We start from the raw sequence: 57535 nt of genomic DNA, 5'->3' as shown, positions 1-57535 counted from the left end.
GATATTCGAGGGTGCAGTACGCGACGCCGGGAATCTGGATGGCCTCGCGGTAGCGGGCGACCACCTCGGGAAACTCGTCGGTCGTCTGCCAGCGCTTGCCGCCGCGGCTGCGGAGCAGCTTCTCGGCGAACGCACCGTCGCGGGTGGTCAGGGTGCGCTCGGCGAGCCGCGGCCACTGGTTGCCCAGGAAGTTGCCGAGAAAGACCTTGCGCTGGTCGGCGTTGCGCAGCAGCGATTGCCGCAGCGCGGCCGGATGCGGTGATCCCAGCACGGCGATGCGGGGGACTTTGGTCGGGTGCAGGGTCGCGGTAGCCCAGGCGCCGAGACCGCCGTCGGCGTGGCCGACGATCACGGCCTCGTCGTGCCCGAGGGCCCGGATCAGGCCGTTGATGTCGTTCGCCAGCGTCCAGCCGTCATAGCCGCGCGGCGGCTTGTCGCTGTCGCCGTAGCCGCGCAGGTCGACAGCGATCGGTCGGAACCCGGCGGCCGCGAGCGGGGCCAGCTGATGTCGCCACGACCACCAGAACTCGCCGAAACCGTGCAGGAGCAGCACCAACGGCCGGTCCAGTGCCGGGCCGGACTGGTCCGGCGCATGGCCTTCGACGACATGCATGCGGATGCCGTTGGCGCGGACATCGAGATGAGTCCAGTCGCCGGGGATCCGGGCGGTCGATGGATCGGGTGCGGCCAACCGGCTAGCGCGTCGGCGGGGTCGGGCGACTGCCGGCCGTCACGGATGCGGGGTGATCGCCCTTGCCGCCGACGGCCGGAAGTACTGAGGACAGCTGGTTGACGGACTCGATCGTCTTCTTGGGTCCGCGGATCTTGCGGACGAACAGGTAGCCGACGAACCCGGTGATCGCCGCGAGCACGACCAGCAGCAGGAATACGATGCCGAACGCGGCCCAGCGCGGCAGCCACTCGGAGAGCAGCTCGCCTAGGAACCAGAAGAAGAAAAAGCTGCTGTACAGCAGCACCGTGCCGGCGACCACGAACGCGGCGCTGCCGATCGCGCCCTTCTTGGCCTCCGCGGCCAGCTCGGCCTTGGCCAGTGCCACCTCGGAACGGAAGAGCTTCGACATCGACTCCGTCGCGTTGCGAACCAGAGCGCCGACCGACGGCTCGCCGTTCGGCCCGAGATCGGGATCCGACAGCGGAATCGCGGATACCTGGTTCGGGAAACCGGGGTGATCTGTCACGGCTGCTCCTTACACGTCAACGTCGGGCCTTATGTTGCCATGCCGACGCTCATCGGGTGGGCGTGGTGCCCGACGCGCCGGCCTTCGGCGACTGTGCTCAGTCCTGTTCCAGCAACCGGCGATGCACCCGGCCGCGCCGGATCAACGCCGCGGCGCCGATGAGCGAGGCGATCATCGAGGAGACGAGCACCGCGGCCTTGGCGAGGTCGGCGCCGTCTTCGGGCAGCGCGAGATCGGCGATCAGCAGGCTGACGGTGAACCCGATCCCGCCGAGCAGTGACACCGCGAACATGTCCCGGGTATGCAGGCCTTTGGGGCGTGTCGCCCAACGGAACCGGACGGCGCACCACGCGGTCCCGAAGATGCCGATCGGCTTGCCGAGCAGCAGCCCGGCGATCACTCCGAGGGCGATCGGGCTGTGGACCAGCTGTCGCATCGAGTGCGCGTCGATCGATACGCCCGACGCCAGCAGCGCAAACAGCGGAACGCAGACCGTCGCGGAGAACGGCTGGATCCGGTGCTCGAGCCGGGTCGCGGGCGACTCGTCCTCGTCCGGGTCCGAGCGCACGCGGGTGAGCAGGCCGAGCGCCACCCCGGCGAGCGTCGCGTGGAAGCCGGAGTTGAGGACGGCGATCCAGACCCCCACGGTCAGCGGGACATACAGCAGCGGGCTGGTGATCCGATAGTGCTGCGCCAGCCAGTAGCCGAGCAGCCCGAGCGCTGCGATCGCGGTCGCGCCCAGGCTGATGGTGGCGGTGAACAGCACCGCGATCAGCATGATCGCGATCAGGTCGTCGACCACCGCGAGCGCGAGGAGGAATACCCGGGCACCGCTGGGCACCCGCGACCCGACCAGCGCCAGCACGCCGAGCGCGAAGGCGATATCGGTGGCGACAGGGATGGCCCAGGCGCGGTCGATGTCTGCCTGGCCCCAGCCGACGGCCAGGCAGATCACGGCCGGCACCACCACGCCGCCGACCGCCGCGGCCACCGGCAGGATCGCCTGTTTGCGGCTCGACAGCTCGCCGATCACCAGCTCGCGTTTGAGCTCCAGACCGGCGACGAAGAAGAAGACCGCGAGCAGACCGTCGCGCGCCCAGTCGCCGATGCTCAGCCGCAGATGCCAGACATCCGGGCCGACCTCGAACTCGGCGAAGGTCGTATAGCTGTGCGCGATCGGCGAATTCGCCCAGATCAGCGCGACCGCGGCGGCCACCAGCAGGATGACGCCGCCGAAGGTTTCGGTCCGCAGATAGCGCGCGAGTTCAGTGGGGCGTGGCGGCGAGATGATGACGAAATCCTAACGGATCCCGCCGCCACGCTCCCGTGTCGTCAGCTCCGGTTGGCGCGGATCGCCTCGAACACCGCCGGGTCGACCAGCGTCGACGTGTCGCCCAGCTCCTTGCCTTCGGCGACGTCGCGCAGCAGCCGGCGCATGATCTTGCCGGACCGGGTCTTCGGCAGCTCGGGCACCACGTTGATCTCGCGCGGCTTGGCGATCGGCGAGATGTCGATGGAAACCTGGGCCTTGAGCTCGTCGATCAGCTGGGCGCCGGTGTCTGTCGCGTCACTGCGCAGGATCACGAAGGCGACGATCGCCTGACCTGTGGTCTCGTCGGTCGCGCCGATCACCGCCGCCTCGGCGACGGCGTGATGACCCACCAGCGCCGACTCGACCTCCGAGGTCGAGATGCGATGCCCGGACACGTTCATCACGTCGTCGATGCGGCCGAGCACCCAGAGGGCATGGTCCTCGTCGTAGCGCGCGCCGTCGCCGGCGAAATACCAGCCCTCCTTGGCGAACTTGGACCAGTAGGTATCGATGTACCGCTGTTCGTCGCCCCAGATGCCGCGCAGCATCGACGGCCACGGCTCGTCGAGCACCAGGTACCCCTGCTCGCCGTCGGGGACCGGATTACCGGCCATGTCGACGATCTTCGCGCTGATGCCGGGCAGCGGTGCCATCGCCGATCCCGGCTTGGTCGCGGTGATGCCGGGCAGCGGGGAGACCATGATGGCGCCGGTCTCGGTCTGCCACCAGGTGTCGACGATCGGGCAGTTGTTCCGCCCGATCACCTCGCGGTACCACCGCCAGGCCTCCGGGTTGATCGGCTCGCCGACGCTGCCGAGCAGCCGCAGCGACGACAGGTCGTGGGCGTCCGGGATCTCCCGGCCCCACTTCATGAACGTCCGGATCAGCGTCGGAGCGATGTAATAGGTTGTGACGCCGTACTTTTCGATTACCTCGAAATGACGGTGCTCGTTGGGCGAATTCGGGGTGCCCTCGTAGACGATCTCGGTCGCACCGTTGGAGAGCGGCCCGTAGACCAGGTAGCTGTGTCCGGTCACCCAGCCGATGTCGGCGCCGCACCAGAAGACGTCGGTCTCCGGCTTGTGGTCGAAGACGTAGTGGAAGGTGTAGCTGGTCTGCGTCAGGTAGCCGCCGGAGGTGTGGATGATGCCCTTCGGCTTGCCGGTGGTGCCCGACGTGTACAGCAGGAACAGCGGGTGTTCGGAGTCGAATGCCTCGGGCACATGGAAATCGGCGGACTCGGCGACGGTCTCGTGCCACCACACGTCGCGGCCGTCGACCCAGTCGATGTCGATGCCGGTCCGCTGCACCACCAGCACCTTCTGCACCGATTGCGCCGCCTCGTCGCCGCTGCCCAGCGCTACGTCGACGTTGGCCTTGAGCGGCACCGGCTCGCCGCGACGGTATTGGCCGTCGGTCGTGACGACCAGCTTGGCCTCGGCGTCGTCCACCCGCGATCGCAGCGCGGTTGAGGAGAAGCCGGCGAAGACGACGGAGTGGGTGAGACCCAGACGTGCGCAGGCCAGCATCGTGATCAGGGCCTCTGGCACCATCGGCATGTAGATGGCGACGCGGTCGCCGGCCACCAGGCCGAGGCTGGAGAAGTAGTTGGCGGCGCAGCAGACCTCGGTCTGCAGCTGGCTGTAGGTGATGTCGCGGGAATCGCCGGGCTCGCCGACCCAGTGGATGGCCACCCTGTCGCCGTTGCCGGCCTCGACATGCCGGTCGACGCAGTTGTAGGCGACGTTGAGCCGGCCGCCCACGAACCATTTCGCGAACGGGGCGCCCGACCAGTCGAGCACCTCGTCGAAATCCTTGTGCCAGTGCAGGCGTCGCGCCTGGTCGGCCCAGAAGCCGAGGCGGTCGGCGTCGGCGGCGTCCTGCAGCGCGGGAGTGGCGTTGGCGTGAGCGGCGAAGTCGGCCGGGGGCGGGTAGGCGGACGGAACGGTTTCGTCAGTCATCAGCAGTCCTTAGTTTGTCGATACTCGCGTCGATCGGCGCATCGACGAGCCTAGTCAGCGGGTTGCAGGCGTGGGCCGTGTTGACCGATGAGCGGTCACCCTGTTGACACGACGATTCGGTAGTAGGGTCTCCCGAAAATGTGGGGTCGAGATCCCGCGTTCGGACGGCGCCGCGGTGCCCGGGTGGGAGGGAGTGCGCGTGCGAATACGTGCCGCGATGATCGTCATCGCCGGACTGGCCCTGGTGCTGGCTGGCTGTTCGATCCCGTCGACGCAGTCCGACTACATCCGGGTGTTCGGTACCGAGCCACAGGTTGGTCTGATCACCACCAATACCGCCGAGACCGGCGGCGGCTGGCCGATCGATCTGCTGTTCACCGGCCTGTACACCTATGACGCGGACGGCAATTCGATCCCCGCGATGGTGGATCGACTGGAAACCACGGACAGCCAGCACTACACGATCACGATCAAGAAGGGCTGGAAGTTCAGCGACGGCACCGAGGTCAAGGCGCACAACTACGTCGACGCCTGGAACTACGGCGCGTACACGCCTAACGCCCAGCGGCAGCAGAGCTTCTTCGCGCCGATCGAGGGCTATGGCCAGGTGGCGGCCGACCAGCCGACGGCCACCACCCTGAGCGGACTCAAGGTGACCGGCGACTATTCGTTCACGGTCACGCTGACCAAGCCGACCATCGATTTCCAGAAGGCGCTCGGGTTCACCCCGTTCAAGCCGCTGCCGGACGTGGCATTCAAGGACATGAAGGCGTTCGGCGAACATCCGGTCGGCAACGGGCCCTACATATTCAAGCAGTGGCGACACAATCTGCAGATCGACCTGACGGCGAATCCGAACTACCTTGGGCCCAACAAGGCGAAGAACAAGGGCATCTCGTTCATCATCTACGCGTCCACCGACACCGCGTATACGGATCTGCTCGCAGGGAACCTGGACGAGATCAACCCGTTGCCCACCAGCGCTTTACGCACCTACAAGAAGGAGCTCGGCAAGCGGGCGCTGACGCGCTCGACCGCCCAGATGACGTGGATCACCATCCCGTACTTCCTGCCGCATTTCTCCGGGCCCGAAGGCGTGCTCCGACGCCAGGCCATCTCCATGGCGATCGACCGGCCACAGATCATCAAGGCGATTCTGGCCGGAAACAGCAGTCCAGCAACAGATTTCACCGCGCCGACGCTCCCCGGGTATCAGGCGAATCTACCCGGTTCCGACGTCCTGGATTTCAATCCGAAGCGGGCGATGGAGTTGTGGAATCAGGCGAACCAGATCTCCCCGTGGTCGGGCTCGTTCGTGATCGCATCGAATGCCGAAGGCGGCAACAAGGAGTGGATCGACGCCGTCTGCAACAGCGTCGCCAACACCCTGCATATCAAGTCGTATGGCCAGATGGTGCCGACCTTCAAACAGCTGCTCGACCAGACGACGTCGGGAACCATCCGCTCCGCGTTCCGCGGCGGGTGGCTGGCCGACTACCCGTCCATGCTGGAGTTCCTGGAGCCGAACTGGAAGACGGGCGCGGGCAACAATTTGGCGGCCTACAGCAATCCGACCTATGACGCATTGCTGGACCAGGCCGAGGCGCAGACCGACGAGTCGTCGTCGGATCGCTTTGTGGCGCAGGCGCAGCAGGTGCTGCTGCACGACTTACCGGGTATCCCGTTCAACTACGCGCGGACCACGGCGGGTGTCAGTGAGGGGACCACGGCCCAGATCATGTGGAACGGCACCGTCGACTACGCGAACATGACCAAGGAATAGCGATGGCCTGGTATACGACGCGGCGTGTGCTGCAACTGATTCCGGTGTTCTTCGGAGCCACTCTGCTGCTGTACTTCATGGTGTATGCGCTGCCCGGCGATCCGACCGCGGCCATGGGCGGCGGCCGGGTGCTCACCCCGGCGGTGCGCGAACAGCTGCGCGAGCAGTACCACCTCAACGACGGTTTCTTCGAGCAGTACTGGATCTACATCAAGGGCGTCTTCACCGGCGACTTCGGCACCTCGTTCTCCGGTCGACCGGTGTCGGAGGTGATGTCGCAGGCGTTCCCGATCACCATCCGACTCGCATTGCTGGCCCTGCTGTTCGAGACCGTCATGGGCGTCGGCCTGGGCATCGTCGCCGGCATCCGCAAGGGCAGCTGGTTCGACGGCACGGTGCTGCTGATCAGCCTGATCGTCATCGCGATCCCGATCTTCGTCATCGGCTTCGTCGCGCAGTTCCTGTTCGGCGTGAAGTGGGGGATCGCCCCCGCGACAGTGGGTTCCAAGGGCGACTTCAAGCATCTGTGGCTGCCGGCCCTGGTGCTCGCATCCGTGTCTTTCGCGTACATCCTGCGGCTCACGCGATCGGCGGTCGCGGAAAGCCTGACGGCCGACCATGTTCGGACCGCCACCGCCAAGGGCCTCGGCCGCCCGCGGGTGATCACCGTCCACGTGTTGCGCAACGCGATGATCCCGGTCGTCACCTATCTCGGCATGGATCTCGGCGCGCTGATGGCGGGCGCGATCGTCACCGAGGGGATCTTCAACATCAACGGCATCGGGTCGACCGTCTATCGCAGTGTGACGATCGGCGAGGCGCCGACGGTGGTCTCCATCGTCACCGTCCTGGTGATCATCTTCCTGGTGTCCAACCTGCTGGTGGATCTGCTCTACGCGCTCATCGACCCGAGGATTCGCTATGCCTGACGACCTGTGCAAACCCGGCCAAGAGCGGTTCGTCGCCCCACCGGCCGAACCGATTGTCATTGATGCCGTGGATGATTCGTTCGCGCCCGCCGGCTTCTGGCGGACCGCCTGGCTGAATCTGCGGCGGCGGCCGATGTTCCTGCTGTCGTCGGCGATGATCTTGCTGGTGATCCTGGTCTGCCTGTTCCCCGGCATGTTCACCGATCACTCGCCGCACGCCTGCAGTGCCGACAACAGCCTGCTCGGTGTGAGTGGCGACCACTGGTTCGGCACCGACGTGCAGGGCTGCGACATCTTCTCCCGGACGATCTACGGCGCTCGCGCATCGGTGGAGGTCGGTGTCGTCACGGCCCTCATCGTGTTCGTCGTCGGTGGAATCCTCGGTGTCGCGGCCGGATTCGCGGGCGGCTGGTTGGACGTGCTGATCTCCCGGGTCAGCGACGTGTTCTTCGCGCTGCCGCTGATTCTCGCGGCCATCGTGATCCTGCAGATGTTCCCCGAGCGCAATGTGTGGACGGTCGTGGCGGTGCTGGCCGCGTTCGGCTGGCCCACCACTGCCCGAATAGCCCGCAGCGCCACGCTATCCGTGCGGAACGCCGAGTTCATCACGGCCTCACGGGCATTGGGTGCATCACGGCTGCGCATCATGGTGGCGCATGTGATGCCCAATGTGCTGGGGCCGGTGATCGTGATCGCGACGATCTCGTTGGGCGTGTTCATCGTGGCCGAGGCCACGTTGTCGTACTTGGGAATCGGACTCCCGAGCACTGCGGTGTCGTGGGGTATCGACATCAGCAGCGGACAGAACCTGCTGCGCGCGGGTGATCCGATCCTGCTGTATCCGGCCGGTGCCCTGGCGCTGACGGTGCTCAGCTTCATGATGATGGGCGACGCGCTGCGCGACGCGCTCGATCCGAAGGCGAGGACGCGATGACCGACTCGGTGTCCGGCGCGCCGACGCCGCTGCTGCGGGTCTCCGGACTGGACGTGGCGTTCTATCGAGACAAGAAGGCGCACAAGGCGGTATCCGGGGTCGACCTCACCGTCTACCCAGGTCAGACGGTGGCGATCGTGGGGGAGTCGGGGTCCGGGAAGACCACCACCGCCAACGCGATCCTCGACCTGCTGCCGGGCACGGGCCGGGTGACCGCCGGATCCATCGAATTCGATGGCAAGGACCTGACCACGCTGTCGGCCAAGGAGATCCGCCAGTTGCGCGGTACCGGTATCGGCCTGGTGCCGCAGGACCCGATGTCCAACCTGAACCCGTTGTGGAGCGTCGGCTTCCAGGTCAAAGAGGCGCTGGTCGCCAACAACATCGCGAAGGGGTCGGCGGCGACAAAACGCGCGGCCGAGCTGCTGACCGAGGCCGGCATGCGCGATGCCGAGTCACGGATGAAGCAGTATCCGCATGAGTTCTCCGGCGGCATGCGCCAGCGTGCGCTCATCGCGATCGGATTGTCCTGCCGGCCCAAGCTTCTCGTGGCCGACGAGCCGACATCGGCGCTGGATGTCACCGTCCAGCGGCAGATCCTCGATCATCTCGGCGAGCTGACGCGCGAGCTCGGCACCGCGGTGCTGCTGATCACGCACGATCTGGGACTGGCCGCCGAGCGCGCCGAACATCTGGTGGTGATGTACCGCGGCGAGGTGGTGGAATCCGGTCCGGCACTTCAGATTCTGCAGGATCCGCAGCACGAGTACACCCGGCGCCTGGTGGCGTCCGCGCCCTCGTTGGCCTCGCGTTCGGCGGTGGCCGCGCCGGCGGTGTCGGCCGACGACGACGCGCTGCTGCGAGTGGAGGGGCTGACCAAGGTCTTTCCGTTGCGCGGCAAGGTGCCGTGGCGCCGGGAGTCGATGACCGCCGTCGACGACGTGTCATTCACCGTGCGCCGGGGGAGCACCACCGCGATCGTCGGCGAATCCGGATCCGGCAAATCGACGGTGGCGCAGATGGTTCTGGGTCTGCTGCCACCGACGCACGGCACGGTCAGCTATCGCGGGATCGATGTCGCCGGGCGGAAAGGCGAGGCCGACAAGGAGTTTCGGCGCAAGGTTCAGCCCGTGTTCCAGAACCCCTACGGGTCCATCGATCCGATGTTCTCGGTGTATCGGGTCATCGAGGAACCGCTGCGCATCCACGGGATCGGCACATCCGAGCAGCGCCAGGCACGGGTGCGGGAACTGCTGGACGCCGTCGCCCTGCCGGCCGATGTGATGCGGCGCTACCCGAACGAGCTGTCGGGCGGCCAGCGGCAGCGAGTCGCGATCGCCCGGGCGCTGGCGCTGGAACCGGAACTGCTGGTCTGCGACGAGGCGGTTTCGGCGCTCGACGTTCTGGTACAGGCGCAGATCCTTCGCATGCTCAAGGAACTGCAGACCCGGCTCGGGCTCACCTACCTGTTCATCACACACGACCTGGCGGTCGTGCACGAGATCGCCGACGACGTGCTGGTGATGGCCGAGGGGCGGGTGGTCGAGCACGCGCCGGTCGATGACGTGTTCGCGCACCCGAAAGAGCAATACACCCGGGCCCTGCTGGAGGCCATTCCCGGCCGCAGCCTCGAGCGCGGCGCCTGACACCGGCGCCCGGGCGACTGGGCGCCGGGCCGGATCGACGGCTGCGTACGCTGGTCGTCTGTGACCGATCCGCTTGCCCCGCTGCTCGAGCTTCCCGACGTTGCGCAGGCCTGCGATCGGGCCCGCGATGCGCTGGCCGCGGCCCACCGGCACCCGGTCAACCTGCGCGGATGGGATAAGACCGCCACCGAGGCGTCCTGGCGGGCGGGCCGCTCGTCGGCGGCGATCGAGGGCGGCAGCGTCGAGCTGACCCGCGACGGCGATTTCGACGATCCGATCCTGGCCGGCGCGATGCGGGTGGCGCAGGCATTGGATGGCGATTCGTTGACGCAGCTGGTCGCCACCTGGGGCCGGGCGCCGCTGCAGGTTCTTGCGCGATTGCAGCTGCTCGCCGCCGCCGACCTGACCGACGACGAAGAGCTGCTCGGTCGCCCGCGCGCCGGGGACGACGTCGCGCAGCGGCTGGATCTGCTGGCACAACTGCTCACCGGCGGCAGTCGGGTGCCGGCGCCCGTGCTGGCCGCGGTCGTCCACGGCGAGATCCTGGCTCTGCAGCCATTCGGCGTCGGGAACGGTGTGGTCGCCCGCGCGGCCTCCCGCCTGACCTGCGCGGCGTCCGGGCTGGATCCGCACAATCTCGGGGTACCCGAGGTGACCTGGTTCAAGCGGTTGTCGGACTACCGGGCGCGCTCGACCGCATTCGCCGCCGGCGATCCCGACGGCATTCGCGACTGGCTGCTGCTGAGCTGTGAAGCGTTGGAATCCGGTGCGGCAGAGGCGAAGTCCATCGCCGACGCGGCCCGCGCCTAACGCGTTGAGAATCGTGACCGGGTGAGTGCCGAATCGGCCCTGAACACATAACTGCGGGCGGTGGCCCGGTTGTGGAACCGGGTCGCCGCCCGCAAGCACGGACATGAGTGACCATGCGTGCATTGTGGGTTGTGTGGATAGCCTCGGCGAGGGACTCCGAGCCGAATACCGTGTCCCATATCCAGATGGGCGCACAGTCTCAGTCGCCGGAATATCGCAGGCTCACAACGCTTCTGCCTCCCGCGGCGCGCTCCGCGTGGGTGCTCAATGCCCGTGCTCGGAAGGCTACGGTCGGGAGCTCGTACCTTCTCTTCCGGTGCGAACTTGGCCTTCCGTTCTTCCGTAGGACCATTTGTACACCGTGACCGCGGTCACATCAAGGGTCTCCTGGCTACAAGTTTGTCGCGAGTTTCCTAGAGGTTGCGCACAGTACTTATCGCGCGGCGAGTGCGGTACCTTGGTCGGCTTGTCAGCGCCGTTTCCGTTGCAGCACTGTGTAAGTCAGTGCGCCGGCGGCCAATGCGCCGACGCCGACCGCTGCGGACGCGGCGACGGTGGTGCCGGATTTCGCCGGCAGTCGGTCGCGCATCGATATCGGTCGGGTGAAGGACAGCACCGGCCACCCATGGGTCGACGCCTGCTTGCGCAGCCCCCGATCGGGATTGACCGCGGTGGGATGCCCGACAGCCTCCAGCATCGGCAGATCGGTGATGGAATCGGAGTAGGCGAAGCACTGGCTCAGGTCATAGCCCTGACGCTCCGCGAGTTCATTCATCGCCGTCACCTTTTCGGTTCCGTAGCAATAGAATTCGACGTCGCCGGAGTACTTGCCATCCTCGATGCGCATGCGGCTGGCGATCGAGTGGTCGACGCCGAGCATCTGGCCGATCGGCTCGACCATCTCGATGCCGGAGGCGGAGATGATCACCACGTCGTGGCCGCGCGCCTTGTGGCCCGCGATCAGGTCGGCGGCCTCGGCGAAGACGAGCGGATCGACGATGTCGTAGAGGGTCTCGTGGACGATCGACTTCACCTGCTCGACGTCCCAGCCGGTGCACATGTCGGTCACGTGTTTGCGTAGCCGCTCCACCTGATCGTGGTCGGCCGCCGTGAGCAGAAACATGAACTGCGCGTAGCTGGACTTGAGAACGGTGCGCCGGTTGATCAGTCCCTGATCGAAGAACGGTCGGGAGAACGCGAGCGTGCTCGACTTGGCGATGATGGTCTTGTCGAGATCGAAGAACGCCGCGATGCGGGGACGTCGGCCGGCCGACGTAGAGGCAGTGCTCACCGTATGAGCGTACGACGATTGGGCCGCTCCGGCAGTGGCCCGGAACGGCACGTTCGAAATTCCGCGCACGTTGCCCTCGGGTCCGGGGATATGAGTACTATGGCAAATACCCGGACTACTTCCGGGGCTTTCAGCCCGACCCCCCGGGGCTGAACGCGACGACCCCGGCCTCCTCCCCCCCCCCCCTGGCCGGGGTCGTCCCCTATCTGCACCTTTTCGCGAAATCCGCGCCACTTTTAGTCGCTTTTTGTGCGCTTTTGTGGAATCCGCGCCACCTTTGTGGATCCGCGCCGTCTGCAACCGGCGCGGATCCACACAACCGGCGCGGATCTCCCGCTGGGATGTGCGATCGCGCATCCGAGCCACCCGAAGCCATCCGCGATGAAGCCGCCTGCGATGAACCCGCCTGCGATGAACACGGTGTTTGTGCGCGCGACGCGGGTGATCGCGGTGATCCGGCGGGCCCGTTCGGAGTTACGCAACGGGTTGTCCACAGATCGCGAACAGCCACTTTCGGATGGACACCGGCGGACCGAAGCTGGTGCCTGTGAACCCGGTGGCGCTGGTGATGGTGAACGACGACCTCCTCGAGGACGTCGGCCGCGTGGTGGCCGCCGCCGGGTATCGCCTGGTTCGCGCGGCGGCCACCGACTGCCGACGCCTCTGGTCGGAGGCGGGTGCGGTCCTGGTGGATGCCGATGCCGCGCATATCGCAAGCGCGCAGCATCTGCCCCGTCGCGGCGGCGTCGTCGTGGTCGGGCTGGCCGGAATCGAGCCGGCGCCGATGTGGCGGCATGCGCTCAGCCTCGGAGCGATCGACGCCATGCCCCTGCCCGACGACGAACAGGCGGTCGTTCGGGTGCTGACCCGACTGCGGGTGTCGGGGTCGGTGCGCGGCTCGGCGGTCGCCGTGATCGGCGGTGCGGGAGGCGCCGGTGCGACGGTGCTGGCTGCGGCCTCGGCGATGGCGGCGGCCCGCAGTGGCCGGGCGCTGCTCATCGATGCCGATGACCTCGGCGGCGGGGTCGATCTGCTGGTCGGTCTGGAGAACAGCCCCGGCATGCGCTGGGTCGATCTGGCGCTCGAGGGCGGGCGGGTGCTGGCCGACTCCCTGCACGCGGCGTTGCCGCATGACGGGCACGGGTTGTCGGTCCTGGCCCATGCGCGCGGCGGGCGGGCGGCCGCGGTGCGCCCCGAGGTCGTGGTGGCGACCATCGACGCCGGTCGCGAACACGGAGATGTCGTCGTCATCGATCTGCCGCATCGCGACGATGAGCTGACGGCGGCGGTCGCGGCAGCGGTCGACCTGGTCGTGGTCGTCGTGCCGGCGACGGTTCGTGGTTGTGCCGCCGGCCGGGAGACATTGGGCCGCATAGCGATTCGTACCTCGGCGCACGCGGTGGCGGTGCGGGGACCGGCGCCCGGCGGACTATCGGCGCGGCAGGTGGCCGACGCGGTCGAATCGCCGCTGCTGGCGTCGTATCGGCCCGATCCGGCGCTGACACGGCGCATCGAATGCGGACCGTTGCGGGTCGGCCGCCGATCGCCGCTGGCGATCGCGGCGCAGACGGTCATCGCGCGGGCCCGCGCGGGGGTGAACGCGTGACCGTGGAGGGACCACCGACTGTCGACGCCGATCGGGTATCGCTGCTGCACCGGGTGCGCGAACGCCTGGCGGTCGGCGTCGGCCAGCCCACGCCGGAGGTGATGGCCGAGGCGATCCGGGTGGAGGCCGGCGGGGTGCTCGGCGATACGGATCTCCTCTCGGCGCTGCGGTATCTGCAGACCGAGCTGGTCGGGGCCGGTCCGCTGGAGGATCTGCTGGCCGAGCCGGATGTCTCGGACATCCTGGTGGTCGGGCCGCGGCGGGTGTGGGTCGACCGGGGCGCCGGGCTGCAAATGTCCGGGTTGACCTTCACCGACGATGACGCGGTCCGCCGGCTCGCCACTCGACTGGCGCTGGCGGCGGGCAAGCGGCTCGACGATGCGCAACCGTGGGTCGACGGACAGCTGACCTCGGTCGGTCGGCGGGGCTACTCGGTCCGGCTGCATGCCGTGCTGCCGCCGCTGGCGGTGGACGGAACCTGTCTGTCGCTGCGGGTGCTGCGGCCGGCGACCCAGGATCTCGCGGCGCTGATCGCGTCGGGAGCGATCCCGGCCGATGCCGTGCCGCTGGTCGAGTCGGCGATCGCCGATCGCCGGGCGTTCCTGATCGTCGGGGGCACCGGCGCCGGGAAGACCACGTTGCTCAGCGCGATGCTCGGCCGGGTCGCGATCGACGAGCGGATCGTCTGCGTCGAGGACGCGGTCGAGCTGGCGCCGCAGCATCCGCATGTGGTGCGGCTGGTCGCCCGGACCGCGAATGTCGAGGGTGTCGGCGCGGTCGCCGTGCGCGAACTGGTGCGACAGGCGCTGCGAATGCGGCCGGACCGGATCGTGGTCGGCGAGGTGCGTGGCGCCGAGGTCATCGACCTGCTGACCGCGTTGAACACCGGCCACGACGGGTGTGCCGGCACCCTGCATGCGAATTCGACGGCCGAGGTTCCGGCGCGCATGGAGGCGTTGGCGGCTCTGGGCGGGATGGAGCGCGCGGCGCTGCACAGCCAGCTGGCGGCGGCCGTTCATCTGGTCTTCGGCGTGGTGCGGCGCGCGGACGGAACCCGCGGGCTCGGCGAGGTGGGCCGGGTCCGGCGCGGCGATGACGGACTGGTGCGTATCGAGCCGATCTGGTTGCGGGACAGTGGATTCGACGGTAGCAAGCCTGATCCGGTTGTCGTCGAGACGGGCACCCGATGCTGAGTGGATTGCTGCTGGCGTGCGCGACGTGTCTGGTCCTGCTGCCGGCCCCGCCCACCGTGTATCGACTGCGACAGCTCTGCGGACACAGTCGGCACATCGTGCGGCCGTCCGCGATGCATCTGCTGGTCGCGGTGCCGGTGGCGGCCCTCATCTGTTTCGGTGTCGGGCAGGCGGCCGCGGCGACCATCGCGGTTGCCTTGGCGCACCGAATGATTCGACACCGACGGCTGCGCCGGGATTCAGTGCGGGCGGAAGCCGATGTCATCGCGGCGCTGGACCTGATGATCGCCGAACTGCGGGTCGGAGCCCCGCCCGCGCGGGCGTGCCGATCCGCGGCTGCCGAATCGTCCGAGCCGACCGCGGGAGTGCTTCGCCAGCTGGCCGGTCGCGTCGAGCTCGGGGGCGAGGCGGGCATCGGCTCCCCGCCGCGCGGCGCCGGGACCGATGCCTGGGCCAAGGTGGTGTCGGCGTGGCAACTCGCCGATCGGCACGGATTGCCGATCGCCGATCCGCTCGATGCGATCCGGTCGGATCTGTCCGCTCGCGCCAGTTTCGCGTCACGTACTCATGCCTCCCTGGCCGGCGCCCGCGCGACAGCCGCGGTGCTCGCCGGGTTGCCGGGGCTGGGGATCGCGTTGGGCCAGGCCATTGGTGCGAACCCGGTGGCAGTGCTGCTCGGCGACGGTCTCGGCGGGATTCTGCTCGTGGTCGGGGTCGCGCTCGGCTGCGCCGGACTCTGGTGGGCCGACCGGATCACGGCGGCCGCGGCGGTGCTGCGATGAACGGGTACTGGCTTCTTGCGGGGGTGGCTGTGTCCGGCGCCCTGCTGATGATCCCGCCGGGCGGGTGGGTTCGCTACCGGGTGATCGGCGGTCCGGAACGGCCGGTCCGGGAGCCGCGCTGGCTCGGAAAGCCCAAGCGCCGCAATGACGCCTTCGCCGTCGCCGCGACATTCGACATGCTGGCGGTGTGCCTGCGTGGCGGGCTGCCGATCGGGTCGGCGGCGGCGGTCGTCGAGCCGACCGCGCCGCCGGAGTTGCGGCCGGTGTTGCTGCGCGCGGCTGATCTTCTTGCGCTGGGCGCGGATCCCGCTCAGGCGTGGGCGACGCCGGATGGTGCTCCGGATTCGGTGCGCGCGTTGACGGTGATGGCTCGACGATCGGCGCGCGGCGGGTCGTCGCTGATGGCCGGCCTCGCCGAGTTGGCCGCCAAAGAGCGTGCGGCGGCGGCCGATCGGGCGGCCGCGGCCGCCGAGCGCGCCGGCGTGGCAATCAGCGGCCCGCTGGGCCTGTGCTTCCTGCCGGCCTTCGTCTGCCTCGGCATCGTGCCGGTGGTGGTCGGGTTGGCGGGCACCGCACTCAATGGCGGGGTGTTGTGACGATCGCCGACACCGAAGATGACCTCGGCGGATCGACCGCCGTGATGATGGGAGGGAATGTTCATGTTCAACAAGGCAATTGGCAGACTGCAGAGCCGGCTAGCGGTGGTACTGGCGGACGACGAGGGCATGTCGACGGCCGAGTATGCGATCGGCACCATTGCGGCCGCGGCCTTCGGTGCGATCCTGTACGGCGTGGTCACCGGCGATTCGATCGTCGACTCGCTGACGGGGATCATCGACAAGGCGCTCAAGACGACGGTCGGATGACGGGTGCGCGGCGATGACGCGTCGGCGCAGGCGAGTTCGACTGGCCGACGACTCCGGGATGGTCACCGTCGAGGCCGCCATCGCGATATCGGCGTTGGTCACGGTCGTGGTGCTGGCGGTCTACGGGATCGTCGGGGTCGCGATGCATCTACGCAGTATCGATGCGGCGCGGGAGGCCGCCCGTATTGCAGCGCAGGGTGATTCGACGAGGGCGACCGCGATTGCCCGCTCGGTCGCACCGCGCGGAGCCGCCATCTCTATTCGAACGGAGGGGGAGGTGGTCCGGGTACGGGTACGTGCGTCTGCGCCGGTGCTGCCGATCGACGTGGGTGCCGACGCGGTGGCGGCCCGGGAACCGTCGGCCGACGATGGCTAGTCGACTCGCCGATGACCGCGGATCGGCGACCGTAGCGGCGGCCTTCGCCTGCCTGGCGATCACCGCGTTCGTGGCGCTGATCGTCTATCTCGGTGCCGCGATGTCGGCTCGTCACCGCGCGCAGGCGGCGGCCGATCTCGCGGCACTGGCCGCCGCGGGCGCGGCGACGGATCAGTGCGCCGCGGCCTCGACGATCGCGGGCGCCATGGACGCGTCCGTCGCGAGGTGCACGATCGACGGCGCGGACGCGGTGGTACAGACCCGAATCACCGTGCGCCTGGGCATGTTCGGGATCAAGACCGCCCAGGCGGCGGCGCGTGCCGGCCCAGCCGACTGAGCACCCACACGGCACCCATCTTGTCGAGCGGCTCGTTTCCGTTGCCGCACTTGGGCGATTGGACGCACGATGGGCAACCGCGTTCGCACTCGCAGGAGGCGACGGCATCGCGGGTCGCGGCTATCCAGGCGTCGAAGGCCTCGAACCCGCGATCGGCGAAGCCGGCGCCACCGGCGTAGCCGTCGTAGACGAATACCGAGGGCAGACCCGTCTGCGGATGCTGATTGGTCGAAACGCCGCCGATGTCCCAGCGGTCGCAGGTGGCCACCAGCGGCAGCAGGCCGATCGCGGCATGCTCGGCTGCATGCAACGCGCCCGGGATCTGCGGATCGTCGATCCCGATCTGCGCCAACGACTCCGGGGTCATCGTGTACAGCACGGCCCGCGTCGGCAGTGTCTGCGGCGGCAGATCCAGGGCGACCGAGTCCAGCACCTCGCCCGACTTGAGCTTACGGAGGTAACCGATGACCTGATTCGTCACTTCGACCCGCACCAGCGACACCGTGATCTCGTCGTCGATAGTGCGCCGCTGCAGGGTCTCCACGATCTCGATATCGATCGTCTCGCGTGCCGACGTTGTCCACTCCGGATCCTCCGGATGCACCAGGGCCAGCTGGTCATCCAGGTTGAGTTCGTCGACCACGAATGATTCGCCCTGGTGGATGTGGACGGCACCCGGATACAGCGTCGACAGCGCACGCACGGCGTCGACCGTGCCGAGGAGTCGGCCGGTGGTGGCATCGCAGATCATCACCTGGCCGCCGATGCCGCCGCGAATATCGATGTCCGCGTGCGGATCCAGGCCGGCGGCCGGGTACCACCCCGCGGCCCGTCGCCGCAGCCGTCCCTGCTCCTCCAGCTCGCGCACCACCGGCCCGGCCTGCCACTGCTCGACCTCGCGCTCGGTCAGCGGTGCCTCCAACGCGGCGCAGACCAGCTGCGGCCCAAGGACATACGGGTTGGTCGGATCGGTGACGACCATCTCGACCGGCTTGCCGAGCAACGCCTCGGGATGGTGCACGAGATAGGTGTCCAGCGGATCGTCGCGCGCCACCAGCGCCACCAGCGATCCGGCGCCGCGTCGACCTGCGCGGCCGGCCTGCTGCCAGAACGACGCGACGGTACCGGGGAACCCGGCGACCACCACGGCATCGAGCCCGGCGATGTCGACGCCGAGTTCCAACGCGTTCGTGGTGGCCACGCCCAGCAGCCGTCCGTCGGCGAGGCTGCGTTCGAGTTCGCGGCGATCCTCGGCGAGATAGCCCGCGCGATACGGTGCAATCCGGTCGGCGAGGTCGGAATTCGCCTCGGCGACCAGACGTTTGGCGGTCAGCGCCGCCACCTCGACCCCGCGCCGACTGCGAACGAAGCACAGCGTGCGCGCGCCCTCGATCACCAGATCGGCCAGCAGCCGGGCGGCCTCGGTGGTCGCCGGCCGCCGCACCGGTGCACCGTTCTCACCGGTGATCTCCGGGATCATGTCCGGCTCCCACAGCACGACCGTGCGGGCGCCGGTGGGGGAGCCGTCCTCGGTCACGGCGACGCACTCCTCACCGATCAACCGGGACACCGACTCGGCCGGCCGGGTGGCGGTGGCGCTGGCCGCGATCACTACCGGGTCGGCGCCGGCGGCCCGGGCCAGCCGCAGCAGCCGACGCAGCACCAGCGCCGTATGCGAACCGAAGACGCCGCGGTAGTGGTGGCATTCGTCGACGACGATGTAGCGCAGCCGTCGCAGGAAATGCCGCCAACGATCATGGGCGGCAAGGATTCCCACGTGCAGCATGTCGGGATTGGTGAAGATCCAGCGTGAATGCGCTCGCGCCCACTGTCGGATCTCCGTCGGAGTGTCTCCGTCGTAGGCGCACGGGCCGATGTGGCTGAACTCGGGATCGCCGGCCAACAGCCGGCTGACGGCCCGGATCTGATCGTTGCCGAGGGCCTTCGTCGGCGACAGGTACAGGGCCGTGCTGCGCGGATCGTCGAGGAACGCCTGCAGAATCGGCAGCTGGTACGCCAACGACTTGCCCGACGCCGTTCCGGTCGCCAGCACGACGTGGCGCCCGTCATGTGCATGATCGGCCGCCTCCACCTGGTGCGTCCACGGCCGAACGATCCCGGCTTCGACCCACAACCGCCGCAAGCGATCGTCGCTCCACGCCGGCCAGTCGGCGAACGTCGCGGAGCGGGCCGGGATGACCGTGCTGTAGGTCACGGGCTCGTGATCGCCGGTCTGTCCGGCGCGGGTGCGCGCCAACAACTGTGAGCCGTAGTCGTCGCCGATCATCGCCGTCCGCACCTCCTCACCGGTGGCGTCGAAGTGTTGTTCGTGAGCCGGTGGCCGACTGGGTCGTTTTGTTCAATGCGGCCTTAATTGGCAACGCGCCGGTCTTCGACTATCGCGCGCACCCGGTTCATGGTTGACTTATCAGCGGTCGCAGCTTTCAGAGGCAACAGCTTCTGAGATCGTGTTGCGAACGTGGTACTGAAGGTTAGTGTGCGGCTTCCGCAAGCGACGCCAGTAGGTATGGCGGTCGGAACCGGCCCGGCGCGTGCGACTAGCGCGCCGTACACCGGTAGTAGAGAAGGAATACAAGGAATGGCACAGGGAACTGTGAAGTGGTTCAACGCGGAAAAGGGCTTCGGCTTCATCGCGCCTGACGAGGGCAACGATGACGTGTTCGTCCACTACTCCGAGATCCAGGGCAATGGTTTCAAGACCCTGGAGGAGAACCAGCGCGTGGAGTTCGAGGTCGGCCAGGGCACCAAGGGCCCGCAGGCCACCGGCGTTCGCGCCGTCTAAGAACTCGGCAAACCGAGACCCCCTCACCCCCGGATCCGCGAGAGCGGGCCGGGGGTGAGTTCATTTTTCAGCCAGGCGCACGCGGTTATCGGCGTGGCCGATCACCGTGGATAGGGTTGTAGGTGTGAGTCAGCTGTCCTTCTTCTCTGCGGAGACCGACGAGCCGTCGCTCGACGATCTCGCGGGGTTGCTGGCGGCGTCGGGGCAATCGGTCACCTTCGCCGGTGGCGTGCGGGTGTCGGTTGTGGTGGATTCGCAGTGGCGGGCCGAGGCGCTTGCCACCGAGATCACCGAGACCGGGCTGACGGTGCATGTCGGAGTCTCGGACGAGGGCTCGCCGCTGGTGCGCACCGAATCGACCAGCCGACTGCGCGACCTGCATCAACGGTGGACGCGCGGCGCGATCAAGACGATGCCGGCCGGCTGGGTGCCCAGCCCGCGCTCCCTGCGGATGTGGGTCCTGGCGGCGGGCGATCGGGAGGCCGACCGTTACCTGTTGGCGCTCGATCCGCATGCTGTCGACTCGCATGCCCTGCTGGCCACCGCGGTGATGCGCGCGGGCATCGCGCCCACACTGGTCGGTACGCGCGGGCATCATCCGGCGCTGCGGATCGCCGGAAAACGGCGGCTGACCAGGCTGTTGGAGAGCATCGGTGACCCGCCGTCGGTACCCGGCGCGGCGGAGCACTGGCCCACGCTCTAAGCGCGCTATTGCGTGCAGACTTGTGGCAAGCGTGTACCGTCTGGCCAGATAGGTGACTTTCACGGTCGCTGATACCTATTAATACGGGGTTGCTGACGCACGCCTCGATGTCCTGGAAGAAAGGTCGGACGCTGATGGCCCAAGAAGGCGTGTCACAGCCTCGTACGCGTCGCCTTGTCATCGTGGAGTCTCCGACCAAGGCCCGGAAGATCGCCGGGTATCTGGGACGTGACTACGTCGTCGAATCGTCCCGCGGACATATCCGCGACCTGCCGCGCGGTGCGGCCGATGTGCCGGCCAAATACAAAGGACAGCCCTGGGCCCGCCTCGGCGTCGATGTCGACAACGGCTTCGAGCCGCTCTACGTCATCTCCGCCGACAAGAAGTCCACGGTTAGCGAGCTCAAAGCACTGCTCAAGGATGTCGACGAGCTCTACCTCGCAACAGACGGTGACCGCGAGGGGGAGGCGATCGCCTGGCACCTGCTCGAGACCCTGAAGCCGAAGGTGCCGGTCAAGCGGATGGTCTTCCACGAGATCACCGAGCCGGCGATTCTGGCGGCCGCCGAGAATCCCCGCGACCTGGACGAGGATCTGGTCGACGCGCAGGAGACCCGCCGCATCCTGGACCGGCTGTACGGCTACGAGGTCTCGCCGGTGCTGTGGAAGAAGGTCATGCCGCGGCTGTCGGCCGGTCGTGTGCAGTCGGTGGCCACCCGCATCATCGTCGACCGTGAGCGCGAGCGGATGGCGTTCAAGTCCGCCGGTTACTGGGATATCGCCGCTGTGATGGATGCCGGGGCCGACGCTGCTCCGCGCACCTTCGACGCCCGGCTGGTCACGGTCGACGGTGCGAAGGTCGCCGCCGGCCGCGACTTCGATTCCAACGGGCAGCTCAAGAAGGCCGACGGGATCGTCGTTCTCGATGAGTCCCGCGCGACCGCCCTGGCCGATGGACTGCACGGCGCGATGCTGTCGGTGTCGTCGGTCGAGGAGAAGCCGTATACCCGTAAGCCGTACGCGCCGTTCATGACGTCGACGCTGCAGCAGGAGGCGGGCCGCAAGCTGCGCTTCACCGCGGACCGCACCATGCGCATCGCGCAGCGGCTGTATGAGAACGGCTACATCACCTATATGCGTACCGACTCGACGACGCTGAGCGAGTCGGCCATCAACGCCGCTCGCGCGCAGGCGCGAGAACTGTACGGCGACAGCTTCGTTCACCCGACGCCGCGGCAGTACACCCGCAAGGTGAAAAACGCGCAGGAGGCGCACGAGGCGATCCGCCCGTCGGGCGAATCGTTCCGCACCCCGGGCCAGGTCGCGTCGGCGCTCGAGACCGACGAATTCCGGCTGTACGAGCTGATCTGGCAGCGCACCGTCGCCTCGCAGATGGCCGATGCCCGCGGCACCACGATGAGCCTGCGGATCACCGGAAAGTCCAGTGGCGGTGAGGAATGCACGTTCGCCGCATCCGGCCGCACCATCACCTTCCAGGGCTTCCTGTCCGCCTACGTCGAGTCGATCGACGACCAGGCCGGCGGCGTCGAGGACAACAAGGAATCGCGACTGCCGAATCTTGTTCAGGGGCAGCCGCTTACCGCGGCGGCCCTGACCCCGGATGGCCACACCACCAATCCGCCCGCGCGTTTCACCGAGGCTTCGCTGGTGAAGATGTTGGAGGAGTTGGGGATCGGGCGCCCGTCGACATACTCGTCGATCATCGGCACCATCCAGGACCGCGGCTATGTCGTGAAGAAGGGCACCGCGTTGGTGCCGTCCTGGGTTGCCTTCGCGGTGGTCGGGCTGCTGGAAGCGTACTTCAAGCGGCTGGTCGACTACGACTTCACGGCATCCCTCGAAGACGATCTCGATCAGATCGCCGATGGCCACCAGGACCGCACGGATTGGTTGCGGCAGTTCTATTTCGGCGACCCGCAGTCGGCCGAAGAGACGATCGCAGCCGCTGGCGGCCTGAAGAAGCTGGTCGGCGTCAACCTGGAGGAGATCGACGCCCGCGAGATCAACTCGATCAAGCTGGTCGACGACGAGCAGGGCCGGCCGATCTACGTCCGCGTCGGACGTTTCGGTCCGTACCTGGAGCGCAATGTCGCTGCGGCGGATGCCGAACCGGATCTGCAGCGCGCCAACCTGCCCGCCGATATGACGCCGGACGAGCTCACCCTGGAGGTCGCCGAGAAGCTCTTCGCGACCCCGCAGGAGGGCCGCAGCCTCGGCGTCGACCCGTCGACCGGTCACGAAATCGTCGTCAAGGAAGGCCGATTCGGCCCGTACGTCACCGAGATCCTGCCCGAACCGGACGACGATGAGGGTGACGACGCCGATGGAGCCGCCGCGCCCGCGGTGGCGCCGGCTCCCGACCCGGTTCCGCTCGATGGTGATGGCGGCGTGGCCGTCGCCACCGAGAAGGCGACCAAGAAGGCAACGGCCAAGAAGACCGCGAAGAAGGCGGCCAAGAAGGCTGGTCCCAAGCCGCGCACCGGCTCGCTCTTCAAGTCGATGGACGTCGCGACCGTCACGCTGGACGACGCGCTCAAGCTGCTGTCGCTGCCGCGGGTGGTCGGTGTGGACCCGAACAGCAACGAGGAGATCACCGCGCAGAACGGCCGGTACGGCCCATACCTCAAGCGCGGCACCGATTCTCGATCGCTCACCAGTGAGGATCAGATCTTCGACGTCACCCTCGAAGAGGCGTTGAAGATCTACGCCGAGCCCAAGCGTCGCGGCCGGGCGGCGGCCGCACCGCCGCTGCGGGAGCTCGGCAACGACACCGAGACCGGCAAGCCGATGGTGATCAAGGACGGCCGTTTCGGCCCGTACGTCACAGACGGCGAGACCAACGCGTCGCTGCGCAAGGGCGACGAGGTCGCGACGATCACGATCGAGCGTGCCTCCGAGTTGCTGTCGGACCGGCGTGCCAAGGGGCCGTCGACGCGGGCCAAGAAGACCGCGAAGAAGGCGGCCAAGAAGACCACCGCGAAGAAGACCGCCGCCAAGAAGACGACTGCCAAGAAATCTGCGGCGAAGAAGACGACTGCCAAGAAGGCGGCGAAGAAGGCTCCCGCCAAGAAGGCCGCGCCGCCCGCCGAGTAGCGCGCCTTGCCGTCCGGGCGCCGCTGCCTAGGCTGTGGCCAGCGCGTCGTCGGTGGTCGGCAGATTGAGGATCGGCCGGGCGAGTCGCGTCTCGATGCCGCGGCCGCGCAGTTCGACACCCTCGCCGACCTGCCAGTGCTGGGCCTCTTCGCTATTGGTCAGGTAGACCGCGCGGGCCGATCCGAGGACCCGGGTGGGTTCGTCCTTGGCGAGCTCGGTGAGCCGTGCGGCCTCGTTGACCGGGTCGCCGATGACCGTGTACTCCAGGCGCTGTTGGGCGCCGATATGTCCGGCGATCGCCTTGCCGGCGGAGACGCCGATGCCGACGTCGAGGCCTTCGAGCGCCTCGAGTTCGACGCGCAGTTCCCGGGCTGCGGCCAATGCGTGACCGGCGAAGTCGGCGTCGTCGAGCGGTGCGCCGAAGATCGCCAGGGCGGCGTCGCCCTGGAACTTGTTGACGAAGCCATCATGGCGGCCGACGACGTCGACCACCACGCGGAAGAACTCGTTGAGCATCTCGACGACCTCGCCCGGCGGGCGGGTGACGCCGAGGTTGGTGGAGCCGACGACGTCGACGAACAGCACGCCGACGTAGCGCTCGCTGCCGCCGAGCTCGGTTCCCGACTCCATCGCCCGGCGGGCGACGTCCTCGCCGACATACCGGCCGAACAGGTTGCGCAGCTCGTTACGTTCGCGCAGGTCGTGGACCATGTTGTTGAAGCCGGCCTGCAGCTGGCCGAGGTCGCTGCCGTCGAAGATCTTGACCGAGGTGGCGAGGTCGCCGTCCTGCACCGCGCGCTGCGCCTGGCGCAGCTGCTTGATCGGGTCGGCGATCGCGCTCACCAGCCGGCTGACGGCGAGGAAGCCGAATGCCAGTGCGACGAGGGCCATCCACAGGATCGGCCGCTGCAGGGTGGAGACGTCCTGCTCCAACGCGCCCATCTGCTGGGCGACCACCAGGCCGGTGATCACCAGGAGCGGCAGCGCGGTGCAGGCCACCCAGAAAAGGACGATGCGCATGGTGACCGTGGGTGCGGTGGCGTCCTCGGGGTTGCCGGCCATCGCGGCGACGGTGATCGGGCGCAGCACCTTCTCGGTCTGCATGTAGCAGAGCGTGGAGGTGATCAGGCAGCCGACCGCGGTCGCGACCGCGACCAGCAGCGCCGCCCGATGCGAGGTCACGAAATTGAAGAGCGTGAAAATGACGCCGCCGACGAACCAGAGGCCGACGCAGACATAGGTGACCAGTGACGGCAGCCGCAGGGCTCGTCGGCGCGCGAATTCGCTGTCCACGGCGCCGCGGCGACGGTGCCACAAGAGCACCGGCAGGGTCAGCTGGATGGTGAGATAGGCGCCGACGACCAGGGCGATGACCAGGTAGCAGATGAAGAGGACCTGGTTGCGGCCGCTGATCTCGCCGAGCTTGACCGCCGTGTCGTAGGGCAGGCCGAATCGCAGGAAGGCGAAGGTGAAGACCGCGCCGATCAGGTTTGCGCGAAGCAGGTCGAGCGCCAGAATTGGCCATGGTGTGTGCACAAGCCAACGCAGCGTGCGCTTGGCGCGCAGCGTACGACTCGGATGCTCACTCACGCTAACGATGTTAGCTGTCTGCTTGCAAGAGTTACACAAATAATGTGAGTGATATATGCACACTCCCGGCGGCGTCGGATGGCTGTTTGCCGACGGTAGGGTTGACCTGTGACGACGGTGTTCGAGCGCTTGGTCGGTCAAGAGTCCATTGTGACTGAGCTCACCGCGGCTGCGCATGCGGCGGCGGGAGACGGCAGCGGGATGACGCACGCCTGGTTGTTCACCGGTCCGCCCGGCAGCGGCCGGTCGGTCGCGGCGCAGTGCTTCGCTGCGGCCCTGCAGTGCTCCACGCAGGGGTCCCCAGGATGCGGGACCTGCCATGCCTGCACGACCGTGATGGCCGGCACACATGCCGACGTTCGGCGGGTGGTGCCGGCCGGCCTGAGCATCTCCGTGAAGGAGATGCGCGACATCGTGCAGATTGCCTCGCGGCGGCCGGGTGTCGGGCGCTGGCAGATCGTCGTGGTCGAGGACGCCGACCGGCTCACCGAAGGGGCGGCCAACGCGTTGCTCAAGGTGGTCGAGGAGCCGCCGGCGCACACTGTATTTCTGTTGTGCGCGCCGACCGACGACCCCGAGGACATCGCGATCACCCTGCGGTCGCGCTGCCGACATGTCGGGCTCGCGATGCCGCCGGTCGAGGCCATCGCGAAGGTGCTGATCGAGCGGGACGGCATCGACGCCGAGCGCGCGCAATGGGCGGCATCGGTCTGCGGCGGGCATGTCGGCCGAGCGCGGCGCCTCGCCACCGACGAGAACGCCCGCGACCAGCGGAAGCAGGCGCTGGGCATGGCCCGTGCGGCCACCCGCGACGAGACCGCCTACGCGGCGGCCGAAGAGCTGGTGAATGTCGCGGCCGGCGCGGCCAAGGCGATCAGCGCCGAACTCGACGAGGCGGAGACCGAGGAGCTGCGCACCGCCCTCGGCGCCGGCGGCACCGGTAAGGGTTCCGGCGGCGCGCTGCGCGGATCGGCCGGGGCTTTGAAAGCGCTTGAACAGCAGCAGAAGTCGCGGGCCACCCGGGTGTCGCGCGACGTGCTCGACCGGGCGCTGGTCGACCTGGCCGCGCTGTTCCGGGATGCGCTCGCCGCGTCGTATGCGGCGCCGGTGGCGGCCATGCATCCCGACTATTCGCAGCAGACGCTGGCGATGGCCAAATACGCCCGGGCCGACGAACTGCTGCAGTGCGTCGAGGCGGTGCTGGAGTGTCGGCAGGCGCTGGAGTTCAACGTGAAGCCGAAGTTTGCGGTGGATGCGATGGTGGCGAAGGTCGGGACGGCACTGCGGCGCTGATCCCTGGTGGGGCCACGACCTTGTGAGGCGTAGGTCGCGGGTTATCGGCGGGTTCGAGTCAGTTTGGTGGCGACGCGGGTCAGTCGATATGCTTCGAGGCGCTGTGCTCCGGCATGCCGTACGGCCCGGGGGACACAACGCCGCCTTAGCTCAGTCGGTAGAGCGCTTCACTCGTAATGAAAAGGTCAGGAGTTCGATTCTCCTAGGCGGCTCGTAAACGGGCAGGTCAGATGGTCAGCGAGACCGGATGGCCTGCCCGTCGTCGTCGGCGCCCGAGTGTTCATTCATTGAGCGGACAACGGCGTTCTGCCCAAAATGTCTGCCTAGGATAAGCGCATGAATCACAAGCGGGTAGGGCAGCAGATTGTCGTCGCGCTGGCCGGAGTGGGTCTGTTGACCGCCGCGGCCGCATGCAGTGACTCATCGGACAGCTCATCGACAAGTAGTCCGGCATCGCCGTCGAGCTCAGCGTCATCCGTTGCCGATGTCTGCGACCTGGTGACCGATCAACAGATCCAGGACGCCGTCGGCGCAAAGCCGGACACCTCGAAGCCCGGCGAGGAGACGACGGCGGGCGAGTCGGTCTGCTACTGGAAGACCGGGTCGAAGTACCTCCTGACGCTGACCAGATATGCGGCGCCGCTGGATGTTACGGCGAAGATGGCGGAGCTCAAGTCCGGCTTGTTCTACGACGAGAGCCTGCCGTCCCCGGAGGTCGGCGACGAGTCCTTCTACCGGCTCGCCGGCCACAACGATGCCGCGGTCGTCGTGTTCCGCAAGGGAGACGTCGCGTACATGCTCGAGATGGGCAACACTGCGGACGCGCAAGTCAGCGAAGCGCAGGAGGCGGCGGCGCGGCCGCACGCGGTCGAGCTGGCTCAGGACGTTCTCGCGCACTGATCCCGTGGGGGATTCAGCGTCGGAGTCGGTGAACCCGCGGATGCTGAGCACCTGTACTACGTGCGGCCGGGCCCTCGTGAGTGATCCACCACCCCAACGGAATCCCACGGATCCGTCGGCTGCCACAGCGTCGGCAGGTGCAGGGACACCCCGTCGGCCGCGGCGAGCCGGCGGAGGATCCGCATCGAGACGTCGAGGTCGTCGCCGGCGTACGGCAGCGCCCGCAGCGGTTGGTCGAGGGGCCGGAAGAAGTCGTCCCAGTGGATCAGGACGACGCGGCGCGCCCCGACGGTTCGCACCGTCTCCTGCCAGTAGTCCTCGAAGTAGCTCTCCGGCTGCAGCCCGAGCTGCCCGATGCCGAGGTACACGACATCCGCACGTTGCCCGGCCAGCGCGCCCGTGACGAATCCGGCGCTGCCGACGACCAGTAGTCGCCGATCGGACAAACGGTGGTGCACCAGCGTCGACCACGCCTCACCGCAGCGGTAGGCCGATGCGCGAACCGGCGGCATCACGGGCGCGGTGATCTCTCCCGGGTATCGATCGGGTGGGCAGTGATCGCCCTCGAACAGGGTGATGTCGTAGGCGCCCAATGGGATCGGGGTGCCCGGATCGGCGACGATTCGCTGGTTCGCCGGTAGCGCATGACCGATGTTGGCGGTCGAGGTTCCGCCGACCAGTGCCGCGCCGGTGCGTTCGGCGACGACTACGGAATCCATCGCGTGATCGAAATGCGTGTGTACCGTCAGCACGGCGTCGAGGTGATAGACGCCGAGCCGGGTGAGCGCAGCGTCGATACGCGGGAGCGACGGCGACAGTTTGCGCAACCCGACGTTGAACAGGGATGGCCGGGAGAAGAAGCCGTCGGTCATCACGGCCGACGAACCGTCACGGATGAGCAGGGTGGTGACCCCGGCCCAGGTGACGGTCACCGATGCATCGTCCGGCGCGACACCGAGGTCGAAATACTGTTGGTAGTCGGCCAGTTTCGGCCGACCGGGCTTCAGGCGCATGCTGCCGACCCTAGGCCGTCGAGACGCAATGGTGTCGATCTGCGAGATGATCGGCGGGGCATTGCGTCCCTAGCGGCGGAATCGTCTGATCCCGACCGCTGGGTAGATCTGTCGCAACAGCGCGGTCTTGGCGGTGTATTGCGCGGAGCGCACGTCCGCGCTGAAGCCGCCGGTGTGCGGAGGCTGCTCGCCCGTCTGGGACATCGGGATCCAGCCGGATCCGAGGTCGATCAGTGACTGATGCTTGGTGGGGTAGTAGTCGTCGCGACCGGCGATCGTGACGCCCGACGCCCCCGCCGCCGCGGCCAGCAGATGGAAGTGGAACCTGGTGCTGATCCAGACCTGGTCGCTCCGCGCCGGAAGACCGTGCTGCCACACCGCAGAGAACGGCACAAGATCGGCTCCGGGCAGCATCGAGGCGAGTCGATCGAACATCGTGCGGTCCTGGCCGGGGATGCCCTCGACGAAGGCCGCGTCGTCGCCGGTGATGTGCCACCGTTCGATGAGTTCGGCGAGGTGCCGGTAGAGATCATCGAAATCGCCATGGGCAGAAGGATTGTCGATCAGATCGGACTGCACCACGAACATGAATCGCCGCGAGGCCGCGGGTGCGCGGGGGTCGAAGACGTCCGGATCGTGAATACCGAGCCAGGCGTCGTCGCCGGTGAACGAGGCGCGGCTGGTCGACCCCGGAAGGGTCAGGAGGTCGCGCGACTGCGAGTCGCGGACATCGAAAACATCGAAGTGTCGCATCGCGGTACGGATCAGGTCGAGCGCCGGCCGGTCCGGCGATGGAAGAAGGCCCTGCCCGGTGGCGGCCAGCGTTGCGCCGCTCTCCGCGCGGATCGCGGTCGCGATCGACAACAGCAGTTGGTGATGGGGCCAGATGGCGTTGAGGTATCCGCCCCCGAGGATGTGGACGGTGGTGGCGTTCCGCATCAATCGGATTCCGTCGACCAGCCTCGGCTCGATTCCCGGGGTGGCGACGATTCGCTGAACGTGCTCGGAGGCGGCGACGATCGGCTCCCTGCGCAGGCCGTCGATGATCCGCCACGACGTGTCGACCACCGTGAGGTCGGGGTGGGCGTGATGCAGGAGCGCCGATGCGTGGCCGGCCGTGTGGCAGTCGAGCACCACCGGCGTGTTCGGATGCGTCCTCGCCAGGGCGCGCAGCCACGTGCGTGCGATGAACTCGTCACCGAAGTTCGGGAAACCCGCCGGCGCGATCAGATAGATGAGCTCGCGGTTTCGGGAGCGTCGGAATCTGCGTGCGGAAGCCATCACAACCGACACTACGGATTTATCGGGTGTCCATCTCGCCCTTACAGCGCACTTTGCCCGGATGCACAGGGACCTCCAAGGCGGCGGGCACTGTGGGTAACGGCCGGTTCGGTTTCGCGGCCCGCGCGCGACCGGTCGTCAATCGGTGGATGCGATCGCCTCGGCCTTGATCTGCTCGAAGCGGGCACCCATCTCCTCGGCCAGCGCCTGCGCGGCACGCATGGGTCGCACCATGACCATGAAGTCGACGATCTTGCCGGCCTCGTTGTAGGTCAGGAAGTCGCAGCCGGTGATGTCCAGACCGTTGACCTTCGCCTCGAACACCAGCGCGTGGTCGCCGGACGGGTCGGCGATCTCGCGCACATAGTGGAAGTCCTCGAACACCTGGAAGACCGCCCGCAGGATCGCCGCGGTGATCGGCTTGCCCGGATACGGAGAGAATGCGACGGGACTGCGGAAGACGACGTCATCCGCCAGTTCGTCCACCGCGGCCTCGATATCGCCGGATTCCACTGCCTGACGGAAGCGATTCATGCTGCTCCTTCGAGTCATCGTCGTTACCGTCAGACTATGTGCTCGTCAGCCGCGCCGATACCGGTCGTCGCCGCCGATCGCGCCGCGACGGTGGTGTCGGCGGTGCGGGACGACCCGGCCGGCCGGCTGCGACTGCTCCGCGACATCTACGCGCATGGCCCGCGGGGCGGTCGCCTGCCGTACCAGCGCGCGGCCGCGGCGTTCATGCGCTGGCAGTGCAATCGCGGTGTGCTCGAACCGATCACCGAGGCCGGCGGCGGCAGTCCGTGGTGGCGCGCCGTCAACGAGTCGCTGCTGCGCGACACTGAACACGCCCGGCTACTGGCCGACGGCGCGTCCGGAGAGCCGGATTCGCCTGCGGTGTCGGCCTGGCTGGACTTTCAACGCCGGCCGTCGGCTCCCAGTTGGTATCGCGCACACAATGTTTCGGTCGTCGTCGGCTATCTGCGCCACCGCGAACTGGCGGCGGCCGAGACCCGAACCGAGCGGTTCTTCATCAATGTGGTGCTGCTGCGGGTGTTGTACGCCCACGCCCTCGTCGCCGCCCCCCGGCTGGCCTTGGGCTGGTTGGGGCCGATCGCGCCGCCGCTCGGCGACCCGCGGCTGGGCATGCCGGCCATCTTCTTGTCGTTACGCCGGGTGCTGCCCGAGCACTATCCGATCGACGGCGAGGTCGGGCCGTATCGGCGGGCCGAGCACTGGTTCGGTCGGCTGGTCGACATGGGCGTCATCGAGCCGCGGCTGGCGGCGCTCTATCGATGGTCGGCAGCCGAACTCGGCATCCCCGAGGTGGAATCGCTTCTGGTGAATGGTGTTCCGGCGTATTGCTGGGACCCTGCCGACCGCGACGACTGGATGATGCCGCTGACCGCGCCGCAACGCTGGGTGCGTCGGCTGGTGCCGGCGGGCGTCGACCAGTAGGACTGAACACATGCCGACCCCGGACTTCATCCTCGAACTGCGCGCGCACATCGGCCATGCCCCGCTCTGGATGATCGGGATCACCGCCGTGGTGATCCGGGATGACGAGGTGCTGCTGATCGAGCGGGCAGATAACGGAGCCTGGACGCCGGTAACCGGGATCGTCGAGCCAGGGGAGAACCCGGCCGACACCGCGGTCCGCGAGGTCGCCGAAGAAGCCGGCGTCGTGGCGGTGCCGCGGCGGCTGGCCTGGGTGCATGTGACCGATCCGGTGGTGCACGCCAACGGTGACCACGCCCAGTACCTCGACCACGTGTTCCGGATGGACTGGGTGTCCGGCGACCCGCATCCCGCGGACGACGAATGTTCGGCGGCAGGCTGGTATTCGCTGGATGCGCTGCCGGAGCTGAGCGAGCGCATGCGGCTGCGGATCAAGGCAGCGCTCGAGGCGGGTCTGGAGACTCGGTTCGATCAGGCGCCTAAACCCTGACTGCGCCGAAACCCTGACTGGCCCTGAAACCCTGACTGGAGCGCCTCGTCAACCCCGTATACGCCGGTCAAGGGGCGCTCCAGTCAGGGTTTCAGGGCTACCCGCCCGGAGTCAGCGGACCGCGCCGTCCGCGCCGCGGCCGACCGATCCGCGGCTTGCCGAGGAACTCCTCGATCGACGGCACGATTTGGTCGGCGTTCAACAGGATGTCGACATGACCGCCCGGGTGACGCGACAGCCGCGCCCGCGGCAGCAATCGATTCATGATGCGCGCGTTGATTATCGGGATGATCGGGTCGTCCTCGCCGGCGACGATCAGCGTGCGCTGCCGGATCGCCGGCAGCGCGTGGATCGAGGTCCACACCGAACCGGCCAGCAGCTGATGCAGGTAGCCGACCTTCGATCCGGCGTGCAACTGGCGCGACATCAGGTCGAAGACTTCGTCGCCGCGTTGGCGGACGCTCCCGCCGTAGAGGTCGCCCGCGATCCGGGCGCCATAGGCAGGGTCGCTGAATCGTCTGGGCGTCAGCATCTTTCGGAGCACGGCGGGATTCCCTGGAACCATGATCGCCCCGGTGCCGGTGGCGACCAGGATGAGTCGCCGGCAACGCCAAGGATTCTGAAAGGCGAACTGCTGGGCCAGCGCGCCACCCCACGAATAGCCGAGGATGTCGACCACGCCGATGCCGAGCCGGTCGAGAACCCGGCCCAGCACCCAGGCGAGATACGGAAACCCATACGGCAGTGCGGAATTCGGCGACTCGCCGGTGCCGGGGGCGTCGAAGCGCAGCACCGGCCGTTCGGCGTCGAGCGCGGCCACCAGCGGGTCGAGTACCTCGAGTGATGCACCGATCCCGTTGCACAACACCAGCGGTACGCCGGTTCCGGGCCGGTAGCGCACCCGGATCCGCTGCCCTCCGGTCGCGATGAACTGATCGGATTCGCCGAGGTCCGGCTGCTCGTCGGTCATCGTCATCGGGTCAGCCCGCCAGCACGTAGGTGCCGGGAGCGGGCGCGAGGCCCTCGTAGCCGGCGGTGCCCAGCATCGACGGTGCATCGATCTCGGCGCCGCTGCGCTCGGTGAGCCATTGCAGATGGTCGGGCCACCACGAATCGGCCGTCTTCTCGGTGTCGGCCAGCCATTGATCCGGCGTCGCCTCCGGGGCGACCTGCGCGGCCCGGAAGGAGGCCTTGGGGTTGCCCGGCGGGTTGACGAGCGAGGCGATGTGGCCGCTGGACGACAGCACGTAGCGGTTGTCCTTGCTGCCCAGCAGGGCCGCGCTGCGGTAGGTGGCCTGCCACGGGCAGATGTGGTCGGCGATTCCGCCGATGACATACGCGTCGGCCGTAATCGACTGCAGGTCAACGGCAGTTCCGAGCATCGTCGATGCGCCGGCGGTCACCAGATTGTTGTTCAGCCCCATCATCACCATGTCCCGGTGCAGCGCGGCGGTCATCCGGGTGGTGTCGGAATTCCAGAACAGCACGTCGAACGCGGCCGGGCTGCGTCCCTGGATGTAGTTGTTCACCCAGTAGCGCCAGACGAGATCCGTCGGCCGCAGCCAGGCGAACATCTCGGCCATCGCCCGACCATCCAGGTAGCCCTTGTTCGCCGACGTGCGGATGGCGGCATTGGCCGCGCGTTCGCTCGAAAGTGCCGACGCGAAACCGGCTTTCGACTGGTCGAGAACGGTGACGCCCAGCGTCAAGCCGGCCACCTTGTCGCCCTGGCCGGTGGCGAACAGGTGTGCCAGAGTCATGGCGGTCAGGATTCCGCCGGAGCAGGTGGCGAAGATGTTGGTCTTGTCGGCGCCGGTGACGGTGCGGGTCGCATCGAGGGCCTCGATGATCGCCTTGCCGTATGCGTCGAAACCCCAATCCCGATGCTTTGCAGTCGGATTGCGCCACGAAATGGTGAACACCTGCTGGCCGCCCCGCAGGTAGTGCTCCACGAGGCTGCGGCCCGGCGCGATATCCATGATGTAGTACTTGTTGATCACCGGCGGCACCAGCAGCAGCGGCACCTCGCGGACCCGTGACGTCTGGGGTGCGTACTGAATCAGTTCGAACATCTTGGTGCGCAACACGACCGTGCCCTTGGTGGTCGCCACCGTTTCGCCGACGTCGTACGCGTCGGGCTCCACCATGGCGGGCACGCGCGGCTTGCTGGCCATGTCGCGCACGAACGCCTTGAACCCCCGATAGGCCGACAGGCCGCCGGTATCGATGAGCGCCTTCCAGCCGAGTGGACTCAGGACCGGATTATTGGTCGGCGACAGGCCCTCGATGAGGTTGTCGAGGGCGAACCGCACCTTCTCGGCGTCGCGCCAGTCCAGTTCGGCGTCGTCGAACAGCCGGTCGGCGGTCTCGGCCGCGGCCAGGTACGCCTGCTCGATCCGATGCAGGACCGGGTTCTGCGTCCACGCGGGATCGCTGAACCGCCGATCGGCGCGCGCCGGTTCCCGGTGCGCCCGGCCGACGGCGATCTGTCCGAGCTCGCGGGCGAGGCCGGCACCGCGTTCGGCGACCGTCACCGGCTGCTTGGCCAGCGACATCCCGAACCGGGCGAGCGGGCCGCTCGGCAGCATGCGGCGACCGAACGACTTCGTCGAGTTGATCAGCAGCAGGTCGAGCGGGGCAACGATGTCATCAGCATCTTTGGCGGTCTTGGCAACCATGTCGGTACTCCTTGGGGCGGCTTCGGGGCGTACCTCAATGGTGGTCGCCATCACGCCGGATGGCGATGGTGCCGAGACCAACGTCGACGGCCTTCGGGTGTGCCGGACGACAATGCGATCGGTCACTCGGGTGGCGGTGCCGCCCTCTGCGCAGCTCGCTGGAACCGGCTGTCGACCTCGAACGCCAGACATAGCTCCGCGAGCTCGCGCGGCTTGGTGATGGAGCGACCTGTGAGTTCCTCGATGCGCCGCAGCCGATGGCGCACGGTGTTGGGGTGCACGAAGAGCGCCCCCGCGGTGTCAGCGGCGTTGCCGTCATGCCCGACCCAGGCGCGGAAGGTGGTGAACAGCGGCTTGCGGTCCTCGTCGGGCAGCCGGTACATCCTGCCGAGCACGCTCGTCGCCACCTCGGCGCTGATCTCGGGAGACCCGGTCGCCGCCAAGCCGAGGACGGAGTCGTCGAACACCGTTACGCCCTCGCCGGGGCCGGCCTGGGCGATCCGTGCAAACCGCAGCGACTGCGCCGTGTCCTGCAGCTCCGCGAACGGCGCGCTGACCCCGACCCGCGTGGTGGCTTGTCGTCGCAACAGCTCGATGACGGCGTCTTGGGTGCCGGGCGACGGCGCGTGCACGATGCCGATCTGTTCGTCGGGGAGCAGTCGCCATGCCGAGTAGACGTCGATGCCGCGCAGTTTGCTCTCGATGCCGGGCAGCGGCTGTCGGCCGATCGCGGAGGCGCGTGCGGTGACCGCGAGGTACGGCCCGCGGGTGGGTAGCCGAAGCAGTTCGGCCACCTCCCACAGGCTCTGCTCGGTGCTCAGCCGCCCCTGCAGGAGATGTTCGGTGAGGGCGGCCCGTTCGGCGGCATCGTCGAGCACCTGTTGTGTGGCACGTTCGCGGTGCGCGCTGGACATGGCGCCGATGTAGTTGTCCTGCGCCTCCCACATCAGCTCGGTGGCGCGAAGCAGTCCTTCGCGGCTGATCTCCGGGTGTTCCTCGGCGAGCTCGCGGAACTCACGCCACACCATGTGGAAGCCGATGCGGTAGGCGTGCACCACGGCGACCAGCGGAACACCGGTCTCGGCCCGGCTGCTGCCCGTGGCGGCGGCCATGGCGGTGTCGAACTCGCTGTTGCGCATGCCGTCGACGATGAAGTCGATGTTCGCGCGCACGGTGTCGGCGACCTGTTCCAGCGGCACGGCCGTCGACGTGCTGTAGAAGTCGACGTCGCGCTGGATCGCAGCGGCTACCTGCGGCGCAAGTCCGTCGAGCCGCTCGGCCAGGAGATCCGCGATGCGGCTGATCTCGTCCACCTGGTCAGTATGGCGAAATCGATGGCGGATTCTCGGCGCTTCACTCGACCCGGGTGCGTCGCGGTCGGCCGGGTGGTACTACGCGGCGAACCCGGACAGCCGACGCGGGCGTTCGATGCCCGAGTAGTCACTGGCGTCGCCGATGAGGGTCCGGCTCGAGTCCCCGGTCACGCTGACGGGAACATCGCCGGCCAGCGTGACCCGATGCAACTCTCGCTTCTGATCGCCGAAATCCGCGATGCCGTAATGCTGGGTGGCCCGGTTGTCCCAGATCGCGACGTCGCCGCGGCTCCAGTTCCAGCGGAAGGTGTTCTCCAGCCGGGTGATTCGGTTCTGCAGCAGCTGGAACAGCGGCTGGAATTCGATCGGCTTCAACTCGTGGAATTCCCGGGCGAAATGCCAGCAGCAGCGAGCGTTCCCCGGTCTCCGGGTGCACGCGCACCACGGGATGCAGCGTTTCGTAGGTGGTGTGCGTGAACTCGGCGTAGTACTCGGCGCGGCGCTCGGCGCTGACCCCGCCGCTGGCCTTCTTCGGGTCCGATTCGGTCGCGTAGTCGTACTTGTTGCTGTGCACCGCCCACAGGTCATCGGCCAAGGCGCGCAGGGCCTTCGGCAGCTGCTCGTAGGCTGCGACGGTCGATGCCCAGGTGGTTGCGCCGCCCCACGCCGGCAGCGTGACCGGCCGCAGGATGGACGCTTTCGGGATACGGTCGACGAACGTGACGTCGGTATGCCAGCTGTTGGCGGCGCCCTCGAGCTCGAGGAGTTCGGTTCCGTGCGACTTCAGCGTGGGATGCGGCTGGGTCGGCTCGCCGAGCAGCTCGGCGAACGCGTACTGCCCGGCATCGTCGAGGTGGTGCTGGCCGGTGAAGACGACGGTCTTGTTGATCGCGAGCGCGAGCCGGATGGCCTCGACCTGCTCGGATGGGACCTGGCCGCCGAGCGTGACGCCGCCGATCCGCGCACCAATATGTTCGCCCAGTTTGTCGACCGTGACGCCGGCTGCGGCATAGGCCTTCTGCGCCTGGGCATCACGGTCGGTGCGCTGCTCGACATGGGCGATCGTCATCGGGTGTCCTCTCGGCGGCATAACGGGTTCCGCCTGATTGCAGCACCCCGATGCGGCCGTGCCGATGGATTGCGCCACCCTGATCGCAACTGCCGACCGGACACTCAAGTACGCCGACCGGACACCGAGGTTCACCGACTGGACACTCACGCTCGTCGACCTGACATGTATGTCCACTCGGCGTACCTGACGGTCCACTCGGCGTGCCTGACGGTCCGGTCGGCGCAGGTCAGCGCAGCATGCGCTCGGCGCCGCCGATGAGGAATGACACCAGGTCCTCATAGAAGGCGATCAACTCGTCGTCGCTCATCCTGGGGCTGGAAGACCATTGGTCGACCCGACTGAGCGACTGCAGGAAGCTCATCACCGCGATCGGCCAGCGCTGCGCGATCCGGTCGGGGGAGGCATCAGGCAGCGCGCGATCGAGCTGCAGTCGCAGACGCTGCGCGAGCTCGTCCTGCGGGGTGTCGGCGATGGCCGGCCGGGTGTAGTCGCGCGAGACATGGACGACGATCTTGATCCAGCGGGTGCCCCGAACCCGGTGTGCCAGCAGCAGTTCCAGGTAGGGATCGGTCAGCGCGCGCACGACCGCCTCCAAATCGGGTGCCGGTCCGGCCTCGAGGCGATCGATGCGCCCCGAGATCGACTGCACCACAGCCGAACCCATGTCCAGCAGCACCGCGGACAGCAGGTCTTCCTTGGTGCCGAAGTGATAGTTCACCGCGGCCGCACCCTGCCCGGCGGCGGCGTTGATCGCGCGCACCGACACCGCGTCGACGCCGTGCTCGGCGAACAGCTTCTCGGCGGTCCGGATCAGCCGTGCCCGGGTGGCATCACCCTGGCGATTCGGCAGCACGCGACCCATGCCGGTAAGGATATCGGTCACGTGCTGCCATACCTGTTCAGAAGTGCCGGTCGAGCCAGCCGACCACCAACGCGGTGGTGGTGTCTGGATCTTCCAGCTGCGTCCGGTGCCCGGTGTCGGTCATCCGCCGCTCGAAGGTCTCGAAGTATTGCAGCAGATTGTTGGTGAGCATCGGGTGGCAGATCGGATCGTGGCGTGCCGCGATCATCAACGCCGGCACCGAGACCTGTGGGAGGACCCCGTCGGGGAAGTGTTCGGTGTGCACCTCCCAGTTCCGGAGGATGCTGCGATACCAGCGCAGCGGCCCGCGGAAACCGGTGCGCGCGTAGGTGTCGGTGTAGTACCGCATCTCCTCGTCGCTGAGCACCACCTCGCCGGGCCAGGTCGACTCGTCGTCCTTGAGCCAGTGGATGTACGACATGGACTCGGGATCGTGCCGGCCCGTCCGGGACAGGTTGGTGCCGCGGCCGGTGTCGCGGCGCATGAAGAACCTGAACGTGGCGCCGGGATCCTTGTCGAGCAGATCCTCGCACTCCTGAGTCTGGAAGTACGCCAAGTAGTTTCGTGGGCCGTACACCTGCTCGTAGAGCTCGATCGGATTGTGCTCCGAGTAGCCGAACGGTGTGTTGAGGGTGATCACCCCGGCCGCCGAGTCCGGCTGCAGATACGGCATCGACCACGACACCATGCCGCCGAAGTCATGTCCGACGACGACGGCCTTCTCATAGCCGGCGTCCTTGATCAGTGCGGCCACGTCGGCGGTGGTCTCCGCGATGCTGTACTTGCGGGGATCCTCCGGTCCGGTCGACTGCCCGTACCCGCGCATGTCGGGTGCCATGACGTGGAACCCGGCATCGGCGATCGGCTGCAGCTGACGCCGCCACGAGGCCGCCAGCTCCGGAAAACCATGGCAGAGAACGACACACGTCGCGGGTGACCTTGTCCGGGACGGCCTCGAACACGGCGAGTCGGGCGCCGTCGGTGTCGACGAAGCGAGGCTCGGGATGGAACGCGTCAGACATCGGCATCGACCTTCGCGGCCGAATCCAGGCCGCGCGGGAACACCATGATCTTGACGTGCTCGTCGGGCTGCCGGAGCGTGGCGAACGCGTCCGCGACGCCGGACAGATCGACGCGCCCGGTGATGATCGCGTCGGCGTCGATCTCGCCCTTGGCCAGCCGGTCGAGCACCGCCTCATAGGCCTTGTCGTAGGTGCCGTGGCCGAAGTTTACGACCATACGGCGCACCTGGCCGATCGCGGGGATGATTGTCTCGTCCTCGAACGGCGCCGCCATCACCTGAATCTTGCTGTCGAACGGGAGATTTCGCAGCATCCAGTCGAGCATGCCCTTGCGGCCGCTGCACTCGAAGGCGATCAGCATGCCGCCGCCCTGCCCGCCGTCGATGAGTCCGCGGCTCTGCGATTCGGAGTTGAATCGCTCGACGGGGTCTTCGACGGTGGGGTCGACGACGATGTCGGCGCCCATCTTCAGCGCCAGTTCGCGGCGCTTCGCCGACGGCTCTGACGCGATGATCAGCTTGGCGCCTCGGGCCTTGGCCGCCGCGACCGCCCCGAGACCGATTGTGCCGCAGCCGACTACGAGAGCGGAGTCGTCAGCAGTCAGGCCGGACTGCTGCATATGCATCTCGCCGACATGCAGCGGCTCGGCCAGGGCGGCATGCTCGAACGAGAGCCCCTCCGGAATGTGCCGGGCGAAGTACGTGTTGACGATGATCTGCTCGCCGAACGCCCCGTGATAGGTGTTGGAGTAGCCGATGATCTTCGGGAGGCCGGTCGACATGTCGACGGCGAGCCCGAGACCGGTGACCCGGTCGCCGACCGCGAAGTCGGTGACGTCGGGGCCGACTTCGGCTACGACACCGGCGTATTCATGGCCGAGGACGATCGGCTGCTCCGGATCATATTGGGCCAGTGGGTAACTGGCTGCAGTCATGACCTCGCAGAAGCGATGCGACCCTTTGACGGCGCTCAGGTCGCTGCCGCAGATACCGCAGGCGTGCACGTCGATCAGGATCTGGCCGGAGCCGAGGGCGGGCAGCCCTGCCTCCTCATTGAGACTGAACTCGTTGTTGACGAATTGAATTGCGCGCATGTCACGCTCCTGCCGTGGCGGCCGGCTGCTCGCCGTAGTAGTCGGTGGCGGCCTTCTGCAGGGCGTGCACCAGGTTGCCGATCAGGTACTCGCGGTTGTCCTGAGCGAACTGCAGGCTCGCCTCGCGACGCACGTTGCTGCGGCGGAAGTGCGGAATGACCTCGGACGCGAACAGCTCGTAGCTGCGCTTGGTGTCCTCCCAGTTGGCCATGTCGACGTGCAGGATCAGCAAGGTGCCGAAGCCGCCGGTCTTCTCGATGAGCCGCTCGATCTGCGCGATCGCCTGATCCGGGGTGCCGATGATGGCCTGGCCGAACTCGCCGAGGGCCTCGTTGCGCCAGTAGTCGATGGTGCCCTGAGGGGTGCGCGCCCACTCCGGGTCGATGCCTTGCTGCCGGTTGACGTAGGCGGCCATCGACTGGATGCGCCGGCTCACGGCACGGTTGGCGTCCTCCTGCGTCTCGGCCAGGAACATCGGGTTGACGACGCGCCAGGTGGAACGGTCGGCGGTGTAACCGTTCTCCGTGGAGACCTTCTCGTAGACGCCCCAGTTGCGATCGAGCGCGTCGAAGCCCATCTGCGAGCTGGCCGCCAGCGACAGCAGGGACAGACCGTTGGTGCCGGCGAGCACCGATCCGTTCGGCGAGATCGTCGAGGCGGTGACGACCTCGATGCCCTTGTGGTTGTAGGTCGGGAGCTGGGCGCGCGCGTCGCGGAGGGTGAACCAGTCGGTCTCCATGCTCACGGTCTCACCGCGCAGCAGCGGCAGGATGGCCTCCAGGGCCTCGCCCTGCCTGCGGCGCTGGTCGTCCGGGTTGATGCCCATCATGTGGGCGTCCAGCGGGATCTTGCCCGGGCCGGTTCCGAAGATCACGCGGCCGCGGGTCTGCAGGTCGAGCTGCATCATCCGGTCGGCCGTGATCAGCGGGTGGTGGTAGGGCAGCGACACGACGCCGGTGCCGAAGCGGAGTCGCTCGGTGCGCTCGGCGGCGGCCGCGATGAAGACCTCCGGGGACGGCACGATCTCGGCGCCGGTGGAGTGATGCTCACCCATCCACGCCTCCTCGAAACCGAGGTGGTCGAGATGCTCCATCAGGTCGATGTCGCGTCGCAGCTGCAGCGCCGGATCGGCGTTGAGCGGGTGATACGGCGCGAGAAACGCGCCGAATTTGATGGATTCAGGTGACCACATGATCTCTCCCGGGTGTCTGGTGCAGTTCAACTTCTTGATCATTCGATCAAGAAGTGCTGTGTGGAAGATCACCCTCCCGCTGAGCGGACACCCGGGTCAGTCGCGGTCGCCGCGCAATGCCTCGATCAGTGGTTGCAGAAGCGGGTTGTCGTCCGAGTCCGGCCTGGTCACCGCCGACACCTGGATGTTGAGCCGGCCGTGCGTCTCCCGGAGATAGGCGATGCCCGCGACCGCGGCGTCGTCGTAGAGCACGGTCCAGGCGCGCGGGTTGTTGATCAGCTCCAGCGTGGCGGTGTGGTCGCGGGCGATCGGGGGCCCGAAGCGCGGCGAGATGCCGAGTTCGCTGAACTTGTCGCCGATCACGTTGTGCAGCAACACCTGTTGCGACACCGGCGGCATCAGCAGCGGGTACTCGGCGAGCTCCGACAGCTCGACCGACTCGTGATCGGCCAGTGGATGGTCGGCGGCCATGGCGATCAGCAGGTCGTCCATCCACAGGGGTGTGACCGAGAGGCCGGGCCGCGAGATGTCGCCGCGGATCAGGGCCATGTCGGCGTCGCCGGATACAACGGCGTCGATGCGCTGGTCGAAACTGCGGATGACGAACTCGATCTCCGCGTCCGGATAGTCCGAGCGGACGCTGGCGATCGCGGAGAGCGACTTCGATGCGAAGGTCATGTTGGCGGCCAACCGGATCCGGTTGCGGGGCAGCCTAGCCATCGTCGCGATGGTGGTGGCGAGGTCGAGCATCTGGGTGGCGATCGGCAGGATCCGCGATCCGACCTCGGTGAGCGTCACGGTGCGGGTGGACCGGTCGAAGAGGCTGACGCCGAGTTCGTGCTCGAATCGGGCGATCTGGTGACTGATGGCCGACTGCGAGACGAAGAGCCGGCGGGCCGCCTTGCTGAAGCTCAAGTCGGTGCTGACGGCGACAAAATACTGCAGCTGACGCAGTTCCATGGGATGTCCTCCCCATATCGACTTATCTTGATTCTAGATAGATCGTATCGGCAATATGCGTTGGATATTGCCCAAATCCAGCAGTTATATGGATTGAGTAGAGCGTGCGTTAGGAGGAAACGGTCATGACTGAAATTGACTACGCAGAAGTGGTGATCATCGGATCCGGTTTCGGCGGTCTTGCCGCCGCCAAGCAACTGGGCAAGTCCGGTATCGACCACACCCTCATCTCGGCGACCCCCGAACACCTCTTCCAGCCCCTGCTTTACCAGGTGGCGACCGGGGTCATGGATCCGCACGAGATCGCGCCGCCGATCGCCAACGTGCTGCGCACCAACAAGGGGTCGACGGTGGTGCAGGGTTCGGTCGTCGACGTCGATCCGGACGCCTGCGTCGTCACGTATGAGACGGACGCCGGGGTCCGGCGGCTGCGGTACGGCTCGCTGATCGCCGCCACCGGTGCCACCCAGTCGTACTTCGGCAACGACCACTTCAAGGACTTCACGTTCGCGCTGAAGACGATCGAGGACGCCACGCTGTTGCGGGACCAGATCCGCGACTGCTTCGAGCGGGCCGCGGAGACCACCGATGACGCCGAGCGACGCAAGTTGCTGAACTTCGTCGTCGTCGGCGCCGGGGCGACCGGCGTCGAGGTCGCCGGGCAGATTCAGGAGCTGTCGCAGCGTTACTTCCACGCGGACGCGTCGGTCTATCTGGTCGAAGGTGCGCCGATGGTGCTGCCGCCGTACAAGGGCGGCAAGCTCAGCCAGTATGCCGAGAAGTCGCTCAGGGACAGCGGCGTCGAGGTGCTGCTCGATGCCATGGTCACCGCCATCGACGCCGATGGCGTGACGATCAGTATCAACAAGGGCGCGGCGACCCGACGGATCGCGGCCGACACCGTCGTGTGGTCGGCCGGCGTGCAGGCCAGCGGCTTCACCGCCGTGCTCGCCGAGCGGACCGGTTGCGACACCGACCGCGCGGGCCGCCTGCTGATCAACTCCGACCTGACGACCGGTGGCTACGCGAATATCTATGCCATCGGCGATATGACGTCGCTCAAGGGATACCCGGGGCAGAGCCCGGTCGCGATGCAGCAGGGCCGGCATGCGGCCGACATCATCCGCCGGAAGAAGCTGCCGGGCACCGAGTTCGTCTACTGGGACAAGGGCTCGATGGCGACCATCAAGCGGTTCAGCGCGGTCGCGCAGCTCAACGAGCGTATCCAGTTCCGGGGCTTCATCGCGTGGCTGATGTGGCTGGCGGTCCACCTGTTCTATCTGATCGGGTTCCGGAACCGCTTCCTCGCAGTGCTGCAGTGGGGCGTCGCGTTCATCGGCCGTGCCAGGCCCGGGTTCGTTCATGCGGCGCAGGCCGAGGAGCGCGAAGAGGAACGGTTGGCCGGCTGACCTGCCATGACGCGGCAGGTCACGATTCGGTAACCGACTGGGTCAAACGCCCTAGTAGACGCACATCATGTTAAGATTATTCAATTCTCGATCACGAGCCCGTTGATCGAGGTCGTCGACGAAAGGCAAGTACCAGTGCGTGGCAATCTCGATCTGGGGGGCGTGGGGACCGGTAACGCCAACGTGGCCGTGATCAATATCAACCAGTTGAACCTCGGCAGCGTGAATAGTCAGCAGAACGGGACCGGCACTGCCGTATAGCCATTCAGTAGAAAGCGGCCCTGCCTGATGCGGCGGGGCCGCTTTCTATTTGTCTCTATTTATCGATCAACAATTCCGCGCCGCATAGCGCTCGAGCTTTATGTCGGTTTGATAACAGATTGGGTCGATCGACCTAGTTCTACTCCATCCATTGTTAATTTTTTATAACTCCAATCGTAAATTCTTCGATTAGAGATCTTCAATGAAAGGTGTGAACGACGTGCGTGCGAATCTTGACATGGGATCGGTCATGGTGAACACCGGCAGTGGTGCGAGCCAGCAGAACGGGCTGGGATTCGCCCTTGGCAGCCTGGGCAGTCAGCAGAACGGTATCGGCTCCTAGGTCTTGCCGGCCTCATGTCTCAACGGCCCCGCCCGACGCGGCGGGGCCGTTTCTCGTCGCCGATTCGGCCCGTTTCCAGGGCGGAGACCCCTTCTGGGTTGATAACGAATCAATAACAGACACCAGTGGAAGATCGCCATGATCTCAGACACTATGTTAAGTTTTTATAACTCTGATCACAATTTTCCGGTTAGAGATCATGAATTGAAAGGTGTTATCCAGTGCGTTCGAATCTTGACCTCAGTGCCATCAATCTTGACCAGCTGAACCTGGGCAGCCTGAACAGTCAGCAGGAGGGCACCGGCTCGGCGATCTGATCGAAGCGGCATATCAACGGCCCCACCCGGATGGGTGGGGCCGTTGTCATGTCTGGACGGTGTCGATCGAGGTAGGGCGGTAGCGCCTCCGCCGTAGCACCGGCAGGGGAGCGTGTCCAACATAACGGTTTAGTAACGAACTAGGTCAATCGACCCACCAAAGTATGTACATCATGTTAGCTATTTATAACCAAGCCGCGTCCTGTGGTTAGGGATCACAAATGAAAGGTGTTATCCAGTGCGTTCGAATCTTGACTTGGGCCTGATCAACCTCGACCAGCTCAACCTGGGAAGCCTGAACAGCCAGCAGAACGGTACCGGTTCCGCTATCTGATCGATGCGCTTCGCAACGGCCCTGCCCACGTGGTGGGGCCGTTGCTGCGTTCAGAGGAGAGATCACCAGTCATGAGCATGCCAACTGCTACGAGCGCCCCGATCGCCTGTCGATCGCTGACCTTCGATGAGGCCGATCTGGCCATTGACTTCGTCACGCCGATCGTTCACGAAGTGCCGATCTTCAGATGGATGCTCGGGGTCCGGGTGGACGAGCCGGACATGGTCCGGCTGATCGCCGAACTGTTGGTCGCGGTGGCGCTGCCCCGGGACCGCGTCGTCGGCGCCTTCATCGATAACGAGCTGGTCGGTCTCGTCGTCTGGGCCCCGCCGAACCGCGGCGTCGAAGACATGCCCGAGCCCTATCGGCAGCGAGCCATCGACGCATTGCAGGCCGATCCGGGAATGGCCGCGCGGATGCACCAGCATCAGATCGCGATGGCCGAGCATCAGCCCAAGGGGCCCTACGTCGAGGTGCTGCTCGCGGCGATCGTCCCCGGCCGGCGCGGCGGCGACATCGTCACCACGATGATCGAGCCGGCGTTCAGGTCGGCCGCAGAGCACAATGTCGGCGTCACGGCCACCACCGCGTCGCTCGAACTCGGTGCGGTCATGATGCGCAAGTACGGGGCCGTGCGGACCGACGAGTTCACCGTCGGGCCGGTCGGCCTCAACGTGTATCTCGTCGCGCCCGAAGACGTCTAGTCCAGCACCTGCTCGGTCTGCGCATACCTGGCCTCGACGTCGCGCTTGAGCGGCTCCCACCAGGAGCGGTTGTCGCGATACCAGTCGACGGTGGCCGCCAGCCCGCTGCGGAAATCGGTGAACGTCGGCCGCCAGCCCAGCTCGGTGCGCAGCCGAGTCGAGTCGATGGCGTAGCGCAGATCGTGTCCGGGCCGATCGGTGACGAAATCAAAGGCGTCGGCGGGCTGCCCGAGCAGTTCGAGGATCGTCTCGATCACCGTGCGGTTATCGCGTTCGCCGTCGGCGCCGATCAGATACGTCTCGCCGATGGTGCCGCCGTCGATGATCGCCCACACGGCATCGTTGTGGTCGTCGACGTGGATCCAGTCGCGGACGTTGTCGCCGGTGCCGTACAGCTTGGGTCGAATCCCGCTGAGCACGTTGGTGATCTGGCGCGGAATGAACTTCTCGACATGCTGATACGGCCCATAGTTGTTCGAGCAGTTGGAGATCGTCGCGCGGATGCCGAACGATCGCACCCAGGCGCGGACCAGGAGATCGCTGGACGCCTTGGTGGAGCTGTACGGACTCGACGGGTTGTAGGGCGTGGACTCGGTGAAGCGGGAGCCGTCGTCGAGTTTCAGATCGCCGTACACCTCGTCCGTGCTGATGTGGTGGTATCGGACGTCGTTGCGGCGGATCGCTTCGAGCAGGGTGAAGGTGCCAACCACGTTGGTGTGGACGAAGATTCCGGGATCGGCGAGCGAGTTGTCGTTGTGCGACTCGGCCGCGAAATGGACCACCAGGTCAGCGTCGGCGACCAGCGGGTCGACGACGGCTGCATCGCCGACGTCGCCTTCGACGAGCCGGATGCGATCGCGCACGGTGGCCAGCGATCCCGGGTTGGCGGCATAGGTCAGCTTGTCGAGCACGGTGATTCGGGCGTCCGGACGGGTGGCCAACGTGCGGTGCACGAAGTTGGCGCCGATGAAGCCGGCGCCGCCGGTGACCAGGACTCGCATGCGCCGACGATACCGTGCGCCAAACCGGCGGACTGGGCATCGGCGTGCACCCGACATCAATGGAGGCAGATGCCAGCTCCGATAGCATGTGCCCATGCGTGGGATCATCTTGGCCGGCGGCACTGGAACACGGTTGCACCCGATCACGCTCGGGGTGAGCAAGCAGTTGGTCCCGGTATACGACAAGCCGATGGTCTACTACCCCCTCTCGACGCTGATCCTGGCGGGCATCCGAGACATCCTGATCGTCACGACCCCCGCGGACGCGCCGGCCTTCCGGGGTTTGCTCGGCGACGGCAGCCAGTTCGGAGTCAACCTGAGCTATGAGGTGCAGGAGCGCCCGGAGGGGCTGGCGCAGGCGCTGGTGCTCGGCGCCGATTTCATCGGGTCGGATTCGGTGGCATTGGCCTTGGGAGACAACATCTTCTACGGTCCCGGCCTGGGTTCGCAGCTGATGCGCTTCCGCGAGATCGAGGGGGCGGCGGTCTTCGCCTACTGGGTGTCCAATCCCGAGGACTACGGCGTCGTCGATTTCGACGCGGATGGCAAAGCCGTTGCCATCCAAGAGAAGCCGACTGATCCGCGGTCGAACTTCGCGATCCCGGGGCTGTACTTCTACGACAACCAGGTGGTCGACATCGCCCGTGGGTTGCGCCCGAGCGCCCGTGGCGAATATGAGATCACCGACGTCAATCGGGCCTACCTCGACGCCGGCCGATTGTCGGTGCAGGTGCTGCCGCGCGGAACGGCGTGGCTCGACACCGGGACCTTCGATTCGCTGCTCGACGCCGGAAACTACATCCGCACGGTCGAGCAGCGGCAGGGACTCAAGATCGCGGTCCCGGAAGAGGTGGCCTGGCGTCGCGGGTTCCTTAACGACGACCAGTTGCGCGCCCGCGCCGAGGGGTTGCTGAAGTCCGGCTACGGCGGCTACCTGTTGCAACTCCTGGAGCGCGGAAAGGATATTCGCTGATGCAGGTGCGGCCCATGACGATCGGCGGGGCCTGGGTGTTCACCCCGCGGCAGTTCCCCGACGAGCGTGGTGTCTTTCTCGAATCGTTCCGCGCCGATCTGCTGACCGAGGTCGTCGGACACCCCCTCGACCTGCAGCAGACCAACACCTCGGTGTCCGCGGTCGGGGTCGTACGCGGCATCCACTTCGCGGATGTGCCCGTGGGCCAGGCGAAGTACGTCACCTGCACCACCGGCGCGGTGTTCGACGTGGTGGTCGACATCCGGGTCGGCTCGCCCACCTACGGTCAGTGGGCCGGGGTGCTGCTCGACGACGTCGACCGGCGTGCTGTGTACGTGTCCGAGGGGCTCGGCCACGGGTTCATCTCCCTGCAGGACGGCTCGACCGTCACCTACCTGTGTTCGAGTTCGTACAACCCGACCGCCGAGCACGGCATCTCGCCGCTGGATCCGGCGATCGGCATCGAGTGGCCGGCCACGGCGCGTGATGGTTCGGCGCTCACTCCGCTGTTATCTGAAAAGGATGTGGCGGCACCGTCATTGGCGCAGGCGGCCGGGTCCGGCCTGCTGCCGCACTACCAGCGGGTGCTGGACTACCTGCGCAGTCTCTGACGCGACGCTGTCGTCGACGAGGTCAGGCGGGAAAGTCGGGGAGCCCCGCGGTGTGCAGCCAGGCGGTGAAGAGCGGTCGCAGCGACTCGGAGCTGTAGTGGCCGGCGAAGTCGACGAACTCCTCCGTCGTGATCGAGCTGTAGCGGTGGTCGCGGCACCAGTCGCGCAGCAGTGTGAAGAACATGTTGTCGTCCAGGCGAATTCGGATCGCATGCAGCGTCAGGGCACCGCGCTTGTATACCCAGTCGTCGAACATCTGGTCCGGTCCGGGGTCGCCAAGCGTTCCGGTGTGGCATGAATCCACCAGGTGGTCATAGTGTTTGCGGGCGCATTCGTCCGCGCTCGGGCCGCCCGACCGCTCCGCCCACAACCATTCCGCGTAGCAGGCGAAGCCCTCGTGGAGCCAGATGTCCTTCCAGCGGGTCAGCGTCAGCGAGTTGCCGAACCACTGGTGGGCGAGCTCGTGGGCGACCAGCCGCTCCGAATCCCGGGTTCCATCACAGTGATTGGCGCCGAAGGTGGAAATGCCCTGCGCCTCGATCGGGATCTCCAGCGGATCGTCGGTGACGACGACGGTGTACTCGGGGAACGGGTACGGCCCGAACATGTCGACGAAGGCGGTCATGATCTGGCCCTGCCGACCGAAGTCGATCGCGAACTCGTTCTTCAGTCGCGACGGCAGTACCGCGCTGATCGGCACCGGATCCGTGGCGACCGGAATGCGCACATACGGACCGATCGCGATCGTCGCCAGGTAGGTGGCCATCGGCTCGACCTGCTCATAGACCCAGGTGGTCTGGGCGGCCTTCACGCGTTTGCGCAGCAGCCTGCCGTTGGCGAGCGCGTAGAACGGGCTGTCCGTGGTGATCGAGATCTGGTATGCCGCTTTGGAACTGGGATGATCGTCGCAGGGGAACCACGACGCCGCGCCGTTCGGCTGGCTGGCGACCAGGGCGCCCTCGGACAGCTCTTCCCAGCCGACCTCGCCCCACGGGCCGCGCACAGGTTTCGGGGTGCCGCCGTATCTGACGACGACCTCGAACGCGGCGCCCGACCGGATGGCCGTCGCCAGCGTGATCGCCAGTTTGCCCGACCGGTGGGTGAACTTGGCCGGCCGCTTGCCGTTCACCGAGACCCGGTCGACCTTCAGTGAGCCGGACAGATCGAGACTGAACCGGTCCAGCCCCGACAACGCGGTCGCCGTGATGATGGCGGTACCGGCCAATCGGTTCGCGGCGACCTTGTACTCGAGGTCGAGTTCATAGCGCGAGATCCGGTAGCCGATGTTGCCGTTCCGCGGCAGGTACGGATCGATGCCCTCGGCGGGGGAGCCGAGCAACGGGCGCCCGAGCCTGTCCCGCACGGCTTTCCCTGGCACCGGTCACCTCGCTCGTCGTACTGGCCTGGCCCGGCGGCGGACCCTGGTCTGTCGGACAGGTTGTCGGGTCCCGAGGGTACCGGTGTTGGCGTCAGTTCACCGGGCGGCGGGCGATGTGTCCGCGGGCGCGAGTGTGTCCTCCAGGAAGCGCGGCTTGCAGACCGCCCACGCGCCGGCGGCCATCACCAGCACGATCACCGACAGGAAGGCGAACGGCACGCCCCAGCCGCCGACCGCGTCGTGCAGAACTCCGAAGAACAGCGGTCCGGCGCAGGCCCACAGATATCCGACGCCCTGGACGAATCCGGACAGCGCCGCCGACCCGGCACCGCTGCGGGTGCGCAGGTTGATCAGGGTGAGCGACATCGGGAACGTCGTGGGACCGACGCCGACGAGGATCACCCAGAACAGGGTGCCGCTCATCGGCGCCCACAGCAGCCCGGCGAATCCTCCGAAAAAGCATGCAGCACAGGCTATGACGACCGGGTAGGGGTTCGCCATGCGGGCGCACAGGGTGGGCGCGACGAGGCCGGTGATGAAGCCCACCGCCGAGAACAGCGACACCATCAGTCCGCCATAGCCGTCGCTGGCCCCGGCCTCGCTGAGGATCTTGGGGATCCAGGTGAACATCGAATAGGTGATGAGCGACGTGGAGCCGAACATGATCGCCAGACCCCAAGAGATCGGGGAGCGCCAGATCGGCGCGGACAGCCGGTGGTCGGCGGTCGCCGTGGCTGCCGTGTTCGGATTGCGGCGTCGATGCCGGAGCACCCAGAGCCAGGGGCCGATCGCGGCGAACGGGATGACGGCCCACGCGGCCAGCGATACCTGCCAGTTCGCGGCGTCGGCGACCGGCACCGCGATCGCGGCCGGGACCATCGTGCCGATTTGTACGCAGGTGATGTAGACGGTGCTCATCATCGCGATGCGGTCGGAGAAATAGCGCATCACCAGCGGCGGCATGACGATATTGCCGATGCCCATGCCCACCAGGGCGAGCCCGCTGAGTGCGAGGAAGCTCGCGGTGTCGTTGACGAGCGACCGGCCGCCGATACCGACGACCGTGGCGGCCGCCGCCACCAGGGCGACCCGCTCGAGGCCGAATCGCCGGCCGAGGCTCGGGGATACGAATCCGGCCAGCGCGAACATCGCGGTCGGCATCATCCCGGCGACGCCGATGATGACGTTGCTGAATCCGAGCGAGTCCTGGACGCGCGTGAGCAGCGGGGTGAGGGAGGTGACCGCGGTGCGCAGTGACAGCGACGAGAGCAGGATCGCGGCCAGCACGGCGATGCGGCCGGCGAGCAGCGGGCGCGGCGATCCGATACGCCTACCCGGCGCATCGGGCGTCACGACGACAGGTTGTTCGTTCGCTGACAGGGGCAACTGTCACCTCCTCAGGGCGATCGTCCGGATTGCTGACTGAGAAATCATAGGATGACTGGATGACTGGGACCCAATCTCGTTATTTGGGCAACGAACTATTATGAGTTGGTGAAGCTCTACCAGGAGGGTGACGCCGCCGCTCCCGTGCCGCCGCCACGCATGGTCGTGCGCCGGGAGACGCTGATTACGCAGGTCACCGAATTGCTGCGGACCGAGATCACCTCGGGTCGCTGGGCGGTCGGATCGCGCATCCCCACCGAGCCCGCACTCACCGAGATGACGGGCTGTGCTCGCAACACCGTGCGGGAAGCGGTGCAGGCCCTGGTGCACGCCGGAATGCTGGAGCGGCGTCAGGGGTCGGGTACCTACGTCATCGCCGACACGGAGCAGGGTGCCGGCCTCGCCGAGTACTTCGGTGCCGCCCGGGAAAGCGATCTGCTGGAGCTGCGGGACGCGCTGGAGTCGACGGCGGCCGCGCTCGCCGCACGGCGCAGGGACGAGGACGACGTCACCGAGTTGCGCGGGCTGCTGCTCAAGCGTCGCGAACTCTGGCACCGAGACCCGCAGACCGACGCCGAACGAGACCAGCTGATCGCCGCCGATGTGGCCCTGCACCGGGCGATTGTCGCAGCCAGCCACAACGAGGTCTACTCCGAGTTCTACGACCTGCTGATGCCGGCGCTGAGTCGGTCGATCCTGAAATGGCCGGTGGGCGTGAGCCACTCGTTCGAGAGTGAGCACACCGAGGTCACCGAGGCGGTCATCGCCGGCGATCCGGAGCGGGCCGCGGCGGCGGCGCGCGCCTTGATCGTGACGCTGCGCGGCCGCGGCGAAGGCTGACCCGCGGCGGTGCCGTTAGCGGCCGACCGGTGAGCGATGGGCGGAATGCTGGGCACCGTTCAGGGCGACGAACAGCAAGGCCGTGAGTCGGTCGATCAAATGATCGCGATCCGTTGCGATTTCGCCCAGAAGCGCCGCGGTCAGCGCCTCGCCGACGCCGCCGATGACGAACTGCGTGGTGATCTGCAGATCGAGCAGTTCCACGTCGGCCCTGGCGGTGTTCCGCGCGACGTGACCGACGAGCGCGGCGATTCGACGAGCCTCTGCGATTCGGCGCGGCCCGAGTACTGGTGACGACACCGATTCGATGAGGATGATCCGGCCCTTGCGCGGGTCGTCCAGCAGCGTCGACGTCACCGTGGCCAGTGCCGAGCGTGCCCGCTCGTAGGTGTTCGTCGCGGGCCCGGCTATCGCGGCCATGCCGCGCGACTCGATCTCGGCGACGATCTCATCGAACACGGCGAGGTGAAGATCGTCGATGGTCGCGAACGACTCGGCGAGATAACGCGCCGCCAGGCCTGTTGTCGCGGCGACGCTGCGGACCGTCGTCGCCGCGGTGCCGACGGTTCCCATCAACTCCAGTCCGGCGGCGAGGAACTGTCGACGGCGTGCGGCGACGCGGTCTGCGCCGCTCATGCCGCCGTATCGCCGAGGACTGCTCATGAACTCAATCTTGACACAGGCGTGGACAGATCATACGTTCACTTCAATCTATCTACACCCGATGACAGATTGGATGAGACGAATGACCATCACTGTGTCACACGCTGAGCAGGTGGAACCCGTCGCCGACGTCGAGCCATGGCGGCCGGGCCAGCCGCATGCCGAGCTCGCCGCCGACGCCCGCTGGTGGTTGGGTTCGCCGATGAGTTTCGGGTTGTTCGGGCGGCTCGCACTCGATCAGGTGGCCTATCGGCCGGTCGCGGCGGCGGTCGATCGGTCCGGCAGGTTCCGGGAGAATTTCGCCGATCGTGGAATCCGGAGCTACGCGTACGCAATGCTGCTGCTGTTCGGTGACGACCGCGACCGGCAGCGCGACACCGAGGAGCTCAAGCGGCTGCATCGCGACGTCCGTGGCGCCGGCAACGGGGAGTTCGCGGATACCCGGTACAGCGCCCTGGATCCGCATCTTTGGAGGTGGATCGCCGTCAGTGGGATCAATCTCTTCTATCGGGGCTATATCGCGCTGCACGGCGACCTCGACGCCGAACAGCGCGAGGTGGTCTACCGGACGGTGCGGTGGATGCACAGCGCACTCGAGCTGCCCAGCGGACAGACGACGCTGCCGCGGACGACGACAGAAATGATGGAGTACTACGACTCCGTCGCCGCCGAACACCTGGCGGACAACGGCTTTCTCCTCTACGCGCGCCGCAGTTTCAACGCATTGCCGATGCCATCGCTGCTGTCGCCCAAACCGATTCGCGTGTTGATGCGGCCGCTGTGGTCGGCGGTGGTGCCGGTGGCTCTCCGGGCGCCGCGGCTGTGCGCGGAGTCGCAGGCGCATCCGCGGATGCGCGAACTACTTGGCTGCGACTGGACCTGGCGCGATCGGCTGGAGTATCGCCTGTACCTGACCGGTGCCCGGCTGGCGTGGCGGCATCTGCCTCGGCGCCTGGTGCTCGATCCGCTGGTATACAACCGCTACCGCTACGAGCGCCTGCGCGGCGGTTATCGCCGCATGCAGCTGGACAGCTTCGCGGCCTGACGCGCTAGGACCACGGCGCGATCGGATTGCCTTGCCAGCGTGTCGAATCCGGAACGACGTCGCCGCGCATGACCAGCGAGGCCGGGCCGACCGTCGCGCCCGCGCCGAGCCCGGACGCGGGCAGGGCCACGCAATGCGGGCCGAGGGTCGCGCCGGGCCCGAGGGTCACCGAATCCATCTGCATGATGCGGTCGTGGAACAGGTGGGTCTGCACCACGCATCCGCGCTGCACGGTGGCGCCGTCGCCCAGCGTCACCAGGTCGGCCTCCGGGAGCCAGTAGGTCTCGCACCAGACGCCGCGGCCGATGTGCGCGCCGAGCAACCGAAGCCAGAGATTGAGCACCGGGGTGCCGGTCGCGGCGTTGGCGAACCAGGGCGCCGCGACGGTCTCGACGAAGGCGTCGGACAGCTCGTTGCGCCACACGAACGACGACCACAGCGGTTTCTCGGCCACCGGAATTCGCCCGACCACAAGCCATTTCGCTGCCGCCGCGATACAGCAGGCGGCTGTCCCCGCGACCAGTAGCACCAGGCCGCTCACCAGAGCCGCCACCCAGTAGTGCGCGTTGTGGGTGATGAACTGCAAGCCGATCAGCACGAACAGGCCCAGTCCGAAGGTCACCATCACCGAGATGAGACGCAGGGTCTCGACGATGGCGCGGGCGATCTTGAGCTTGGCGGGCGGATCGAAGGTCCGGGAGGTATCCGACGTCGTCGCCGCGCGACGCAGCCGCACGGGGGGGCTGCCGAGCCAGCTCGAGCCGGACTTCGCCTTGTTCGGCGTCGCGGACAGGACGGCCACGAGCGAGTTCTTGGGGACCTTGCGCCCCGGGCCGGTCATGCCGGAGTTGCCGAGGAAGGCGCGCTTGCCGATCTTCGCCTCGTCGATATGCATCCAGCCGCCGCCGAGCTCGTACGACGCGACCATCGTGTCGTCGGCGAGGAAGGCGCCGTCGCCGACCGTGGTGAACTTCGGAATCACCAGCGCGGTGGATATCTCGGTGCCCTTGCCGATATTCGCGCCGAGGATCCGGAACCAGATCGGTGTCAGCAGGCTCGCATAGAGCGGGAAGAGGAAGGTCCGGGCGGAGTCCATCAGCCGCTCGGTGGCCCACACCTGCCAGCCGACCCGGGATCGCACCGGGTGATAGCCCTGCGACAGGCCGATCGACAGCAGTCGCACGAAAAGCGCTGTCAGTGCCGCGAATACCAGCAGGCTGGTGATCGTGGCCGCGGGCAGCAGGATCACCGCGCGGACGATCACGCTGCGGATCAGGTCGGCCGTCATGGCCCACGACGCGATCACGGCCAGGCCGCAGGCGAGCGCGATCAGCGGGAGCCCGGCCAGCAGGATGGACGAGATCCCGTACACCGGAACCCAATACGTGCGCCGCGGCGGCCGCTCCGCGGGCCAGGGTCGCTCGGCCTTGCCGGCTTTCACCGCGGGCGACCCCGCCCAGTGCTGTCGCGCTTTCACCCGGCCCACGACCGCAGACCCGGCCGCCACCTCGGCCTCGCGGCCGATGCGTGCGCCGGGGAACAACGTCGACCGGGCGCCGATCGTCGCGCTTTCGCCGATCTCGATCCGGCCGATATGGACGACGTCGCCGTCGATCCACCAGCCGGCCAGGTCAACCTCCGGCTCGATGGAAGCGAGGTCGCCCACCTCGATGAGGCCGGTGACCGGGGGCAGCGTGTGCAGGTCGACCCCGCGGCCGATCGTCGCGCCCAATGCCTTGGCGTAGTACACCATCCAGGGCGCGCCGGACAGATTGGCGGCGCCGCTCGCCTCGGTGAGGCGTTCGGCGAGCCACAGCCGCAGATGCACGCTGCCGCCGCGGGGATAGTCTCCCGGCCCCACGCCGCGTAGCAGGATCCGGGCGCCGGCGGCCGCGATCGACATCCGGCCCAGTGGGGTGATGAAGACGATGAAGGCGGCCAGCACCACCCACCAGTTGAGCGGTTCGACCCAGGCGGCGTCGCTGAACCACGCGAGCACGTTGTTGGCGATCGCGAGCCAGGTGATCCACTGCAGGCCGGTCAACGTGGCCAATGGGAAGGCCGCCACCGACTGCAGCAGACCGGTGCTGCGCGGCACCGGTTTGACGATACGCGGGGCCGCGGTCTTGGCCGGTTCGAGTTCGTCGAGCATCGCGGCGAGCGCGCCCAGCCGCGGGTGGTCGTACAGTCCGGCGACGGTGACCTCCGGAAAGCGTTGGCGCAGTGCCGTGACCAGCTGTGCCGCCGCGAGCGAGCCGCCGCCCTCGGCGAAGAAGTCCGCCTCGGCGTCGGTGATCGGCACCCCCAGTACCGAGGTCCACTTCTCGGAGACCCAGGCCTCGGTGGCCGTCAGATCGGCGGTCGCGTCGGCGCTGGCACCCGGCAGCGGCCAGGGCAGCGCCGCCCGATCGACCTTTCCCGATGTGCGCGTGGGCAATTCGTCGACCAGCACGAGGCGCGGAACGAGCGCGGCGGGGAGCTGCTCGGCGAGCACGTCGTGGGCGGTCGTGAGATCGAAGTCGGCATCGGTGGACACCAGGTAGCCGATCAGCAGGCTGTTGCCGGCGGGCGTCGTGCGCACGGCGGCCGCGGCGCCCGAGACGCCGGGCAGGTTCTGCAGCGCGGTGTCGACCTCGCCCAGTTCGATCCGCCGGCCGCCGACCTTGACCTGGTCGTCGGCGCGGCCCTGGAAGACCAGTCCCTCGATATCGAGGCGCACGAGATCCCCACTGCGGTAGGCGCGTTCCCACCCGAGCGTCTCCAGCGGCGCGTACTTCTCCGCATTCTTCTCCGGATCCAGATACCGGGCCAGGCCGACGCCGCCGATCACCAGCTCGCCGATCTCGCCCTCGGCGACCGGGTGCCCGTCGCCGTCGACCACCGCGAGATCCCAACCGCGCAAGGGCAATCCGATGCGGACGGGGGTGGAGCCGTCGAGCCGGGCGCCGCAGGCGACGACCGTGGCCTCGGTGGGTCCGTAGGTGTTCCACACCTCGCGGTCGTCGGTGGCCAGGCGGGCGCCGAGTTCGGGCGGGCACGCCTCGCCGCCGAAGATCAACAGCCGCACCGCCTCCAATGCCTCGGCGGGCCACAGCGACGCCAGGGTCGGCACGGTCGAGACAATGGTGATGTCGCGCTGCACCAGCCAGGGGCCCAGGTCCATGCCGGAACGCACCAGAGAGCGCGGTGCGGGCACCAGGCAGGCGCCGTGCCGCCAGGCCAGCCACATCTCCTCGCACGATGCGTCGAAGGCCACCGATAACCCGGCCAGCACCCGGTCGTCCGGTCCGATCGGTTCGTCCTGCAGGAACAGCGACGCCTCGGCATCGACGAACGCGGCGGCGTTGCGGTGGCTGACCGCGACACCCTTCGGGGTGCCGGTGGATCCCGAGGTGAAGATGATCCACGCGTCGTCGGTGATCTCCGGCGCGGTCAGCGGCGGCGCTTCGGCATCGCGTTCGGGCAGATCGGTGCGGCGCCGCAGGCCGTGGCCGTCGACCACCGCGGCCACCTGGGCCTCGCCGAACACGAGTTGGGCGCGCTCGTCCGGATCGTCGGCGTCGACGGGGACGTAGGCGGCGCCCGCCCGCAGCGTCGAGAGGATCGCGATGTACAGCTCGCGCGAACCCGACGGCATCCGGATCCCGACCCGGTCGCCGCGGCGGATGCCGTGGTCGGCCATCCATTGCGCGCCCTCGTCGACCAGATCGATCAGCTCGGCGTAGCTGACGGTGGTCGATCCGTTATCGATCGCCGGGGCGTCGGGGTAGCGCTCGGCCGTGGCATTCAGGATGTCGATCAGCGTCCGAGCGGGGGCTGCCTGATCGGACAGGAGGTAGTTGGCCGGGATGGTCGGCCGTCCTGATTCCTCGGTTCTCACCGGTGTCCTTTCGTGCCCCGTGATCCGCGGATCAGGCTCCGCGTATGCGTTAAATAATTGTGACAGCAGTTGCGTAAGTAGGCGTGGTAGCCGAATGTGGGCCGACTGACCCAGTTTGGCCATATTGATGCTCGGAATTGCTGGGATGTGCGACTAAATGCGTGTAGCTTCATCCGAGTGAGCAAGCGAGAGCTAGGGCGTGTCTCCTAATAGGCGTGTCCAGCGGAGGCATGCCTGTAGGACCACGGCGGCTCGGTAGGTGATGGCGAGTTTGTCGTAGCGGGTGGCCAGGGCGCGCCACTGCTTGGTGTCGTTGAAGGAACGCTCAATAACGTTGCGGCCCTTGTAAAGGACTGCATCGAAAGCAGGAGGCCGCCCACCGGTGGAGCCTTTGCGTTTGCGGGCGTCGGTCTCGGTGCTCTTCTGCGGGATAACGGTCTTGATGCCGCGGCCAGCGAGCATCCGCCGGTTCACCCCGTTGGTGTAGGCCCGATCGGCGATCACCGCGTCCGGGCGGGTACGCGGACGGCCA

Annotated in this window: 50 protein-coding genes, 1 tRNA gene and 1 pseudogene (1 of these 52 cut by a window edge); 27 read left to right on the top strand and 25 right to left on the bottom strand. The window is 67.3% G+C overall.

The features are described from left to right. The 4 genes from G341_RS0116265 to acs all read right to left on the bottom strand — a co-directional run. Positions 1-691, bottom strand: partial view of an alpha/beta fold hydrolase gene (locus G341_RS0116265; RefSeq protein ID WP_018180223.1) — the 5' portion only. The gene continues 254 nt to the left of window position 1, outside the view; the window shows 691 of its 945 coding nt (coding positions 1-691); its start codon is at positions 689-691; its stop codon lies beyond the left edge, outside the window. A gap of 4 nt (positions 692-695) precedes the next feature. Beyond that, entirely contained in the window at positions 696-1199 is a 504-nt protein-coding gene (locus tag G341_RS0116260; RefSeq protein WP_018180222.1) for a phage holin family protein, read from the bottom strand. Between the two features lie 97 nt (positions 1200-1296). Next, entirely contained in the window at positions 1297-2487 is a 1191-nt protein-coding gene (gene nhaA, locus G341_RS0116255; protein WP_026303771.1) for a Na+/H+ antiporter NhaA, read from the bottom strand. Positions 2488-2531: 44 nt separating this feature from the next. Next, positions 2532-4472, bottom strand: coding sequence for an acetate--CoA ligase (gene acs / locus G341_RS0116250; RefSeq protein ID WP_018180220.1), 1941 nt, complete (start codon positions 4470-4472; stop codon positions 2532-2534). A 217-nt stretch (positions 4473-4689) separates the two neighbouring features. On the opposite strand from acs, the gene G341_RS0116245 reads away from it, so the two are divergent. Genes G341_RS0116245 through G341_RS0116225 form a run of 5 tightly spaced genes read left to right on the top strand, consistent with a single transcriptional unit; the run spans position 4690 to position 10574 of the window. Then, positions 4690-6255, top strand: a complete 1566-nt coding sequence (locus G341_RS0116245; RefSeq protein ID WP_018180219.1) for a peptide ABC transporter substrate-binding protein — start codon at positions 4690-4692, stop codon at positions 6253-6255. 2 nt (positions 6256-6257) lie between these two features. Beyond that, a complete protein-coding gene (locus G341_RS0116240; protein ID WP_018180218.1) occupies positions 6258-7184 on the top strand; it encodes an ABC transporter permease in 927 nt (308 codons plus the stop codon). Next, on the top strand, positions 7177-8118 hold the full coding sequence (locus G341_RS0116235; protein ID WP_018180217.1) for an ABC transporter permease: 942 nt from the start codon (positions 7177-7179) through the stop codon (positions 8116-8118). The genes G341_RS0116240 and G341_RS0116235 overlap by 8 nt, the downstream gene beginning before the upstream one ends. Then, entirely contained in the window at positions 8115-9764 is a 1650-nt protein-coding gene (locus G341_RS0116230; protein ID WP_018180216.1) for a dipeptide ABC transporter ATP-binding protein, read from the top strand. Before G341_RS0116235 ends, G341_RS0116230 begins: the two co-directional genes overlap by 4 nt. Positions 9765-9824: 60 nt before the next feature. After that, complete coding sequence (locus tag G341_RS0116225) at positions 9825-10574, top strand: Fic family protein (protein ID WP_018180215.1); 750 nt, start codon at positions 9825-9827, stop codon at positions 10572-10574. A gap of 469 nt (positions 10575-11043) precedes the next feature. On the opposite strand, the gene G341_RS0116220 is transcribed toward G341_RS0116225, so the two are convergent. Next, the gene (locus G341_RS0116220) at positions 11044-11865 is read right to left on the bottom strand and encodes an HAD family hydrolase (protein WP_043451832.1); all 822 of its coding nucleotides are present in this window, start codon (positions 11863-11865) and stop codon (positions 11044-11046) included. Between the two features lie 517 nt (positions 11866-12382). Here G341_RS0116220 and ssd point away from each other — a divergent pair. The 7 genes from ssd (at position 12383) to G341_RS0116185 (ending at position 17025) form a co-directional block, all read left to right on the top strand. Next, positions 12383-13471 (top strand): septum site-determining protein Ssd, encoded by a 1089-nt coding sequence (gene ssd, locus G341_RS0116215; RefSeq protein ID WP_018180213.1) that lies wholly within the window; start codon positions 12383-12385, stop codon positions 13469-13471. Further along, positions 13381-14664: a TadA family conjugal transfer-associated ATPase gene (locus tag G341_RS0116210; protein ID WP_018180212.1), complete on the top strand. Its 1284-nt coding sequence runs from the start codon at positions 13381-13383 to the stop codon at positions 14662-14664. Before ssd ends, G341_RS0116210 begins: the two co-directional genes overlap by 91 nt. Beyond that, a complete protein-coding gene (locus G341_RS0116205; RefSeq protein WP_018180211.1) occupies positions 14658-15446 on the top strand; it encodes a type II secretion system F family protein in 789 nt (262 codons plus the stop codon). The genes G341_RS0116210 and G341_RS0116205 overlap by 7 nt, the downstream gene beginning before the upstream one ends. Next, complete coding sequence (locus G341_RS0116200; RefSeq protein WP_026303767.1) at positions 15443-16042, top strand: type II secretion system F family protein; 600 nt, start codon at positions 15443-15445, stop codon at positions 16040-16042. Before G341_RS0116205 ends, G341_RS0116200 begins: the two co-directional genes overlap by 4 nt. A 63-nt stretch (positions 16043-16105) precedes the next feature. Next, entirely contained in the window at positions 16106-16312 is a 207-nt protein-coding gene (locus G341_RS0116195) for a DUF4244 domain-containing protein (protein ID WP_026303766.1), read from the top strand. A gap of 13 nt (positions 16313-16325) precedes the next feature. Beyond that, positions 16326-16688, top strand: a complete 363-nt coding sequence (locus G341_RS0116190; protein WP_051092855.1) for a TadE family type IV pilus minor pilin — start codon at positions 16326-16328, stop codon at positions 16686-16688. After that, positions 16681-17025, top strand: coding sequence for an Rv3654c family TadE-like protein (locus G341_RS0116185; protein WP_018180207.1), 345 nt, complete (start codon positions 16681-16683; stop codon positions 17023-17025). The genes G341_RS0116190 and G341_RS0116185 overlap by 8 nt, the downstream gene beginning before the upstream one ends. Here the strand turns inward: G341_RS0116185 and G341_RS0116180 are convergent. Then, positions 16982-19312 (bottom strand): DEAD/DEAH box helicase, encoded by a 2331-nt coding sequence (locus tag G341_RS0116180; protein WP_026303764.1) that lies wholly within the window; start codon positions 19310-19312, stop codon positions 16982-16984. The two genes, G341_RS0116185 and G341_RS0116180, sit on opposite strands and share 44 nt — an antisense overlap. Positions 19313-19624: 312 nt before the next feature. Between G341_RS0116180 and G341_RS0116175 the strand changes: the two genes are divergently transcribed. From G341_RS0116175 to topA, 3 genes are all read left to right on the top strand, one after another. Then, positions 19625-19828 carry a cold-shock protein gene (locus G341_RS0116175; RefSeq protein ID WP_008380101.1) on the top strand — a complete coding sequence of 68 codons (204 nt, stop codon included), beginning with the start codon at positions 19625-19627 and terminating at the stop codon, positions 19826-19828. 124 nt (positions 19829-19952) lie between these two features. Beyond that, positions 19953-20531, top strand: coding sequence for a hypothetical protein (locus tag G341_RS0116170; RefSeq protein ID WP_018180205.1), 579 nt, complete (start codon positions 19953-19955; stop codon positions 20529-20531). A gap of 107 nt (positions 20532-20638) precedes the next feature. Then, on the top strand, positions 20639-23644 hold the full coding sequence (gene topA / locus G341_RS0116165; RefSeq protein ID WP_425402077.1) for a type I DNA topoisomerase: 3006 nt from the start codon (positions 20639-20641) through the stop codon (positions 23642-23644). Positions 23645-23671: 27 nt separating this feature from the next. On the opposite strand, the gene G341_RS0116160 is transcribed toward topA, so the two are convergent. Continuing rightward, positions 23672-25234, bottom strand: coding sequence for an adenylate/guanylate cyclase domain-containing protein (locus tag G341_RS0116160; protein ID WP_018180203.1), 1563 nt, complete (start codon positions 25232-25234; stop codon positions 23672-23674). 108 nt (positions 25235-25342) lie between these two features. Here G341_RS0116160 and G341_RS0116155 point away from each other — a divergent pair, with 108 nt between their 5' ends. From G341_RS0116155 to G341_RS0116145, 3 genes are all read left to right on the top strand, one after another. Continuing rightward, a complete protein-coding gene (locus G341_RS0116155) occupies positions 25343-26527 on the top strand; it encodes a DNA polymerase III subunit delta' (RefSeq protein WP_018180202.1) in 1185 nt (394 codons plus the stop codon). A gap of 139 nt (positions 26528-26666) precedes the next feature. Next, positions 26667-26739: transfer RNA gene (locus tag G341_RS0116150), tRNA-Thr, on the top strand. Between the two features lie 124 nt (positions 26740-26863). After that, complete coding sequence (locus G341_RS0116145; protein WP_081622577.1) at positions 26864-27427, top strand: DUF3558 family protein; 564 nt, start codon at positions 26864-26866, stop codon at positions 27425-27427. A gap of 56 nt (positions 27428-27483) precedes the next feature. Here the strand turns inward: G341_RS0116145 and G341_RS0116140 are convergent, their stop codons facing one another. The 3 genes from G341_RS0116140 to G341_RS0116130 form a co-directional block, all read right to left on the bottom strand. Continuing rightward, positions 27484-28440, bottom strand: a complete 957-nt coding sequence (locus tag G341_RS0116140) for an MBL fold metallo-hydrolase (RefSeq protein ID WP_018180200.1) — start codon at positions 28438-28440, stop codon at positions 27484-27486. Positions 28441-28509: 69 nt separating this feature from the next. Further along, complete coding sequence (locus G341_RS22290; protein WP_018180199.1) at positions 28510-29721, bottom strand: polysaccharide pyruvyl transferase family protein; 1212 nt, start codon at positions 29719-29721, stop codon at positions 28510-28512. A gap of 138 nt (positions 29722-29859) precedes the next feature. Then, positions 29860-30255, bottom strand: coding sequence for a nuclear transport factor 2 family protein (locus G341_RS0116130; RefSeq protein ID WP_018180198.1), 396 nt, complete (start codon positions 30253-30255; stop codon positions 29860-29862). A 36-nt stretch (positions 30256-30291) separates the two neighbouring features. On the opposite strand from G341_RS0116130, the gene G341_RS0116125 reads away from it, so the two are divergent. Both G341_RS0116125 and G341_RS0116120 read left to right on the top strand, forming a co-directional pair. Then, the gene (locus G341_RS0116125) at positions 30292-31176 is read left to right on the top strand and encodes a hypothetical protein (protein WP_018180197.1); all 885 of its coding nucleotides are present in this window, start codon (positions 30292-30294) and stop codon (positions 31174-31176) included. A 10-nt stretch (positions 31177-31186) separates the two neighbouring features. Beyond that, a complete protein-coding gene (locus tag G341_RS0116120; protein ID WP_018180196.1) occupies positions 31187-31666 on the top strand; it encodes an NUDIX hydrolase in 480 nt (159 codons plus the stop codon). A 97-nt stretch (positions 31667-31763) separates the two neighbouring features. Here G341_RS0116120 and G341_RS22285 read toward each other — a convergent pair whose 3' ends face one another. From G341_RS22285 to G341_RS0116075, 9 genes and pseudogenes are all read right to left on the bottom strand, one after another. Further along, positions 31764-32642, bottom strand: a complete 879-nt coding sequence (locus G341_RS22285) for an alpha/beta fold hydrolase (RefSeq protein WP_018180195.1) — start codon at positions 32640-32642, stop codon at positions 31764-31766. Between the two features lie 4 nt (positions 32643-32646). Next, positions 32647-34344, bottom strand: coding sequence for a PHA/PHB synthase family protein (locus G341_RS0116110; RefSeq protein ID WP_018180194.1), 1698 nt, complete (start codon positions 34342-34344; stop codon positions 32647-32649). Between the two features lie 122 nt (positions 34345-34466). Then, positions 34467-35657, bottom strand: coding sequence for a PucR family transcriptional regulator (locus G341_RS0116105; RefSeq protein ID WP_018180193.1), 1191 nt, complete (start codon positions 35655-35657; stop codon positions 34467-34469). 78 nt (positions 35658-35735) lie between these two features. Then, positions 35736-36747 (bottom strand): annotated as a pseudogene (locus tag G341_RS22280) (TauD/TfdA dioxygenase family protein). A 208-nt stretch (positions 36748-36955) separates the two neighbouring features. Then, positions 36956-37612: a TetR/AcrR family transcriptional regulator gene (locus G341_RS0116095; RefSeq protein WP_245557021.1), complete on the bottom strand. Its 657-nt coding sequence runs from the start codon at positions 37610-37612 to the stop codon at positions 36956-36958. Positions 37613-37628: 16 nt separating this feature from the next. Next, a complete protein-coding gene (locus G341_RS0116090) occupies positions 37629-38486 on the bottom strand; it encodes an alpha/beta hydrolase (RefSeq protein ID WP_245557047.1) in 858 nt (285 codons plus the stop codon). A 119-nt stretch (positions 38487-38605) separates the two neighbouring features. Next, entirely contained in the window at positions 38606-39706 is a 1101-nt protein-coding gene (locus G341_RS0116085; protein ID WP_018180190.1) for an alcohol dehydrogenase catalytic domain-containing protein, read from the bottom strand. A gap of 1 nt (position 39707) precedes the next feature. Continuing rightward, entirely contained in the window at positions 39708-40898 is a 1191-nt protein-coding gene (locus tag G341_RS0116080; RefSeq protein ID WP_043451824.1) for an LLM class flavin-dependent oxidoreductase, read from the bottom strand. A gap of 96 nt (positions 40899-40994) precedes the next feature. Further along, complete coding sequence (locus G341_RS0116075) at positions 40995-41858, bottom strand: LysR family transcriptional regulator (protein WP_018180188.1); 864 nt, start codon at positions 41856-41858, stop codon at positions 40995-40997. A 125-nt stretch (positions 41859-41983) separates the two neighbouring features. Between G341_RS0116075 and G341_RS0116070 the strand changes: the two genes are divergently transcribed. The 3 genes from G341_RS0116070 to G341_RS0116045 all read left to right on the top strand — a co-directional run bounded on the left by G341_RS0116070 (position 41984) and on the right by G341_RS0116045 (position 45226). Next, entirely contained in the window at positions 41984-43267 is a 1284-nt protein-coding gene (locus G341_RS0116070) for an NAD(P)/FAD-dependent oxidoreductase (protein WP_043451781.1), read from the top strand. Between the two features lie 481 nt (positions 43268-43748). After that, complete coding sequence (locus G341_RS24300; protein WP_281171115.1) at positions 43749-43871, top strand: hypothetical protein; 123 nt, start codon at positions 43749-43751, stop codon at positions 43869-43871. 722 nt (positions 43872-44593) lie between these two features. Continuing rightward, entirely contained in the window at positions 44594-45226 is a 633-nt protein-coding gene (locus tag G341_RS0116045; protein ID WP_018180182.1) for a hypothetical protein, read from the top strand. Here G341_RS0116045 and rfbB read toward each other — a convergent pair. Then, a complete protein-coding gene (rfbB, locus tag G341_RS0116040; RefSeq protein ID WP_018180181.1) occupies positions 45223-46227 on the bottom strand; it encodes a dTDP-glucose 4,6-dehydratase in 1005 nt (334 codons plus the stop codon). The two genes, G341_RS0116045 and rfbB, sit on opposite strands and share 4 nt — an antisense overlap. A 94-nt stretch (positions 46228-46321) precedes the next feature. Between rfbB and rfbA the strand changes: the two genes are divergently transcribed. Both rfbA and rfbC read left to right on the top strand, forming a co-directional pair. Continuing rightward, entirely contained in the window at positions 46322-47200 is an 879-nt protein-coding gene (gene rfbA, locus G341_RS0116035) for a glucose-1-phosphate thymidylyltransferase RfbA (RefSeq protein WP_018180180.1), read from the top strand. Further along, on the top strand, positions 47200-47811 hold the full coding sequence (gene rfbC / locus G341_RS0116030) for a dTDP-4-dehydrorhamnose 3,5-epimerase (RefSeq protein ID WP_018180179.1): 612 nt from the start codon (positions 47200-47202) through the stop codon (positions 47809-47811). The genes rfbA and rfbC overlap by 1 nt, the downstream gene beginning before the upstream one ends. Positions 47812-47833: 22 nt before the next feature. On the opposite strand, the gene G341_RS0116025 is transcribed toward rfbC, so the two are convergent. Further along, entirely contained in the window at positions 47834-49189 is a 1356-nt protein-coding gene (locus G341_RS0116025; protein WP_026303759.1) for a M1 family metallopeptidase, read from the bottom strand. A gap of 96 nt (positions 49190-49285) precedes the next feature. Next, positions 49286-50542, bottom strand: a complete 1257-nt coding sequence (locus tag G341_RS0116020; RefSeq protein WP_018180177.1) for a CynX/NimT family MFS transporter — start codon at positions 50540-50542, stop codon at positions 49286-49288. Between the two features lie 192 nt (positions 50543-50734). Here G341_RS0116020 and G341_RS0116015 point away from each other — a divergent pair, with 192 nt between their 5' ends. Next, positions 50735-51415 (top strand): FadR/GntR family transcriptional regulator, encoded by a 681-nt coding sequence (locus G341_RS0116015; protein ID WP_425402078.1) that lies wholly within the window; start codon positions 50735-50737, stop codon positions 51413-51415. Between the two features lie 15 nt (positions 51416-51430). Here G341_RS0116015 and G341_RS0116010 read toward each other — a convergent pair whose 3' ends face one another. After that, on the bottom strand, positions 51431-52078 hold the full coding sequence (locus G341_RS0116010; protein ID WP_026303756.1) for a TetR/AcrR family transcriptional regulator: 648 nt from the start codon (positions 52076-52078) through the stop codon (positions 51431-51433). An 82-nt stretch (positions 52079-52160) separates the two neighbouring features. Between G341_RS0116010 and G341_RS0116005 the strand changes: the two genes are divergently transcribed. Beyond that, positions 52161-53123, top strand: coding sequence for an oxygenase MpaB family protein (locus tag G341_RS0116005; protein WP_018180174.1), 963 nt, complete (start codon positions 52161-52163; stop codon positions 53121-53123). 4 nt (positions 53124-53127) lie between these two features. On the opposite strand, the gene G341_RS0116000 is transcribed toward G341_RS0116005, so the two are convergent. Together G341_RS0116000 and G341_RS0115995 are read right to left on the bottom strand one after the other, a co-directional pair. Beyond that, positions 53128-57126, bottom strand: a complete 3999-nt coding sequence (locus G341_RS0116000; RefSeq protein WP_081622575.1) for a Pls/PosA family non-ribosomal peptide synthetase — start codon at positions 57124-57126, stop codon at positions 53128-53130. 69 nt (positions 57127-57195) lie between these two features. After that, positions 57196-57535, bottom strand: a 340-nt coding sequence (locus tag G341_RS0115995) for an IS5/IS1182 family transposase (RefSeq protein WP_018180172.1), incomplete at its 5' end; no start/stop codon positions are given.

Origin of the sequence: Jongsikchunia kroppenstedtii DSM 45133, from assembly GCF_000380485.1 — a bacterium.
In the GTDB taxonomy this organism is placed as follows: domain Bacteria; phylum Actinomycetota; class Actinomycetes; order Mycobacteriales; family Mycobacteriaceae; genus Jongsikchunia; species Jongsikchunia kroppenstedtii.
Note: the sequence above shows the minus strand (reverse complement) of the source record. Positions and strands in the feature narration are given on the sequence as shown.

Bases quoted from the DNA above. Each gene is read 5' to 3' on its own strand.
- acs (WP_018180220.1), bottom strand. From the start codon at position 4,472: ATGACTGACGAAACCGTTCCGTCCGCCTACCCGCCCCCGGCCGACTTC.
- G341_RS0116245 (WP_018180219.1), top strand. From the start codon at position 4,690: ATGATCGTCATCGCCGGACTGGCCCTGGTGCTGGCTGGCTGTTCGATC.
- G341_RS0116240 (WP_018180218.1), top strand. From the start codon at position 6,258: ATGGCCTGGTATACGACGCGGCGTGTGCTGCAACTGATTCCGGTGTTC.
- G341_RS0116235 (WP_018180217.1), top strand. From the start codon at position 7,177: ATGCCTGACGACCTGTGCAAACCCGGCCAAGAGCGGTTCGTCGCCCCA.
- G341_RS0116230 (WP_018180216.1), top strand. From the start codon at position 8,115: ATGACCGACTCGGTGTCCGGCGCGCCGACGCCGCTGCTGCGGGTCTCC.
- ssd (WP_018180213.1), top strand. From the start codon at position 12,383: ATGGACACCGGCGGACCGAAGCTGGTGCCTGTGAACCCGGTGGCGCTG.
- G341_RS0116210 (WP_018180212.1), top strand. From the start codon at position 13,381: ATGCGGACCGTTGCGGGTCGGCCGCCGATCGCCGCTGGCGATCGCGGC.
- G341_RS0116205 (WP_018180211.1), top strand. From the start codon at position 14,658: ATGCTGAGTGGATTGCTGCTGGCGTGCGCGACGTGTCTGGTCCTGCTG.
- G341_RS0116200 (WP_026303767.1), top strand. From the start codon at position 15,443: ATGAACGGGTACTGGCTTCTTGCGGGGGTGGCTGTGTCCGGCGCCCTG.
- G341_RS0116195 (WP_026303766.1), top strand. From the start codon at position 16,106: ATGTTCAACAAGGCAATTGGCAGACTGCAGAGCCGGCTAGCGGTGGTA.
- G341_RS0116190 (WP_051092855.1), top strand. From the start codon at position 16,326: ATGACGCGTCGGCGCAGGCGAGTTCGACTGGCCGACGACTCCGGGATG.
- G341_RS0116185 (WP_018180207.1), top strand. From the start codon at position 16,681: ATGGCTAGTCGACTCGCCGATGACCGCGGATCGGCGACCGTAGCGGCG.
- G341_RS0116180 (WP_026303764.1), bottom strand. From the start codon at position 19,312: ATGATCGGCGACGACTACGGCTCACAGTTGTTGGCGCGCACCCGCGCC.
- G341_RS0116175 (WP_008380101.1), top strand. From the start codon at position 19,625: ATGGCACAGGGAACTGTGAAGTGGTTCAACGCGGAAAAGGGCTTCGGC.
- topA (WP_425402077.1), top strand. From the start codon at position 20,639: ATGTCCTGGAAGAAAGGTCGGACGCTGATGGCCCAAGAAGGCGTGTCA.
- G341_RS0116145 (WP_081622577.1), top strand. From the start codon at position 26,864: ATGAATCACAAGCGGGTAGGGCAGCAGATTGTCGTCGCGCTGGCCGGA.
- G341_RS0116140 (WP_018180200.1), bottom strand. From the start codon at position 28,440: ATGCGCCTGAAGCCCGGTCGGCCGAAACTGGCCGACTACCAACAGTAT.
- G341_RS22290 (WP_018180199.1), bottom strand. From the start codon at position 29,721: ATGGCTTCCGCACGCAGATTCCGACGCTCCCGAAACCGCGAGCTCATC.
- G341_RS0116130 (WP_018180198.1), bottom strand. From the start codon at position 30,255: ATGAATCGCTTCCGTCAGGCAGTGGAATCCGGCGATATCGAGGCCGCG.
- G341_RS0116125 (WP_018180197.1), top strand. From the start codon at position 30,292: ATGTGCTCGTCAGCCGCGCCGATACCGGTCGTCGCCGCCGATCGCGCC.
- G341_RS0116120 (WP_018180196.1), top strand. From the start codon at position 31,187: ATGCCGACCCCGGACTTCATCCTCGAACTGCGCGCGCACATCGGCCAT.
- G341_RS22285 (WP_018180195.1), bottom strand. From the start codon at position 32,642: ATGACGATGACCGACGAGCAGCCGGACCTCGGCGAATCCGATCAGTTC.
- G341_RS0116110 (WP_018180194.1), bottom strand. From the start codon at position 34,344: ATGGTTGCCAAGACCGCCAAAGATGCTGATGACATCGTTGCCCCGCTC.
- G341_RS0116085 (WP_018180190.1), bottom strand. From the start codon at position 39,706: ATGCGCGCAATTCAATTCGTCAACAACGAGTTCAGTCTCAATGAGGAG.
- G341_RS0116080 (WP_043451824.1), bottom strand. From the start codon at position 40,898: ATGTGGTCACCTGAATCCATCAAATTCGGCGCGTTTCTCGCGCCGTAT.
- G341_RS0116075 (WP_018180188.1), bottom strand. From the start codon at position 41,858: ATGGAACTGCGTCAGCTGCAGTATTTTGTCGCCGTCAGCACCGACTTG.
- G341_RS0116070 (WP_043451781.1), top strand. From the start codon at position 41,984: ATGACTGAAATTGACTACGCAGAAGTGGTGATCATCGGATCCGGTTTC.
- G341_RS0116045 (WP_018180182.1), top strand. From the start codon at position 44,594: ATGAGCATGCCAACTGCTACGAGCGCCCCGATCGCCTGTCGATCGCTG.
- rfbB (WP_018180181.1), bottom strand. From the start codon at position 46,227: ATGCGAGTCCTGGTCACCGGCGGCGCCGGCTTCATCGGCGCCAACTTC.
- rfbA (WP_018180180.1), top strand. From the start codon at position 46,322: ATGCGTGGGATCATCTTGGCCGGCGGCACTGGAACACGGTTGCACCCG.
- rfbC (WP_018180179.1), top strand. From the start codon at position 47,200: ATGCAGGTGCGGCCCATGACGATCGGCGGGGCCTGGGTGTTCACCCCG.
- G341_RS0116015 (WP_425402078.1), top strand. From the start codon at position 50,735: ATGGTCGTGCGCCGGGAGACGCTGATTACGCAGGTCACCGAATTGCTG.
- G341_RS0116010 (WP_026303756.1), bottom strand. From the start codon at position 52,078: ATGAGCAGTCCTCGGCGATACGGCGGCATGAGCGGCGCAGACCGCGTC.
- G341_RS0116005 (WP_018180174.1), top strand. From the start codon at position 52,161: ATGACCATCACTGTGTCACACGCTGAGCAGGTGGAACCCGTCGCCGAC.
- G341_RS0116000 (WP_081622575.1), bottom strand. From the start codon at position 57,126: ATGGCCAAACTGGGTCAGTCGGCCCACATTCGGCTACCACGCCTACTT.